We start from the raw sequence: 55,905 nt of genomic DNA, 5'->3' as shown, positions 1-55,905 counted from the left end.
CGACGTCCGGCTCCATCGTCGGCCGCTCAGTGCGCCAGCCCGCCGCGGCGGTCGACCAGGGGCGGGGTGGCCGACCAGGGGAAGTCGATCCACCGCTCGGTGCGGCGCCAGGCGTACTCGGCCTTGATCACGCTCCAGGGCTTCTCGTAGATCACGGCCGTGCGCGCCTCGGCGACGTGGTCGGCGACGAAGTCGCGGACCACCTCGAGCGTCTTGCCGGTGTCGGCGACGTCGTCGGCGATGAGGACCTTCATCCCGGTCAGGTCGATGACGGCAGGGGTCGGCGGAAGCATGATGGGTACGTCGAGCCGCTCGTCGACCCCGGTGTAGAACTCGACGTTGACGGCGCTGAGGTTCTTCACGTCGAGCGCGTAGCCCAGCCCCATCGCCAGCCCGAGTCCACCGCGGGCGACGGCGAGCACGATGTCGGGCTCGTAGCCGTCGTCGACCACCTGCTGCGCGAGCTCGCGCACCGCGGTGCCGAACTGGGCGTAGGTGAGGATCTCGCGTGCCGCGGCGTCGTCGCTCGTCACGCGGGCCATTCTGCCCCGGCTGTCCAGAGGGGCTAGTCGACCGAGACCTCGCGCCCCGCCTCGGCGAGCTCGTCCTTGACGATCGCGTAAGCGAGGCCGGCGGAGTAGCCCTTCCGGGCGAGCATGCCGACGAGGCGGCGCGCGGCGACGGTGTCGTCGACCCCGCGGAGCCCGCGGAGCTTCTTGCGGACCAGCTGGCGGGCCGCCTGGTCCTCCGAAGCCGGGTCGACCTCGGCGAGGACCTCCCGCGCGGTCTCGTCGTCGACGCCCTTGCGCCGCAGCTCCTGGGCCAGCGCGCGCCGGGCCAGCCCGCGGGTGCGCTGCCGACTGTCGACCCAGGACCGGGCGAACGCCTCGTCGTCGACAAGCCCCACCTCCTCGAACCGGTCGAGCAGCCGGCCCGCCACGTCGTCAGGGACGTTGCGACGGGCCAGCCGCTCGGCGAGCTCGTGTCGGCTCCGGGCCTGACCGGTCAGCTGGTCGAGCAGGATCTTCCGCGCGACCGACTCGTGGTCAGGCTCGGGCCCGAGGTCCCGCTCGTCGTCGATCGACACAGTTCACCCCTCCGGGTGGTTGAGGTGCGAGCTTGCGAGCCTCGAACCCTCAGAAGCTGTCCACGCCGATGGGCTCGTCAGGGAGGTTCGAGAACTCGGCCTCGTCGACGACCTGCGGACCGACGCCGAGCTTCTCGAGGATCTTCTTCTCCAGCTCGTTGGCGAGGTCGGGGTTGTCGACCAGGAACTGGCGGGCGTTCTCCTTGCCCTGGCCGAGCTGGTCGCCCTCGTAGGTGTACCAAGACCCGGCCTTGCGGACCAGGCCGGCCTCGACGCCCACGTCGATCAGGCCGCCCTCGCGGCTGATGCCCTTGCCGTACATGATGTCGAAGTCGGCCTGCTTGAACGGCGGGGCCACCTTGTTCTTCACGACCTTGATCCGGGTCCGGTTGCCGACCGAGTCCGTGCCGTCCTTGAGCGTCTCGACCCGGCGCACGTCGAGCCGGACCGAGGAGTAGAACTTCAGCGCGCGGCCACCGGTCGTCGTCTCGGGCGAGCCGAACATCACGCCGATCTTCTCGCGCAGCTGGTTGATGAAGATCGCGGTGGTGCCGGAGTTGTTGAGGGCACCGGTCATCTTGCGCAGCGCCTGGCTCATCAGCCGGGCCTGGAGGCCGACGTGGCTGTCACCCATCTCCCCCTCGATCTCGGCCCGGGGCACGAGCGCGGCCACGGAGTCGATGACGATCAGGGACAGCGCGCCCGACCGGATCAGCATGTCGGCGATCTCGAGCGCCTGCTCACCGGAGTCCGGCTGGGAGACGAGGAGCGCGTCGGTGTCGACGCCGAGGGCCTGGGCGTAGTCGGGGTCGAGCGCGTGCTCGGCGTCGATGAACGCCACGATGCCGCCGCCCGCCTGGGCGCTGGCCACGGCGTGCAGCGCGACCGTCGTCTTTCCGCTGCTCTCCGGGCCGAAGATCTCGACCACCCGGCCGCGGGGAAGGCCGCCGATCCCGAGGGCGACGTCGAGGGCGATCGACCCGGTGGGGATCACCTCGAGCGGGGCGCGCGTCTCGTCGCCGAGGCGCATGACCGAGCCCTTGCCATAGGCCTTCTCGATGTTGAGCAGCGCCGTGTCGAGCGCCTTGAGGCGGTCATCCGCCATGTCCTCACGTCCTTCGTCTGGTGGTCGGGCCAGGTACATCTGCGACGCTAGGGCGAGGGTCCGACACAGCCTGATCAGCCGCGTCCGAGTTGGGGAGAACCCGCCGGTGCGTCGTACCTGTGGACAACAGGTGGCTCGCACCACTCGTCGCCGTAACGGAGAACCTAGCCGAACACCTGTTCGAAGGTGTTCAGGGCGTGCGGCGTGTCGCGGTGTCGATCTGTGCTCGCGCAGCCGCACCGGCGACGCCGAACGCCAGGGCGAGGGTGACCAGCGCCAGCACCGGGTAGCCGGCCAGGCCGACGATCAGGCCGGCCAGGGCGCCGGCTGACGCTGCAGTGACGCCCATGACCAGGTCGGAGGTCCCCTGGACGTCGGTGCGCGACTCGAGCGGGGCGTGCTCCGCGACCATCGTCGACGCCGACACCATCGCCAGCGACCAGCCGACGCCCAGCAGGAACAGCCCGGCCGTCACCTGCCACGACATCCCCTCCGGCGCCGAGGCGCACAGGAGCAGTGCCATCACGAGCACCATGCCGCCGGACCCGAGCACGATCGGACGGCCGAACCGGTCGGCGAGCATGCCGACGAGCGGCGAGAACGCGAACATCCCGAGGACGTGGACGCTGATCACCAGGCCGATGACGTCGAGCTCGGCGCCGCCGTGCTCCATGTGGAGCGGCGTCATCACCATGACGCTGATCATCGTGGCGTGGGCCAGCGCCAGTCCCCCGATGGCGAGGCCGAGGATCGGCCGCTCGCGCACCGCCTGCCACGCCCGGGAGGCGGACGACCCGGCCGCGACGTGACCGACCTCCACGTCACGCGCGCGCTCCCGGGCGAGGAGCAGCGGGTCGGGTCGCAGCATCACGAAGGCCACCAGGGCGGCGGCGAGCATGCCGAAGGCACCGATCGCGAACGGACCGGTGAGCTCCGGGATGTTGACGGCGTCGGCGAACGCGCCCGCCGGGCCGGTGAGGTTCGGACCGAGGACGGCACCGATCGTCGTCGCCCAGACGACCAGCGAGAGCGACCGGCCGCGATTGCTGTCGTCGGCGAGGTCCGTGGCGGCGAACCGCGCGGCGCTGTTGGCCGAGGTGCCGGCGCCGATCAGGACGGCGCCGACGAGGAGGAGCGGCATCGACTCGACGATCCCCGAGAGCACCGCGAGGCCGCCGCCGGCCGCGCCGAGGAGGTAGCCGGTCACCAGACCGACCCGGCGCCCGCGCCGCCCCATCACCGCGGCGAGCAGGAACGAGATGACCGCAGCGCCGAGGACCTGGGCGGTCTGCGCCAGCCCCGAGAGCGCCTCGGACCCGGAGAGGTCACGGGCCAGCAGGGAAGCCGTGGCGATCCCGATCGTGATCCCGAGCGCGCCGACCGCCTGGGTCAGCACGAGCACCCGGACCGTACGGCGCTGCAGGTCCGCCGCCGGCTCCTGCACCACCGGCGTGGGCGCCGGCGTGGTCATCGCTCGCTCGCCGGCAGGCCGAGGCTCTGCCAGACAGCGGCCCAGACCTGCTTCGGCGGGACCCCGGCGTCCAGGGCCTCGATCGCCGTGCGGTGGCCGAGCTCGCCGAGCACCTGCTGCTCGGCCCACGTCCGGGAATAGGCCCGCCCCAGGTGCTGGTCGAGTCGGGCCCAGAACTCGGTGTGCCTCACCCTGACGACTCCGCCGCGACCCAGCGGACGTCCCACAGGTGGTGGACCACGTCGTGGAGGTGGTAGCGACCGAGCGACTCGACGGTGAAGACGCTGCCGTTGCTGCGCGTGCCGCGACGCTCCCAGTCGTCACCCGCCACGCTGTCGTACGCCGCCGCGACCTCCTCCGCCGCGGCCAGCAGCTCCGGGGCCACCTGGGCGGGCTGCTGCAGGTCGTAGCGCTCGGCGATCGCGGTCTCGTCCTGGTCCCAGTTGGCGAAGGTCGGATCGTCCTCGGCGAGCATCAGGGCGACCCGCCCGGAGAACATCCGGTGCACGTCGCGGACGTGCGCGGCGTACTCCGTCGGCGACCACACCGTCGGCGACCACACCGTCGGCTCCGGTCGCCGGGTGGCCTCCGGGTGGGCGAGCACCTGCTGCCACGACGTCGCGTTCTCCAGGATCAGCGGACCGAGGTCCGCGCGGTCGACCGCGCTCACGTCGACCCCGCACTCCGGGCAGGGGCGGTCGAGGACCCAGGTCCAGTCCTTGCTGTCGGGCACGATGTCTCCGGGGGAACTCACGCACGCATCCTCCCAAGCCGGACCAACAGCCGCGACCGAAATCCGCCCACCGAGGCTCGATCTACCGCCAAAGTCCGGCCGCACGGTCCGGGAACGAGAAGCCCCCTATTCCCATTTCAGCGCCGATTGTGGGAATAGTCGGTACGCTGTTCCCATGGCCCGCCCATCGCCGCCCGGGGCCGGCGTCCCCGTCCCGGCCAGCACCTCCGCGAGGGTGTCGTGGCAGCAGACCCGCAAGGGCGGCACCATCGACGACCGTCGGCTGCGCGAGATCACCGTCTCCGTCCCGGCCGACATCGCGGAGATCGTGCCGATGATCCCCGCGGCGATCGTCGCGCTGTCGGAGGAAGCCGTCCGCGCGATGGCGGCGCTCGACGCGACCCATGGTGAGCACCTCCGTCCGCTCGCCACGCTGCTCCTGCGAGCCGAGTCGATCGCCTCCTCCAAGATCGAGCACGAGGAGGCGAGCATCGATGACTACGTGCGAGCGCTCCACGGCAGCCGCGCCAACCCGTCGGCCCTCGCGATGGCCCGCGCGACGGGCGCCCTCGACCGGCTCACGGTCGGCACCGTCACCGAGCAGGTGATCCTCGACGCCCACCGCAGGCTGATGGAGCACGACCCGGTCGACGCGCCGTACGCCGGACGGTGGCGGACCATGCAGAACTGGATCGGCGGGTCCGACCACTCGCCGCGCGGCGCGATCTACGTCCCCCCACCGGCCGACCAGGTTCCGGGGAAGATGGCCGACCTGGTCAGGTTCTGCAGCCGGGTCGACCTCCCCGCCGTCGCCCAGGCCGCGATCGCGCACGCGCAGCTCGAGGCGATCCACCCGTTCACCGACGGCAACGGGCGGATCGGACGCGCGCTCGCAGCCGGGCTCCTGCGGCAGCGCGGCATCACCCGACAGGTGACGGTGCCGGTAGCGGCGGCTCTCGCCGCCCGCCGCAGCGAGTACTTCGACGCCCTGAACCGCTACCACGCGGGAGACGCCGCAGCGATCGTGGAGGTGTATGCGTCCTCGGCGACGATCGCCGCGACCGAGTCGCAGACGACCGCCCAGCGGCTGCGCGAGATGCCCGACCGGTGGCGCGAGGCGCTGGGTGGGCCCAGGGCCGGGACCGCGCTGGCGGTCGTGGTCGACCGGCTCGCGCAGGACCCGGTCGCCAGCCCGGAGGACCTCGAGCGCCAGCTCCGGATGCCGTCGACGACGGTCTACCGGGCCCTCGAGCGGCTGCAGGACGCCGGCATCATCCGTCCCCTGACCGACCGCAGACGCAACCAGGTGTGGGGCGTCGGCGACGTGCTCGACGAGCTCGCCGACCTGGCGGTGCGCGTCGAGGCGCGGGTCCGCGGCAGCGAGTCGACGTAGCCCCAGGACCCCGGGGACCTACGATGGCGGCGATCGCCATGCCCCCACCTGACCCGCAGCCACGCGACCGCAAGCTGCTGCTCGTCGTCGACGCCCCGTCGCTCCTGCACCGCCACCACCACGCCCGGGCGCACACGCGGATCACCGACCGCTCCGGCCGCCCCGCCTGGGCCCTGCACGGCATGCTGCGCCAGATCATCGAGGCGATCGAAGGGTTCGCCCCGGACGCGGTGGTCTTCGGGCTCGACGACCGCACGGCATCGGTCCGCAGGGACGCCTACCCCGACTACAAGGCCGGTCGCAGCCAGAAGGACACGCAGCTCGTCGACCAGCTCGACCGGGCCGGCGCGCTGCTCGACGCCCTCGGCCTGGCCACGGTCACTCCCCCGGGTCTCGAGGCCGACGACGTCAACGCCTCGGGCGCCGCCTGGGCGCGCGCCAACGACTGGAACTGCGTGATCATCACGTCCGACCGTGACGCGTTCGCCCACATCAGCGACCACACCCGGGTGCTGCGGCTGATCGACGGCGGCATCAACGGGTCACCGCTGCTCACCCCGAAGAGGCTGCACGCGATGTACGGCGTCGCGGCCGAGCGCTACCTCGAGTTCGCCGCGCTGCGGGGTGATGCGAGCGACAACCTGCCCGGCGTCCCGGGGATCGGCGAGAAGACCGCCGCCATCCTCCTCCAGCACGCGGGTCCGATGCAGACGGTCTGGGCCGACATCGACCACAACGACGGGCACGCGCTGGTCGCGGCGCTGGACTCGTGGGCGGAGGAGACCGGCTCCCGCCGGGTGGGCGCGACCGTCGTACGCCGGCTCCGGGCGCCGGGCGCGCGCGAGCGCTACGACTTCAACGTGCGGATCATGTCGGGGCGGGAGGACCTGGACCTCGGGCTCACCCCCGACGTGCCCGGCAGCCCGGGATTGCTCCCGCTCGACCTCGACCGGGTCAGCAACGTCGTCGGGTTCCTCAACGTCGAGGCGACCACCGCCCTCGCCGTCCGCGTCCTCAGCACCGATCCGGCCTCGGCGTCATGGTCCTGACTCGCCGCTGCCGGTTGGACGGGCAGGCGGTTGTCACCGCGAAGGTTCAGCCGAACCAGGGAGGGACCGACGTCTGGCCGGCCTGGTTGCGGCCCCAGCAGATGAGATCGCCGCTGGCGCGCAGCCCGCAGGTGTGGTTGGCGCCGGCCTCGACGGACCTGAACCTGCCGGTCGGTGGAGATGCCTTGCCCCAGGAGTTCGCGCCCCAGCACTCGATCGTGCTGTCAGTGGCCAGGCCACAGGCGTGGTTGGCACCAGCGGTGATGCTGGTGAACGTGCCGGTCGGCACGTCGCTCTGCCCTGGTCGTTGAGACCCCAGCAGCGCAAGGTACCCGCGGTGCGGAGGGCGCAGCTGAAGGCATCGCCGACCGCGAGGTTGGTGAAGGTTCCCGCGGCCGCGGTGGACTGGCCCGAGGCGTTGTTGCCCCAGCAGGCCACGGCGCCGGTGGTGCGCAGGGCGCAGGTGTGGGCACCCCCGGCGGAGACGGACAGGTAGCTGCCGGTGGGGGCGGTTGTCTGACCATTGCTGTTGCTGCCCCAGCAGACGATGGAGCTCGTGGACCGGACGCCGCAGGTGTGGCTAGTGCCGGCACTCACGGTGGACAGGACGGCGTTGGGGGCTGTGGCCTGTCCACTGGTGTTGTCACCCCAGCACGCCGGGAGGCCGGTGATCCGGACCGCGCAGGCGTGCGAGCCGCCGTTGCTGACCCCGGTGAACCGCCCGGAGGGCGGGTTGCTGACGATGCCGTCGCTGTCCGAGCCCCAGCACACGATGGTGGTATTGGCCTGGATGCCGCAGGAGCTGTTGGTCCCGGCACTGATCCCCGGGCGGCCGAGAACGTCATCCGGCGCGTAGGTCTGGCCGGAGGCGTCCCAGCCCCAGCAGGTGGCGGTGCCGTTGGTGCGCAGACCGCAGGTGTGGGTGCCCCCGGCGGCGAGGGTGGTGAAGGTGCCGGTGGGGGCCGTGGCCTGGCCGTTGAGGTTCCAGCCCCAGCAGGTGGCGGTGCCGTTGGTGCGCAGGCCGCAGGTGTGGAACTTACCGGCGGTGAGCATGGTGAAGGTACCGGCGGGGGCATCGGCTTGGCCGTCGAAGTTGTCGCCCCAGCACGTTGCTGTGCCGTTGAGGCGCAACCCGCAGGTGTGCGTGCCGCCCGCGTCGATCGCGGTGAAGGTGCCGGCGGGGACGGAAGACTGGCCGAAGTCGTTCCGGCCCCAGCACGTGCCTGTCCCGTTGGTGAAGACACCGCAAGAATGCCCTGCGCCGGCCGTGATGGAGGTGAACGTTGCGGTCGGGTAGTACACGGTGCTCTGGCCATGGTCGTTCTTTCCCCAGCAGGTCGCGGTGCCGCTGGTGCGCAGACCGCAGGTGTGGAACTGGCCGGCCGTAAGAGCGGTGTAGGACCCGGCGGAGACGGTGCTCTGCCCCTCGGCGTTTGCACCCCAGCAGGCGGCCGTGCCGTTGGTGCGCAGGCCGCAGGTGTGGTGCTCGCCGCCCGTGAGAGTGGTGAACGTGCCGGACGGGGCCGTGCTCTGGCCGGAGGTGTTGTCGCCCCAGCAGGTGGCGGTGCCGCCGGTGCGAAGACCACAGGTGTGGCGGCCACCGGCCGTGAGGGTGCCGGTTTGCGCCTCCGGATCGATCGTGGTGATCGACTCTCCGTCGACGCCACTAGGCCCCGCCGCCTGCGCTGCCGACACCGTCACGTCCGCGACGGTGAGGAGAAGCGCGCAGGAGAGGCTGACGGTCAGGGCAAAGAACCGAAGAGCTGACGGGGAGAACCTTCTCGTGCCGCGGGTGCCCGGTGACGTCGACACGTGGGTGGACATGATGCGGCTCTCCTTGCTGGTCAGCGGGATGTTCTCCCAGCGTCGGCCATGCCGGACCACAGCACGACGGGGTAGGCACCGAGTTCTGTGATCAGGGCCAACCCTGAGCCGCACGCCGCGCTTTGCTGCCACGATGATGTGATGGCGCCGAGCCCGAGGGGCAGACTCGTGGCCAGGGCGGTGACCTGGCCGCTCGTGCCCGCCCTCATCCTGGGCATGGTCCTCGTCCAGGTTCGCCGGCCCGGCGCGCCGACCTCCGGGATCCACCTGGAGTCGGTCCTCACGACAACGCCGTACATCACGGGCACCGTGGTCAGCTGGGCCGTGGGCGTCGTCCTGACCGGTCGCGCACACCGCCAGGTGGCCGGCTGGGCGTTCCTGGGGCTCGGAACCGCACTGGCCTGGAGCGGGCTCACCGAGATGTACGCCGAGGTGGCGCTGACGTCGGAGCCCGGCGAGATGCCCCACGCGGAGCTGGTCGCGACCCTGAGCGAGTCGAGCTTCCTGTGGTGGTTCCTCTTCCTGGCGCTGATCCTCCAGTTCACCCCTGCCCCGAGATCCGGCCCCTGGCGCCATCTCCCGGTGGTGACCATCGTCTCCACCCTCGCCTCCCAGGTCGGATCCCTGACGCGGTCGACCCGGCTCGAGACCGGGGGGTACCGCGACACCACGAGTCCGTGGGCGATCGACGGGGCGGAGACGGCGACAGCGGCGGCGTCCACCGTCGCGGTGCTGACCTTGGGGTTCTGCGTCCTGGCCTCGGTGTTCTCCGTCGCGCGCGCCTTCCGCCGGTCCCGCGGGGAGGAGCGTCAGCAGCTGCTTTGGCTGGTGGCCGGAGCCAGCCCGCTCGCGCCCGGCGTGATCGGGTCGTTCGTCGCGGCGTACGCGGGACATGACGAGCTGGCCGGCGCGTTCATGGCCGTCGGGATCGTCACGATCACGTTGGGGGCGGCCTTCTCCGTGGCCAAGTACCGGCTGTACGACGTGGAGCGTGTGGTCAGCGAGTCGGTGGGCTACGCGCTCGCCTCGGGAGCGGTCATCGCGGTCTTCGGGCTGGTGGTGCTGGTGATCACCCGTAGCATCCCCACGCTGAGCTCCACGGCCCGCTGGCCGACCAGTGTCGCCACCCTTGCCGCGGTGGCCGCGGCGCGGCCGGCGTACCTGTGGGCCCGCAACGCGGTCGACCGCCGGTTCAACCGGCGACGGTTCGACGCGGTCCAGGTCGTGCGAGCCGGTCTCCGCAGAGCGGACACCGACCTCGAGACCCTTCTGCGCGAGGCGCTTGGCGATCCGAGCGTTCGGGTGCTCTTCCCGGCCGCCGAGGGATGGGTGACGTCCAGCGGCCACGCCGCGGCACCGACCGGCTCGACCGTCGACGTGGTCCGCGACCACCGCGTCGGCGCGAGGATCGAGTTCGACCCACGGCGCACCGAGAGCAGTGTCGTGGAGGCGGTGAGCCAGGAGGCCGCCGCCGACATCGACAACCTCGGGCTGCGCGCAGAGCTGGCCCGACAGGTCGAGGACGTCACCGAGTCCCGGTCACGGCTCGCCGGCGCGCACCTGGAGGAGCGACAGCGGATCGAGCGCGACCTCCACGACGGAGCGCAGCAGCGGCTCCTGGCGATAGCGCTCCAGCTCCGGTCGGCTCGGATCAACGGCGCCGAGGAGGTTCTCCGCGACGAGGTGGACCGAGCGATCGAGCACCTCGGCCGTACGGTGCAGGAGCTCCGCGACCTGGCCGCCGGCCTCCAGCCGGCCGCGCTCGCCGGCGGCGGGCTCCGCGCCGCGGTCGAGGACCTCGCCAACCGGATCCCGCTGCATCTCCAGGTCTCCGTCGCCGAGCGGCGGTTCCCGCGGGCCGTCGAGAGTGCGGCGTGGTTCGTCGTCGCCGAGGCGGTCTCCAACGTGGTCAAGCATGCCGAGGTCGACGAGGTCGCCATCGTCGCGACACAGGACGGCAGCGACCTGGTCGTGACCGTCAGCGACAGAGGCACCGGCGGAGCCGACGCGCAGGGCAGTGGCCTGCAGGGACTTGCCGACCGGGTCGCCGCCCTCGGCGGATCCCTGTCGGTGAGGCCCAACCATCCGTGCGGCACCCGGGTCGAGGCGAGGTTCCCATGCGGGTCGTGATCGCCGACGACTCTGCCCTGCTGCGGGAGGGACTCTCCCGGCTGCTCCAGGAGTCAGGGGTCGAGGTCTGTGCCCTGGCCGCCGATGCGGAGGGCCTCATCAGCGCGGTACGGGAACTGACGCCGGACGTCGCCATCATCGACATCCGGATGCCGCCGACGTACACCCACGAGGGCGCTGCGGCCGCCCAGGAGCTGCGGGCGGAGCTGCCCGGCCTCGGCATCCTGCTGCTCTCGCAGGCGGTCGAGACGCACTACGCGTCCCAGCTGCTCGAGAACCACGCGGAGAACTTCGGGTACCTGCTCAAGGACCGCGTCCTCGACGTCGTGACCCTGACGGATGCGCTGCGCACGATCGCGGCAGGCGGCACCGTGCTGGACCCCGAGATCGTCCGGCACCTCATGCGCCGCGACACCGCCGCCGACCCGCTGCGCCAGCTGACCGAGCGCGAGCGGGAGGTCCTCGCGTTGATGGCGGAGGGCCGGTCGAACTCGGCCATCGCCCACCGGCTGACCCTCTCCCCCAAGACCGTGGAGAGCCACATCGCCAACATCTTCACGAAGCTCGGCCTGCACGGCGCCCAGGACGACCACCGGCGGGTCCTCGCGGTGCTCGCCGCTCTCAAGGGCGCCTGATGGGAGCCCGCGCTCTCAGGGACAGCGCTGGAGGCCCAGGCCGCCTGGTGGTTGCCGGGCGGCGCCGAGATCAGCGTCCTCTGCTGTTGCGGCCGCGACCTGGCTGCGCACGTCCTCTACGTCGAGACCGGTGAGCTCTGCACCACCCGCAGCCGGAAGCCGGGCTCATGACCTACTGCGGCGGACCCGGGTCCCGAACGGGAAACAGATGTCCTGCGAGACCTTCGGGGTCGACGACCCGAGCCTCAACGGGGCCGGGCTCCGGCGACTCACCACGAAGGGGCATGATCCTCGACGAGACCGGCCACAGCGGCCGCTGGTCGCCGGACGGGGAGCCGACTGGGGACCCGCCGGCGCCGTTCAGTAGCTGAAGGTCGTCGCGCCCTCGTCGCCGATCCAGCTCCACATCGGGATGGTGCCCTGCACCTCGGCCCCCTCGATCAGCGCGGCCTTGTCGAGCTTCTTGGCGTCGAAGCACACCGGGCACACGTAGTAGCGACCGCCGGCGGCTTCGTACCGCTTCATCAGGTCGGGCAGGGGCGGGCAGCCGTCGCACGCGACGCCGACCGCGACACCCTGCAGGGCGAGCCGGACAGCCTCCTTGGTCAGGAACATGAGCGTCGACCTCCCCGACTCCGCCGCTCCGACGGCCACCAGGAAGGCAACGGTGACCTTCTCGGCGTCCTCCAGGCCGGTCGTCAGGCTGATGACTGCTTTCGTGGACATGGGCGTGCCTCTCTGCCGGTGCTGCGGGAAGAGGCGCGTGGTGGCGCCTCCCGAGCGACGCTACGGACCCCCGGCCGGGCATGTCGTCGGGGGAACTCCCTACGGTTCGAGGGGCTCGAAGTTGTCCAGGAGCCCGTTCTTCATGGCGAACAACGTGACGGTCGAACGGGTCGTGGCGCCGGTCTTGGCGTAGATGCGCTCGATGTGGGTCTCTGCGGTCTTCGAGGTGATGCCGAGGCGCCGCGCCACCTCGCGCGTCGAGGCGCCGCGGGCGAGCAGGCGGAGGACCTCGATCTCGCGCGGGGTGAGGCCGGCGGGGCCGGAGCGTCGCTTGCCACGGCCCTGGCCCGCTGCCGCGATGACGGCGTCGACCGCGTCCGCGTCGAGCCGGCCTGCGCGGACCTCGGCCCGGAGCTCGACGGCGGCGTCCCTGGCCGTCATCGGCGCGCGCTGCTCCCGTGCCTCGGTCAAGGTGCGGAAGGCACATCCGGCGGCGAGGAGCCGCCCGGTCACCGGGATGGCGGGACCCGACAGTCCGCGGTGGTGCCCGGAGCCGTCGCACCGCTCCTGGGCCATCGACGCGATGGCCCCGATGCGGGCGAGCTCGGGAGGTCGCGCCAGCATGCGCTCGGTGTAGTAGGTGTGCATCCGCAGGCGCTCGGACTCGGTGTCCGTCAACGCACCGTCCGCGTCCAGGATGGTGGCCGGTACGGCGTGCAGACCGATGTCGTGCAGGAGGGCGGCCCGGCGTACCAGCACCACGTCGGCGGGCGCGAGCCCGGTGTCGGCCGCCGCCTGCGCCACGAGGGCTGCGACACCGCGGGAGTGACCGGCTCGGGAGGGTGAGCGGAGATCGGTGAAGTCGGCCATCGCCTCGAGCGCGGTGTCGAGCTCGCGCTCGGTGAGCCGGCGCTGCAGTCCCGGCTCGCCGGCGACGAGGTGGCTCCAGTCGTCCACGGCGGACAGGTCGCCGAGCACCTCGTCGGCGTGGGCACAGAACGCGTCCACCACCGCCGGGTCGAAGTGCGTGCCCTGTCGGGCCCGGGCGACCGCGATCGCGGCGTCGGTCCCGTTCTCGCGGTGGTGGACCTCGACGGTGTCGGCGAGGTGGAACAGGCGCATCGACAGGGCGATCTGGTCACCGCCCACGTCGTCGGGCACACCCCGTCCGTCCCACCGGGTGAACATCTGCTGGAGGGGACCGCTGACCTCCGGGCCGAGGCCGAGCCGCTCGGCCATCTGCGCCGTCGTCAGGCAGTGCGACATCAGTCCCCGCTGGATCCCGCTCCCGCCGGTGGCCACGAGCCTCCCGGCCAGGCGGAGCCGCCGGATGGCCGGCCCGCCTGTCCCCACGTGGCGAAGCATGAACCCCAGCATCGGGAGACCCGAGAAGTCGACCTGGTAGCTGTCGGCCCGGAAGGCGATGTCGTCGTCGAACCACGCAGCGACCTCCGGCGTGTCGGCGACGCACCCGACCCAGGCGAGGGTCGCGACGTAGTACAGCGCGCCGCGCTCCTCGCGCGCGACGCCCACATGGTCGCCCAGCCGCGACGCGATGGCCCACGAGCGGAGCACGTGCTCCATGGGCTGGCCCAGGCCGAGGTCCGTGGCCAGCGAGAACGCGGCGAGCAGCTCGGTGAGCCGAAGGCCCGAGTCCCGTTCGCCATCCTCCACCGGCCCAGCGTACGAGCGGCGCCCCCGCCGTTGGTGCTTTCGCCGTTTGTGGGGCGAACCCCGGACGACCACGACGCCGGGCCCTCCTAGCGTCGAGGCACACCCGACCCGGAGGCTCCCATGACACGCAGCGCAGCACCCGAAGCCCCGCCCCTCGCCCGGTGGTCGGTGGGCGGCGAGTTCCTCGAGGCGCTCGCGACGCGCGACTTCGAACGGATGGCAACGACGTTGGGGCCGACGATCCGCTTCCGTGCACTGCTGCCCTCGGGACCGGTGGAGCTGGAAGGGTCCGGCGACGTCGCCGCAGCGTTCCGGTCGTGGTTCGGGGGCGCAGACCAGTTCGAGGTCGTCGACGCCACCGTGGGCGAGGTCGGCGGCCGGCTCCACCTGGCCTGGCGCATCCGCCTGCTGCCGGCGCCCTTCGACATCGGACGCGGGTGGCACGTCATCGAGCAGCAGGGATACGCCAGCGCGACCACCTCGATCGAGACCATGGACATGGTGTGCTCCGGGTTCCACCCCGAGGGCCACCGACCCGGACACTGACGGGAGCGACCCGGGGCGCCTGACAGCATGGCCCCATGGCCGCCATCGAGATCCGGGACGCGACCGAGGCAGACGTGGCCGCGTGCGCGGCGATCTACGGTGCGTACGTCGTCGAGACGCCCGCCACTTTCGAGATCGATCCGCCGTCCGTCGAGGAGATGGGCCGCCGGATCGCGGCGTGCCAGGCGGGCCACTCCTGGCTGGTCGCGGAGCGGGACGGCGTGGTCACCGGGTTCGCGTACGGCACCCGGTGGGCCGAGCGGCCGGCGTACCGCTGGGCGTGCGAGGTCAGCGTCTACCTCGCCCGGGACTCCGTGGGCGGCGGCGTCGGCAGTGCGCTCTACGCCGCGCTGCTCGACCGGCTGACCGAGCGCGGCTTCCACGTCGCGTTCGCCAAGGTGGCCCAGCCCAACGACGCGAGCAACGCCCTCCACGCGCGGTTCGGCTTCCGCCGGGTCGGGCTGCTGGAGCGGGTCGGCCACAAGCTCGGCGCGTGGCACGACGTCGCGATCCTGCAGCGCGACCTCGTGCCGGTCGGCATCACGCCGGAGGAACCCCGCTAGCCCAGACCCGGCGGATCAACGGCACCCCCGGGCGGTAGGCGAGGTGGACGTGGCTCGCCGCCTCGAGGAGCACGACGTCCGCCCGGCTCCCCGGCACGAGCAGGCCCACGTCGGCGCGACCGAGCGCCGCAGCGCCGCCGGCGGTCGCCGCGTGCACGGCCTCGGCCGGCGTCATCCCCATCTCGCGCACCGCCAGCGCGATGCAGAGCGGGATCGAGCTCGTGTAGCACGAGCCGGGGTTGCAGTCGCTGGCCAGGGCGACCCGGACGCCCGCGTCGAGCAGCCGGCGCGCGTCGGGGTAGGGCTGTCGGGTGGAGAACTCCACCCCCGGCAGCAGGGTCGCGACCGTGCCGCTGTCGCGCAGCGCGTGCACGTCGTCGTCGGTCAGGTAGGTGCAGTGGTCCACGGCGGTCAGCCCCAGCTCGGCGGCCAGCGCGACCCCCGGCCCCGGGCCGAGCTGGTTGGCGTGCAGGCGGCCGTGCAGCCCGGCGGCGGCACCCGCCGTGAGCACCGCACGTGCCTGGTCGGCGTCGAAGGCGCCGGTCTCGCAGAAGGCGTCGATCCACCGGGCGTACGGCGCCGCGGCGGCCAGCATAGGACCGGTGACCAGGTCGACGTACCCGGCCGGGTCGTCGGCGTACTCCGGAGGGACGACGTGGGCACCCAGGAACGTCGTCTCGTCGGTGAAGCCGCTGGCCACCCGGAGCGAGCGCTCCTCGTCGGCGACGCTGAGGCCGTAGCCGGACTTGATCTCGACGGTCGTCGTGCCCTGCCGGCGCATCTCCTCGACCAGCCGGGCGACGTTGGCCGCCAGCTCGTCGTCGGACGCGGCCCGGGTCACTGCGACGGTGGTGCGGATGCCACCCGCTGCGTAGCTCTCCCCCGCCATCCGCGCCCGGAACTCCTCGGCCCGGTCCCCCGCGAAGACGAGGTGGCTGTGGCTGTCGACGAAGCCGGGGAGGACCGCCCGGCCACCGGCGTCGACGACCTCGTCGGCAGCCGGAGCGTCGCCGGCCGAGCCGACCCAGGCGACCACGCCGTCGTCGAGGACCAGCGCGGCGTCAGTGCGCAGGCCGAGCAGGTCCTCGGCGACGGGGTCGTTGGTGACGAGCTCGCCGATGTTGGTGATGAGGACGCTGGTCACTGCCAGACCTTCTCGATCGCGGCCTCGAGCTCGCGCCCGACGCGCGCGTGGTCGCCGTCGAAGACGACGCGGCCGTCGATGACGACCTCGGTGACGTCCGCGGCGGTGGCCGCGAAGACGGCGGCGTGCACGTCGGCCCCGGTGCCGGCCGTTCGCGGGGATGCCGGGTCGAGGACGACCGAGCCGGTCGGCTCGAGGCCGAGCGAGGCGTGCCCGTGGACCGTCGCGCAGTCGAGGAGCGCCCGGGCGGGCCAGTGCCCGCGGACCCCGGTGCGGAGCCGGTCGTGCATCTCGACGCCCCGCATCTCCTCGAACAGGTCGACCACGGCATGGCTGTCGGAGCCGAGCGAGATCCGGGCGCCGGCGGCCCGCAGGTCGGCGCCGCGCCCCAGGCCGTCGGCGAGGTCGCGCTCCGTGGTCGGGCAGAGGCAGACGAGGCAGCCGGCGTCGCCGATGGTGCGGACGTCGGAGTCGGTGAGGTGCGTCGCGTGGACCAGCGTCGTCCGCGGGCCGAGCACACCGGCGCCGGCGAGCACCTCGGTCGGGGTCTGGCCGTACGCCGCCCGGCACGCGTCGTTCTCCGCCGGCTGCTCGGAGAGGTGGACGTGCAGCGGCCGGTCAGCGGCCCACGCCGCCACCGTGCTCATCTGGTCGCGCGGCACCGCGCGGACGCTGTGGACCGCCGCGCCGACCCGGTCGTCGTCGAACGCCGCGACCCGCTCGGCCCACGCCTCGGCCGTGCCGTCGCTGAACCGGCGCTGGACGCCCTCCGCCGGCTGGCCGATCCCCGCCGTCAGGTAGCAGGTGTCGAGCAGCCGGATCGCGATGCCGACGTCGTCCGCGGCGGCGAGCAGCGCGCGACCCATCTCGTTCGGGTCGGCGTACGGCGTCCCGTCGGGCTGGTGGTGCACGTAGTGGAACTCCCCCACCGCCCCGATGCCGCCCGCCAGCATCTCGGCGTACACCGCCCGCGCGAGCTCGTAGTAGAGGTCCGGCGTCAGCCGTGCCGCGAGGTCGTACATCTGCTCCCGCCACGTCCAGAAGCTCCCCGTGCCCTGCTGCGTCCGGCCCCGCAGAGCGCGGTGGAACGCGTGGGAGTGGGCGTTCGCCATGGCCGGGATCGTCAGCACGTTCACGCGACCAGCCCCGTCAGTGCGTCGGCCAGGGCGTCCACACCCGCCAGGCAGTCGCGGGTCTCCGCCGACTCCTCCGGCGAGTGCGACACCCCCGACGGGTTGCGGACGAACAGCATCGCCGAGGGGATGCCCGCGGCCTGGAGCACGCCGGCGTCGTGACCGGCCTGGGTCGGCAGCACCGGCAGCCCGCGGCCGACCGACGTCGACAGAGAGCTGTCGAAGGCGACGTCACCAGTCACCGACTCGGCGGTGACCGACAGCGTCGTCCCGTCGCGGTCCGCCCGCTCGGCCGCCTGCTTCTCGATCGCGGCGACCAGGTCGGTGAGCGCCTCGTCGGTGTCCGCCCGGGCGTCGAGCCAGGCCGTGACCCGGGACGGTACGGCGTTGGTGCCGTTGGGGTGGGCCTCGATGCGACCGAAGGTCGCGCGCTGCCCGGCCAGCCGCGCCTGCTTGTTGGCGGCGAGCGCGGTCATCGCGTAGGTCAGCATCGGGTCGGCGCGGTCCTCCATCCGAGTCGTCCCCGCGTGGTCGGCCCGGCCGGTGAGGTCGAACCGCCACCGCCCGTGCGGCCAGATCCCGCTCGCGACACCGACCGCCGCGTCCAGGTCGACCAGCCCGCGGCCCTGCTCGACGTGGAGCTCCACGAACCGGCCGACCTGCCGGAGCCACGGCGTCGGCTCGCCACCGGCGACGAGGTCGCCCAGCCGCACACCGTCGCGGTCGGTCAGGCCGGCGACGTCGTCCCATCGCGCGCTTCCCACGGCGAGCCGTGAGCCGAGGCAGGCCCGCCCGAAGCGGGAGCCCTCCTCCTCGACGAACACGCCGACGCCGAGCGGTCGTGCCGGCTGCACGCCGCGGTCGCGCATCAGGTCGATCGCGGCCAGGGCGGACACGACACCCAGCGGTCCGTCGTACGCGCCGCCGTCGAGGACGCTGTCGAGGTGGGAGCCGGTGAGCACCGCGTCGCCGGCGGCGGAGGCGCCCCACCAGGCGACGAGGTTTCCGAACGGGTCCTCCTCGACCGCGAGGTCGCGCGCGGTCGCCTGCTCGCGGAACCACGCCCGCAGCTCCAGCTCGGCGCTCGCCCAGGGCTGGCGGAAGTAGCCGCCCGACGAGCCCGAGCGCCCGACCGGCTCGATGTCATGCCACAGCGACTCGAACGTCATCAGCCGTCCTGCATCGGGACCCGGACGTCCCGCTCGCCGGCGACCTCGACGGCGCGGTCGTAGCCCGCGTCGACGTGGCGGATCACGCCCATGCCCGGGTCGTTGCTGAGCACCCGCTCGATCTTCTGCGCCGCGAGGTCGGTGCCGTCGGCAACGCACACCTGTCCGGCATGGATCGAGCGTCCCATGCCGACCCCTCCGCCGTGGTGGATCGACACCCAAGTGGCGCCGGAGGCGGTGTTGACGAGAGCGTTCAGCAGCGGCCAGTCGGCGATGGCGTCCGAGCCGTCGGCCATGGCTTCGGTCTCGCGGTACGGCGACGCGACCGATCCGCAGTCGAGGTGGTCGCGACCGATCACGACCGGCGCCTTCAGCTCACCGGAGGCCACCATCTCGTTGAACTTGAGCCCGGCCAGGTGGCGCTCGCCGTAGCCCAGCCAGCAGATCCGCGCCGGCAGACCCTGGTAGTGCACCCGCTCCTGCGCCATGGTGATCCACTTCCGCAGCCGCTCGTTGTCGGGGAACAGCTCCAGCACCGCGCGGTCCGTGGCCGCGATGTCGGCCGGGTCGCCGGACAGCGCCGCCCAGCGGAACGGGCCCTTCCCCTCGCAGAACAGCGGCCGGATGTAGGCCGGCACGAAGCCGGGGAAGTCGAACGCCCGGTCGAAGCCGCCCTTGCGTGCCTCGTCGCGGATCGAGTTGCCGTAGTCGAAGACCTCGGCGCCCTTATCGAGGAAGCCCACCATCGCGGCGACGTGGGTCGCCATCGACGACTGCGCCGCCTTGGTGAACCCGACCGGGTCGGCGGTCCGCTGGGCGTCCCACTCCTCGAACGGCACGCCGACCGGGAGGTAGGCCAGCGGGTCGTGGGCGGAGGTCTGGTCGGTGACGATGTCGATCGGGACGTCGAGCTCCAGCAGCCGCGGCAGCAGCTCGGCCGCGTTGCCGAGCACGCCGATCGACAGCGGCGTTCGCGCCTCCTTGGCGGCGAGCGCGCGACGTACGGCGTCGTCGAGGTCGTCCGCCTGCACGTCGAGGTAGCGGTGCTCGATCCGCCGGGTGATCCGGGACTGGTCGCACTCGATGCAGATCGCGACACCGTCGTTCATCGTCACGGCGAGCGGCTGGGCGCCGCCCATGCCGCCGAGCCCGGCGGTGACGGTGATCGTCCCGGCGAGCGTGCCGCCGAAGCGCTTGTCCGCGACCGCGGCGAACGTCTCGAACGTGCCCTGGAGGATGCCCTGGGTGCCGATGTAGATCCACGAGCCGGCCGTCATCTGGCCGTACATGGTGAGGCCGAGGTCCTCGAGCCGCCGGAACTCCTCCCAGTTGGCCCAGTCGCCGACCAGGTTGGAGTTCGCGATGAGCACCCGCGGCGCCCACTCGTGGGTGCGCATGACGCCGACCGGCTTGCCGCTCTGGACGAGGAGGGTCTCGTCGGCCTCGAGGTCGCGGAGGGTGCGGACGATGGCGTCGTAGGCCTCCCAGCTGCGGGCTGCCCGCCCCGTGCCGCCGTAGACGACCAGGTCCTCCGGACGCTCGGCGACCTCGGGGTCGAGGTTGTTCATGAGCATCCGGAGCGGCGCCTCGGTCTGCCAGGACTTCGCGGTCAGCTCGGTGCCGGTCGCTGCATGGATGGGGGTCATCGAAGATCTCCGATCTCGGACTGGGCGGCGGCGAGCACCGCGCCGGACTGGACGAGCGAGACCGCGGTCTCGATCTCGGGCGAGAGGTGGCGGTCGGGGCCGGGGCCGGCGATGCCGGCGTCCCGCAGGAGTCGTACGACGGCGCGCGTGGCCGGTGCCGGCTCCAGCGGCGCCCGCAGGTCGAGCGCCCGGGCGGCCGTCAGGACCTCGACAGCGACGACGCGGCTCAGCCCGTCGACGGACCGGCGCAGCTTCCGCGCCGCGGACCAGCCCATCGAGACGTGGTCCTCCTGCATCGCGCTCGACGGGATCGAGTCGACGCTGGCCGGCACGGCGAGCCGCTTCATCTCCGAGACGACGGCGGCCTGGGTGTACTGCGCGATCATGTGCCCGCTGTCGACGCCGGGGTCGTCGGCGAGGAACGGCGGCAGGCCGTGGTTGCGGGCCTTGTCGAGGAACCGGTCGGTGCGCCGCTCGCTGATGGACGCGACGTCGGCCGCCGCGATGGCGAGGAAGTCGAGGACGTAGCCGACGGGTGCGCCGTGGAAGTTGCCGTTGCTCTCCAGCCGGCGCTCGTCGGGCAGGACCACCGGGTTGTCGACCGCGCTCGCGAGCTCGCGGCCGGCCACCGTCGCGGCGTGCTCCACGGTGTCGCGGGCCGCGCCGTGGACCTGCGGCGAGCAGCGCAGCGAGTAGGCGTCCTGCACCCGGTTGCAGTCGGGGCCCCGGTGCGATGCCACCACACCGGAGTCGGCCAGCAGCGCGAACAGGTTGGCGGCGGCGGCGGCCTGGCCGGGGTGCGGGCGGAGCGCCTGCAGCTCGGGCGCGAAGACCCGGTCGGTGCCCAGCTGGGCCTCCACCGACATGGCGGCGGCGATGTCGGCCGTGCGGAGCAGCCGCCGCAGGTCGGTGATCGCGAGCACCAGCATGCCGAGCATGCCGTCGGTGCCGTTGATGAGGGCGAGGCCCTCCTTCTCGGCGAGCTCGACCGGCTTCAGGCCGGCGTCGGCGAGGGCGTCGGCGGCCGGCATCAGGGTGCCGGCGGCGTCGCGGACCTCGCCCTCCCCCATCAGCGCGAGCGCGCAGTGGGCCAGCGGCGCGAGGTCACCGGAGCAGCCCAGCGAGCCGTACTCCCGCACCACCGGCGTGATGCCGTGGGCCAGTAACGCCGCGAGGAGCTCGGCGGTCTCGCGGCGGACCCCGGTGTGGCCGGTCGCGAGTGTCGAGAGCCGCAGCAGCATGAGCGACCGGACGACCTCCCGCTCGACCTCCGGACCGGACCCGGCCGCGTGGGACCGGACCAGCGAGCGCTGCAGCTGGGTGCGCAGCTCGGGCGCGATGTGCCGGGTCGCGAGCGCGCCGAACCCGGTCGAGACGCCGTACGCCGGCGTCGGCGACGCCGCCAGCTCCTCCACGACCCCGCGCGCCCGGTCGACGGCCGCGAGGGCGTCATCGCTCAACCGCACGCCCGCGCCGTCCCGTGCGACCGCGACCACCTGGTCGAACGAGACGGGTCCGACACCGACCTCGACGTAGTTGTCCTCCATGTCTCTCATCCAACGCCGGTCGGGCCGGGGTCACCAGCGTCAGAGGGGAGGAGGTGTCTCGGATATGAGACTTCGCGGGCGACAGTTTCACCGGCCGGCCGGTGAAACTGTCGCTGGGAGTACGAAGTTTCATCGGCCAAGCGACAGATTCATCGGCCAAGTCTTGCCGAATAGGTTAGTGACGACTAACGTATTGGCGTGGACGCCTTCAGTGCGGCAGCGGAGCCGAACCGGCGCCGCATCCTGCAGCTGCTCGCGTCCGAGCCCCGGACCGTCAGCGACATCGCTGCCGAGTTCACCGTGACCCGATCGGCCGTCAGCCAGCACCTCCTGCTGCTGGCCGATGCCGGGCTCGTGACGGCCGAGAAGGTCGGCCGCCAGCGGATCTACCGCGTCGTCCCCGACGGCTTGCGCTCGCTGCAGGCCGAGATCGACCGGTTCTGGACCGACGAGCTCGACCTGCTCGTCGCCGACGCCCACGCCCACGCCCACCCCAACAGGAGCAACCCATGACCATCACCAAGACCGCGACCCTGCCGGTCTCCCCCGACGAAGCGTTCGCCCTGATCACCGAGCCCGAGCGGCTGCGGCGCTGGATGACGGTCTCGGCGTACGTCGACCTCCGCGCCGGGGGCGACTACCGCTGGACGGTGACGCCCGGCCACCACGTCGCCGGCACCGTCCGCGAGCTCGAGCCCGGCCGCCGGGTCGTGCTCGGCTGGGGCTGGGACGGCGACGACGGGCTGCCGGTCGACGCCTCCACCGTCACGATCACCGTCGAGCCGGCCGACGGTGGGTCGCTGGTGACCCTGGTGCACGAGGGCCTTCCCGCCGACCAGGTCGCCGGCCACGACGAGGGCTGGACCCACTTCCTCGAGCGACTCGAGAAGGTCGCCACGACCGGCGACGCGGGCCAGGACCCCTGGGCGTGGGAGCCGGAGAACCTCACGCCGCTCGTCGCCGCCGAGGCCGTGCTGTCGGCGATCCAGCCGATCCTGCGGTCGATCACCGACGACGACGCCGACCGGCGCACGCCCTGCCCCGAGCTCCCGGTCGGCCCGCTCGTCGACCATCTCGTCGCCTCGATGGTGGGGCTGGGCGCCATGGTGGGCGCCACCATCGCCGAGGTCGAGGGATCGGCAGAGCACCGCGTGTCCACCGCTGCCGATGAGTCGATCACCGCGTGGCGCCGGGCCGACCTCGACAGCACCGTGCAGGGACCGGCCGGCGAGATGCCGGCAAGCGTCGGGGCCGCGCTGGTGAGCGCCGAGATCGTCCTCCACGGCTGGGACCTCGCCCAGGCTCTCGGCACGACCGTCGAGGTGTCGGACGAGGTCGTCGCCTACGTCGCCGGCCTCTCGGAGCCCATCCTGCCGATGGCGCGCGGCCGCGCCTTCGCCGACGAGGTGCCGGCGCCTGCCGACGCCTCGCCCCTCGACAGGTTCGCGGCGTTCGCCGGCCGCACCGCGCTCGCCGCGCAGCCCGCCGGGCAGAGCTGATCGCATGGGCCAGGTCCCGTCGGCGACGAGGGCGCTGCGTGTCCTGCGGTTCCTCGCCGCGCAGCCGGAGCCGGTGCCGCTGGAGCGGGTGACGGCGGCGGTCGGCATCCCCAGGTCGTCGGCCTACCACCTGCTGGCCGCGATGGTCGAGGAGGGCTTCGTCGTCCACCTCCCCGACGAGCAGCGGTACGGCGTGGGGGTGGCCGCGTTCGAGGTCGGGTCCGGCTACGCCCGCCAGGAGCCGCTGCAGCGGATCGCGAGGCGACCCCTCGCCACCCTGGTCGACCGGGTCGGCCAGTCTGCGCACCTCGCGGTGCTGCACGGGCGGGACGTGCTCTACGTGCTCGAGGAGCGGGCGCCCGGCCGTCCGTCCTTGGTGACCGACGTGGGAGTCCGGCTGCCCGCCCACCTGACGGCCAGCGGTCGGGCGATCCTCGCGCAGCTGCCGGCGGCGCAGGTCCGCGCGCTCTACCCCGACCGCTCCGCGTTCGTCGACCGGACCGGCGTCGGGCCGGGCTCCCCCAGCGCGCTGCGCTCGGTGCTGACCGAGACCCGTCAGCGCGGCCACGCCCGCGAGGACGGCGAGGTGACACCCGGCCTGGCCAGCGTCGCCGCGGCCGTGCTCGACCACAACGGGCACCCGGTCGCGGGCGTCGCGGTCACCTTCGTCGCGACGGAGGGGGACGCCGACCGGCTGGCCGACGCCGTCACCACGACCGCGGCGACGCTCGGCCGCCGACTCAGCGGTCGCTGACGACGGAGGCCGACGGGGTCTGACGGGTGGCCGCAGCGGGCACTGAGGAGGCATGGGCGACCTCGCGACCTACCGGCGCAAGCGGGACTTCCGGCGCACGCCGGAGCCCGCCGGCAGCGCCGCGCGCGACGCGTCGGGGCGGCGCCGGTTCGTCGTCCAGCGGCATCGCGCCAGCCGCCTGCACTACGACCTCCGGTTCGAGATCGACGGGGTGCTGGTGAGCTGGGCCGTCCCGAAGGGCCCGACCCTCGACCCGTCGGTGAAGCGGATGGCGGTCCACGTCGAGGACCACCCGGTGGAGTACATCGACTTCGAGGGGATCATCCCGAGCGGCCAGTACGGCGGCGGCGACGTGATCGTGTGGGACACCGGCACCTGGGAGCCAGCGAAGACCGACGACCCGGCGGCCGCGCTCGAGCAGGGTGAGCTGCACGCCGAGGTGCACGGAGAGAAGCTCCGCGGCCGGCTCGTGCTGCTGCGGCGTGACGGGAAGGCCGACGAGAAGGAGCAGTGGCTGCTCCTGCACAAGAAGGACGAGTACGCCGTACCCGGCTGGGACCCCGAGGAGCACCCCCGCTCGGTGCTGACCGGTCGTACCAACGACGAAGTCAAGGAGGACCCGGACCGGATGTGGCGCTCCGGGGCTCCGGCCGAGGAAGCAGAGGTCTCGATGCTGCCCGATCCCGTGCCCGACGAGGCGATCGCTGCGCTGGAGGAGCTCGAACAGGAGGGCACCTGGGAGGTCTTCGGCCGCCGGCTCAAGGTGACCAACCTCGACAAGGTGCTCTTCCCCGGCGACCCGCCGGTGACCAAGCGGGAGCTCCTGGCCTACGTCGCGCGGATCGCGCCGCTGTCGCTCCCCTACCTGGAGGGGCGGGCGCTCAACCTGCACCGCTATCCGGACGGCGCGGATGCGAAGGGCTTCTGGCACAAGGAGCTGCCCAAGCACGCTCCGGACTGGCTGCCGCGCTGGGACAACCCCGAGGCCGACCCGGGCGAGACGACGACCTACCTCGTCGTCGACGAGCCGGCTGCGCTGCTCTGGGCCGCCAACTTCGGCGCGCTGGAGTGGCACCCGTGGACGTCGTTGACGACCGCGATGCACGAGCCGACGTACGCCCTCGTCGACCTCGACCCGGGCGAGCGGACCACCTGGGACGAGCTGCTCGAGCTGGCCCGCCTGCACCGGACCGCCCTCGACCACCTCGGCGTGACCGCACGAGCGAAGGTGACCGGCAAGCGTGGCATCCAGATCTGGGTCCCGGTCCGCCCGGGCTACACCTTCGACGAGACCCGCGCCTGGACGGAGAAGCTGTCCAAGACCATCGGCAAGGTGCTGCCGGACCTCGTCAGCTGGAAGTGGCAGAAGAAGGAGCGCCGGGGGCTGGCGCGGCTCGACTACACCCAGAACGCCATCAACAAGACCCTCGTGGCGCCGTACTCCACGCGTCCCGCCGCCGGTGCGCCCGTCTCCGTGCCGATCAGCTGGGCGGAGCTCGACGACCCCGAGCTGCGGCCGGACCGCTGGACGGTGCGGACCGTCCTCGACCGGCTCGAGGAGCGGGGCGACCCGTTCCGCGCCCTCCTCGGCGTCGAGCAGGACCTGCCCGAGATCACCTGACGGAGCCCCACCTACGATCGACGCGTGCTGATCGCGACCGACCTCGACGGCACCCTGGTCCCGGCCGACAGCAGCGAGCCCAGCCCGTTCACCGCGTCGGTGCTGGAGCGCGCGGACCGCGCCGACATCCCCCTGGTGTTCGTCACCGCCCGGCCACTGCGCTGGATGGACGGGTTCTGGCCGCTCGTCGGCGAGCACGGGCTGGCGATCGTCTCCAACGGCGCCGTCGTCTACGACGTGCACGCCGGCTCGGCCATCAGCGTCCGCGGGATCGAGCCTGCGGCCGGTCTGTCGGTGATCTCCGCGATCGCCGCGTCGGTGCCCGGGGCAGCGTTCGCCGTCGAGTGCATCGACGGCATCCGGCTCGACCCGCGCTTCGTCGAGCGCCACCACGTTCCGGAGGGCTCGCCGCGCGGCGAGCTCGACGAGATCTGGGACCTGCCCGCGCTGAAGGTGCTGGTGCGGCACCCGTCCATGGGGCCCGACGACTTCCGGGACGCCGTGGTCGCGGCCGTCGGGGAGACGGCGACCGCCACCTGGTCCGAGAGCGGCCTGGTGGAGATCAGCGCAGCCGGCGTCGACAAGGCGACGGCCCTCGTCGAGCTGTGCGCACGGCTCGGCGTCGCCGCCGACGACGTCGTCGCCTTCGGGGACATGCCCAACGACATCCCGATGCTGGCCTGGGCCGGGACGTCGTACGCCATGGCCGACGCCCACCCCTCCGTGCTCGAGGCTGCCGACCACGTCGCGCCGCCGTGCGGCGACGACGGCGTGGCCCGCGTGATCGAGGCCCTGCTCGACCGCTAGCGGCTCAGGCGATCGCGGCGGTGCCGAAGGCCACGTTGAACTGGTCGCACCAGATCACGACCGACCGCATGCCCTCGAGGTCGGCGTCGCCGGGGATCTCATAGTTCTGGTCGCCCTGGTTGCCCTTGAGCTCGCCGAGCCGGACGTAGTCACCGTCGTCGTAGATGTCCCAGGAGCCGAAGCAGCCGTCGCAGTCGCCGCCGCTCTTCTGGTCGGTGATCCACACGTGGACGTCGGGGCCGTTGGAGGTCTCGAAGCCCTCGAGCCGCAGGTAGCGGGTGCCGTCCTCGCGCAGGTAGATGATCGCGCGGCCGGACGTGCCGTGCTCGGCGTCGATGAAGTCACCGGACGTCAGCTCGACGCGGCGGGGCTGGTCCGCCGTCCCCGTGTCGCCGGCGTCCGGCTCCGGGAAGGACGTCTGGGAGAGGCCGTCGGAGGCCGTGCCGACCACCTCACCGCTCTCGTCGGCCTCGTCGACCTTGTCGTCGATGAACAGCAGCCACGGCTGGAAGAGCAGCAGGCCGATCACGACCACCACGAGGAACACGCCACCGACGCTCAGCCAGATCGTCCTCTTGCGGCTCATCGGTCATCTCTCCTCAGGTCAGCAGCAGTGTGTCGAGCCGCCGGCGCACGACCAGCAGGCCCACCACCCCCATGACCAGAAGGTAGACGACCGAAACCGCGGAGGCGGCGGAAACCGTGCCGGTCGTGAGCTCGCGGCAGAGCACCACGCCGCGGTAGAGCGGCGTGCACTCGACGATCCACCGAACCGGCCCGGAGTAGGTGTCGACGGGGAAGAAGGTCGCACTGAACAGGAAGAGCGGCAGCTGGACGAGGGTGATCTTGTCGAAGTCCTGGAAGTTGCGCATCCAGGTCGTCGCCGCCATGCACACGGCGCTGAACGCGAACCCGATGAGCAGCACCGCCGGCAGGGCAAGTACGGCCCACCACGACTCGATCAGCCCCATCGCGAGCATCACCAGCAGGAACATCACGGCGTAGGACGACCCGCGCAGCTGGCCCCAGGCGATCTCGCCGCGCGCGATGTCGCCGGTCGAGAGCGGCGTGGCCAGCATCTGGTCGTAGAGCTTGGTGTACTTCAGCTTGAAGAAGACGTTGAACGTCGAGTCGAGCAAGGCGCCGTTGAAGGCGGACGCGGCGAGCATCCCGGGCGCGACGAAGGTCGCGTAGGAGACCTCCTTGCCGCCGACCGCGAAGCCCTCGATCAGCGCGCCGACGCCGATGCCGATCGACAGCAGGTAGAAGACCGGCTCGAGGAAGCCGGTGATGAAGAGCTTCCACGCGTCGCGGTAGACCACGTAGTTGCGCAGCACCAGCAGCCCGGTCGCGGCTCCCGGGCCGAGCGGCTGGACCTGGGTGGTGTCGGACTCGAGCAGCCGATTGGTCCGCGGCGCGGTCACGCGATCATCCGCTTCGTCAGGCCGGAGACCGACCACCGCCACCCGAGCAGCATCAGCACCACGAGGACCGCGACGTTGACGCCGGCCACCCACCAGGTGACGTTGTCGAGGGCGAACATCCGGGACAGGTTGACGCCCTGCCACAGCGGCGTCAGCCTCGCCAGCCAGGAGCCGACGTCGCCGAGGTTGCTGACCGGGAAGAACGCGCCCGAGAACAGGAACAGCGGGAAGACGCCGAGCCGGAACAGGACTCCGAAGCTCTCCTCCGACCTGCTGCGGGTGGCGAAGGCGTAGACCAGGGTCGCGAAGGTCATCCCGCAGAGCACCTGCGACGCGAAGGCGAGGAACGGCCCCCACCAGGACTCGTAGACGCCGAACGGCGCCATCACGGCTGTGAACAGCGCGCACGTCGCGGTGAGGTGGAGCGCGACAGAAGCCAGGTGCGCGCCCACGACGTGTCGCGGCTGCAGCGGCGTGGCGAGCATCGACTCGTAGATCCGCTGCCACTTGATCATGCCCATGACCGGCCAGGTGGTCTCGGAGACCGCGGTCTGCATCGCGTGCGACGCGATCAGGCCAGGCACGACGAAGGCGAGGTACGAAGTCGCCCCCTCCAGCGCGTCGGCGTCGGCCTCGACGAAACCGCCGAGCAGCACGCCCATCGCCAGCACGTAGAGGAACGGTGACAGGAACGAGGAGACGACGACCCCGCGCCAGGTGCGCGCCCACAGCGTCGCCCAGTAGTCGACCTGCCGCAGCACGCCCTCCTTGAACGGGAGGTCGTGGGGCGCGGGGACCGCCTCGGGCCCTCCGGTCCCTGAGCCTGTCGACGGGGTCGAGACCGCCATCAGTCGACCAGGGTCCGGCCGGTGAGGCGGAGGAAGACGTCCTCCAGGGTGGAGCGCCGGACCAGCGTCGCCAGCGGCTGCAGGCCGCGCTCGTGCGTCTTGGCCAGGACCTCCTCGCCGTCGTGGGTGTAGACGAGCAGCCGGTCGGGCAGCACCTCGACCCGCTCGCCGAGGTCGCCGATCACCTCGGCATGGTCGGCATGCTCGCCGACGCCGAACCGCAGCTCGGCCACCTCGCGGGTCGAGTGGGTCCGGATCAGGTCGAGCGGCGCACCCTCGGCGACGATCACGCCCTTGTCCATGACGACCAGGCGGTCGCACAGCTGCTCGGCCTCGTCCATGTAGTGCGTGCTCAGCACGAGCGTGACGCCGGCGTGCTTGAGCCGGAACAGCTGGTCCCACAGCACGTGGCGGGCCTGCGGGTCGAGGCCGGTGGTCGGCTCGTCGAGCAGCAGCAGGTCGGGACGATTGATGAGTGAGCGGGCGATCGTGAGCCGCCGCTTCATGCCGCCCGAGAGCTCCTCGACCTTGGACTTCGCCTTGTCGGTGAGCTTCGCGAACTCCAGCAGCTCCCCGGCCCGCTCGCGGACCACCTGCTTGGGCAGGCCGAAGTAGCGGCCGTAGATGTAGAGGTTGTCGAAGACGTTGAGCTCCTGGTCGAGGTTGTCCTCCTGCGGGCAGACGCCGAGGCGACCGCGGATCGCCGGGCCGTCGACGGCCGGGTCCATGCCGAGGATGCGCAGCTCGCCGCCGCTGACCGGCGACACCGACGCGATCATCCGCAGGGTCGAGGACTTGCCGGCGCCGTTGGGTCCGAGCAGGCCGAACGCCTCTCCCCTGCGCACGTCGAGGTCGATGCCCTTGACCGCCTCGAAGGTGTCGCCGGAAGCCTGGCGGAACTCCTTCCGGAGCCCGCGGGCGGTGATCATCGCGTCGGTCGGCGCGGGAGCGACCATCGGGCTGTCCGCCGCATCTTCGGAGAGGGTGTCGCTCACCCGACCGATCCTAGGCACGGACGCAGACACCGGCCTTCGAATATCGTCGGCGGATGCCCCGCTCCTTCGTGCTCGTCGAGGGCGAGAGCGACCGGACCGCGCTGCTGACGCTCGCCGGTCGGCTGGGCCACGACCTGAGCGGCGTCGAGGTCGTCAGCATGGGCGGGATCACCAACCTGCGCCGACACCTCGCGGAGCTGCCCGGGGGCGGGCGGGTGACCGTGCTGCACGACGCCGGCGAGACGTCGTACGTCGACCGCACGCTGGCGCGGCACCACCGTCCCGTCGAGCGCTTCGTCTGCGACGCCGACCTCGAGGACGAGCTGATCCGGGCGCTCGGCGTGCCCCGGGTCCTCGACGTCGTCGCGGCCGCCGGCGACCTGGCCGCGTGGCACATCCTCTGCAACCAGCCGTTCCACCGCGGCCGTGCCGAGACGGCCGTGCTGCGGCGGTTCTTCGGCACGACGAGCGGCCGGAAGGAGAAGTACGCCGCGCTCCTCGCCGCCGTGCTCGACCCCGGCACCGTGCCGGCTCCGCTCGCCGGTGTGCTCGCCGCGGTCACCTAGGCCGGGTAGCCCCGAGCCGCCCGAGCCACCAGTCGAGCACGCCGGACCGGGGGTCGATCCCGTAGGCGCCAGTCATCACCGCCCCGGCCTCGGCCACGCGGCCATCCCGCGCAAGGTCGGCGCCGGCGGCCCAGGGACCCGCGTCCGGCGGCAGCGGGAGCGCTGCCAATTGCCGGGCACTCACCTTGACCGACCCCGGCGTGAGTCCGGTGCCGAGGTAGCGCGCGGCGGCGTGGGCGACGACCGGGGGCGCGAGGAGGACGGCGAGGATGCGCCACAGGTCGGCCGGGTCGTGCGGGACCACCGACACGACCGGAACGGAGGGCAGCCACTCCCCCCGCTCGTCCACGACCGCCTCGATCACCCGGCCCTGCCCGGCGACGAGCACCTTGGGCACCAGCCGGGCCTCCGCCCACGACGCGAGCGGTCCGGTGCGGACGGCGGCCACGTCGACGACGGGTGCGGCGTACTCCTGCCGCGCGAAGCGGGTCGGCCGGCTCCCCCACTCGCACGTGCCCGGCTCGATCAGCCCGCTGGTGACGAGCGGCGTCTCACCGGGCGCGCCGACCGCCTCGCGGACGTGCGGCACCAGCCCGTAGTACTGGTCGCGGAAGTCCGCCGTGCAGGCAGCCAGGTCGCCGAGCACGCCCGTGCCCGGCGGCAGGTCGACGACCGGGACGCCGAAGGAGGGCGCCGCGAGACGGCCCCAGTCGTCCGGCCCGGGGCCGCCGGTCGCGCCGATCCGCACCACCGGGACGCACGCGAGCACGGAGGTCCCGCGGAAGACCGGCCGGTCGGACACCCACAGCTCGGACACGGCGCCGACCTCGGCGACCTCCGCCCGCACCGGCCCCGCGTCACGAGCGCCGAGCACCGAGAGCGGCTGCACGAGAGCGACGATGCCGCCCGGCTCCACCAGGCCGAGGGCGCGGTGGAGAAACGCTGCGCTGGTGTCGGTATAGGCGCCGAGCCCGGTGCGCTGGCCCGCCGTGCGCCGCTTGAGCTGTCCGAGGAACGGCGGGTTCCCGACGACGGCGTCGAACGTCGCCCCGTCCCAGGCGGCCAGCCCGTCGGCGACGCGCACCCGCTCCTCGATCTCGGCGGCGGGCACCGAGGGGTCCTCGGCCTGCAGCCGCAGCCGGGCGATCCGGACGGCCTCCGGGTCGAGGTCCGAGCCGTGCACCGCGCGCACGTCGCCGAGCCGGCGGGCCGACGCGACCAGGAAGTGCCCGGTCCCGCAGGCGGGGTCCAGCAGCCGGGAGGCGCCGCCGGTCAGTGCCCGGTCGAGGATCCAGTCGACGAGCTCGGGCGGGGTGTAGAACGCCCCACGCGTGCGACGCTCGCCGGACCTCTCACCCACCAGCCGGTCCTCGTAGGCGGTGGCGAGCGCCTCGGCCCGCTCCCGCTCGTCCGCCATGTCGGCAGGCTAGTGGGCCGTGTTATAGTCAGAATGACTACAACAAGGGAGCGTCCCGTGACCGACCGCACCGGCCTGCTGACCGACCGCTACGAGCTCACCATGCTCGACTCCTGGGTCCGCGACGGGTCGGCGGAGAACGCCGCGGTGTTCGAGGTGTTCGCGCGGCGGCTGCCGGAGGGCCGGAGGTACGGCGTGCTCGCCGGCCTCGGCCGGCTCCTCCCCCTCGTCGAGTCGTTCACCTACGACGCCGACGAGGTGGCCTGGCTCCAGGAGCAGGGCGTGATCGGCGAGCAGACAGCGTCGTACCTGCGCAAGTTCCGGTTCCGCGGCGACATCGACGCCTACCCCGAGGGAGACCTCTACTTCCCCGGCAGCCCGGTGCTCACGGTCCGCGGCACGCTCGGTGAGTGCGTCGTGCTGGAGACGCTGGTGCTGAGCGTGCTCAACCACGACACCGCGATCGCGTCGGCGGCGGCGCGGATGGTCACCGCCGCGGAGGGCCGCCCGCTCATCGAGATGGGCGGTCGCCGTACCCACGAGCAGGCGGCGGTCGCCACCGCCCGCGCCGCCTACCTCGCGGGCTTCGCGTCGACCAGCAACCTGGCGGCCGGACGGCGCTACGGCATCCCCACCGTCGGCACGGCGGCCCACGCGTTCACGCTGGCGCACGAGAGCGAGGAGGCCGCGTTCCGCAGCCAGGTCGAGGCGCTCGGCGTCGGCACCACGCTGCTCGTCGACACCTACGACACCGCCGAGGGCATCCGTACCGCGGTCCGCGTCGCGGGGACGGGCCTCGGCGCGGTGCGGATCGACTCGGGCGACCTCGCCGACGAGGCAGCCAGGGCGCGTGCCCTGCTCGACGAGCTCGGCGCGACGTCGACGAGGATCGTCGCGACGAGCGACCTCGACGAGTTCGTCATCACCGCACTGGCCGACGCGCCCATCGACGGCTACGGCGTCGGCACCCGCGTCGCCACCGGCTCCGGCCACCCGACGGCGAGCATGGTCTACAAGCTGGTCGCGGTCAGCGACACCGTCGACGGCCCGCTCCGACCGGTCTCGAAGAAGTCGAAGGACAAGGTCTCGCTCGGCGGCCACAAGACCGCCTGGCGGGAGTACGACGCCGCCGGGCTGCTCGTCCGCGAGAGCTTCACCGTCCCCGGCGACCCCGCCCCGGCGGGCGCGCGCCCGGTGCAGGTGCCGGTGATGCGCGGCGGGGCCATCGTCCACCGGCCCGGGATCGAGGAGGTCCGCGCGTTCACCGCTGCTGCGTTGCGGAGCCTCCCGGCCGAGGCGCTCTCGGTCGCAGCCGGAGCGCCGTACCTCACCGTCACCCATGCCCCCACCGAGGAGGAGAGCACCATGAGCACACCGACCAGGGCGCTGATCGTCGTCGACGTCCAGAACGACTTCGTCGAGGGCGGCTCGCTGGGCGTGACCGGCGGCCGCGACGTCGCCACCCGGATCAGCGAGCACCTCGCCACCCACGCCGGCGACTACGCCGTGATCGCCGCGTCGCGCGACTGGCACCACGCGCCTGTGGACGGAGAAACCAACAGCGGCCACTTCGCGGCGCCGGGCGAGGAGCCGGACTACGTCTCGACCTGGCCCGTCCACTGCGTGTCGGACGGCCCGGGCTCGGACTACGCACCGGAGCTGGTGACCGACGCCGTGACCCACCACGTGCGGAAGGGGCAGGGCGTGCCGGCGTACTCCGCCTTCGAGGGTGTCACCGACGACGGCTCGGCGCTGGCCGACGTGCTGCGGGCAGCCGGCGTCACCGACGTCGAGATCTCCGGGATCGCCACCGACTACTGCGTCCGGGCGACCGCGCTCGACGCGCGGCGGGAGGGGTTCGCCGTCCGGTTGCTCGACGGGCTGCACGCCGGCGTCGCCCCCGAGACCAGCGAGGCCGCGGTCCGCGAGATGGCCGAAGCGGGCGTCGAGGTATGAGCCACCACCCCCCGTTCGCCGTCGCCGTCGACCTCGCGATCTTCACCATCCGCGACGGCGCCCTTTCAGTGTTGCTCGTCGAGCGCGGCGAGGAGCCGTTCGCGGGACAGTGGGCCCTGCCCGGCGGCTTCGTCGAGCCGGACGAGGACGCCGAGCAGGCGGCCTGGCGCGAGCTGCACGAGGAGACGGGGGTCGAGCGGTTTCCTGGCTACCTCGAGCAGCTGCGCACCTACTCGGCTCCCGACCGCGACCCACGCATGCGGGTGGTCTCGGTCGCCCACGTCGCCCTCGCTCCCGACCTCCCCGAGCCGACCGCCGGCACGGACGCCGCCGACGCGCGCTGGTGGGTGGTCGACGACCTCCTGTCGCCCGCCGACGGGGCGGCCGAGGAGGCACCCGAGCTCGCCTTCGACCACCGGCAGATCCTGCTCGACGCGCGGGAGCGGGTGCGGTCGAAGCTGGAGTACACGACGCTCGCGACCGAGTTCGTCGCAGAGCCGTTCACGCTCCCGGAGCTGCGCCGGGTCTACACCGCCGTCTGGGGCACCCCGCCCGACCTCGGCAACTTCCGCCGCAAGGTGCTCGGCACCGAGGGGTTCGTGATCCCCACCGACGCCCACGGCTCCCCCACCGGTGCGGGCGGTCGCCGCGCGCTGCTCTACCGGCGCGGGCCGGCGAAGATCGTGTCGCCACCGATGGCGCGCGGCTGATGTAAAGCACCCTTGACATCACCCCTCAATGTCAAGCATGCTTGACACATGCAGAACAGCGTGCGCACCCTTCGGATCGGGGCCGGCCTGTCCCAGGCCGACCTCGCGAAGGCGATGGGCGTGTCGCGCCAAACCATCAACTCGATCGAGAACGGCCGCTACCTGCCGTCGCTCCCCCTGGCGATCAGCCTGGCGCGACACTTCGGCGCGACCGTCGAGGAGGTCTTCGATGTCGACGCGTGAGTCCCCCCGGACCCTGACGTACTGGATCGTCCCGCTGACGGCAGCCGCGATCGGGGTCGCCTACCTCGTCGCGGGCCTGGTCGGCGACGACCCCGGGTTCGGCGTGACCGGGCTGCTGGTCATGCTCGCCGCCGGCGCAGCCTTCCTGGTGGCCTCCCGGTGGAGCGAGACCGCTCGTGGGCTGATGGAGCGGCGCGACGAGCGGATCAACGCCATCGACCAGTCGGCGACGACCTTCGCCGGCCTGTGCGTGATCGCGGCGGTGCTGGCGATGTTCGTGGTCGAGGTCGCGCGCGGCAACGACGGTCAGCCATACGCCGCGCTCGGCGCAGTGGCCGGCGCGGCGTACGTCGGCTCCCTGGTGTGGCTGCGGTTCCGCCGCTGACGCCGGGCGGCGGGGGCGCTCATGCCAGCGCGTCCGCCCGGAGCCGTACGTCGGCGGGCACGTCGTCGTGGGAGTCGTCCGCGCTGACCGGCGGCAGCGCCGTCCGCCGTAGCGGGATGTGCCCGGCCCACACGCCGGTCGCGACGTCTTCGGGCTCGTCGACCGGGCCGCCCGCCCGCTCCTTCATCGAGGCCTCGCGCAGCGGCAGGGCGAGGACCGCGGTCGCCGCCAGCTCCTTGCGCGTCGACGCCCGCAGCGTCGCGGACCGGCCCGGGATCATGTGGTCGACGACCAGGTCCAGCGCGTGCCGGCGCTCCGCGGGGTCGTCGACCATCCGGGCGCGGCCGATGACGACCGCCGACCGGTAGTTCATCGAGTGCGAGAACGCGGAGCGGGCGGCGACCAGGCCGTCCAGCTCGGTGACGGTGACGCACACGTCGGAGACCAGCGCCGCCCGCAGCCAGCCGGCCCCGGTGGAGCCGTGGAGGTAGAGGGTGCCGCCCTCGTCCGGGCCGTCGGGGTCGACGGCGAACGCGACGGGCAGCACCACCGGGTGGGTGGCTCCGTCCCGGGTCACGACGACACCGAGGTGGGCGGTCAGGGCGTCCGCGAGGAGGTCGAGGAGCCGGTCCCGCTCCCCGACCGCCCGGTTCGCACCGCGGGTGACGGTGGTGCGAGGGGTGGGCGACAAGGTCTGCATGGGACTAGTCTCGGGAGGGATTGGCCCGGCGTCACGGGCCACTTATCGAGGATTCCGACAGGACACTTGCGCCGTGAAGACCCTTCCCGTCCGGCTCGACCGGGACCGGCCCGAGCCCCTCGGCGTACAGCTCTCGACCCAGGTGCGCGACCTGGTGGTGGGCGGGGCCCTCGCCCCCGGTGACCGGTTGCCCAGCACCCGCGCCCTCGCCTCGGACCTCGGAGTCGCGCGGTCGGTCACCGAACAGGCCTACGACCAGCTCCGCGCTGAAGGATGGATCACCGCCCAGCAGGGCTCGGGGACGTTCGTGGCGTCCGGCGGCGCTCCCCCGTCGACGGCGCACCGACGGCCGCGCCGGGCCGCCGAACCCGAGCTGGTCAGCCTCGACCTGGGCTCGCCCTGGATCGACCCGCGGCACCGCGCCGGCTGGCGTCGCGCCTGGCGCGAGGTCTCGACCCTCACCCCGCCGGCGGGCTATCCCGACCCCCGCGGGATCCCGGAGCTCCGGATCGCCGTCGCCGACCGGCTGGCGCGCACCCGCGGCCTCGCCGTGGACCCGGACGAGGTCCTGCTCACGGCGGGCACGACCGACGGCCTCCGGCAGCTGCTCCCCTACCTGCCCGACGGGCCGGTGGGCGTGGAGGACCCCGGCTACCGCGCTGCCGAGCAGTGCGTCCGCGTGACCGGCCGGGAGGTCGTGGACCTTCCCGCCACCGGGCCGATCGCCATGGCCGGCCTGGCCGCCGCGTACGTCACGCCCGCCCACCAGCACCCGCTGGGCCACGTCATGCCGGCCGCCGACCGACTTGCCCTGCTGGCCGCCGCGCAGGAGCACGGCGCCCTGGTCGTCGAGGACGACTACGACTCCGAGCTCAGGTACGACGTCGCGCCGATCCCGGCCCTCGCGGCCCTCGACCGCAGCCGGGTCGCGTACCTCGGCACGGCCTCCAAGTCGGTCGGCCCGGCCCTGCGGCTGGGGTGGATGGTCCCGCCGCCGGCCCTCCTCCGACCCCTCGTCGACCTGCGTGCGCGCACCTACGACATGCCGTCGTGGCCGACCCAGCGGGCGCTGCTCGCCCTGCTCCGCGAGGGCTGGGTCGACAAGGTCGTCCGCACCGCGCGTCGCGTCTACGCCGACCGTGCGCCGCGCGTCGCCGAGGTCCTCGCGCCCCACGGCATCCCCGCCGGCCCCGCGGCTGGGATGTACTCCACGTGGTTCATGCCGTCGCCCGCCGTACGACGCGCGCGGGCCGCCGCCCGCGACGCGGGGTTCGACGTCGCCCCCATCTCGCGCTACTGCCGCTCCGCCCGGATGAGCGGGCTCGTGGTCGGGTTCGGCGGCGTCACCGACGCCGAGCTGGACCGCGCGCTTGCGGCCCTCCGCCGCGGCCTGGGGTCATGAAGCGGCAGCCGCTCCGGCGTCAGGTCTCGTAGCGCAGGTAGGTGATCAGCGCGAAGACTGCCAGGACGGCCAGCAGGATGGCGATCACCAGGATCGCCGGCTTGCCGTAGGACCGGCGGGGACCGTGCAGCGGCTGGCTGACCGTGGGACGTTCGGGTTCCTCACTCATGTCGGCGTGCTACCCGCTCCCCGGGCGGCCATCCGCCCGACCATTACCGCGTTCTTGTCAACCAGCGGGTTGACAAAGCCGGCGGCGTGGGGTTTGATCAACCACATGGTTGAACACGAGGACCGGTTGTCGCGGGTCTTCTCCGCGCTCGCCGACCCGACGCGGCGCGACATGGTCGCCCGGCTGGCCGCCGGCTCCGTCGAAGGGGTGACGGTGAGCGAGCTGGCAGCGCCGTACGACGTCTCGCTGCAGGCCGTCTCCAAGCACCTCAAGGTGCTCGAGGAGGCCGGCCTGGTGAGCCGGAGCCGGGACGCCCAGCGCCGGCCCGTGCACCTCGATGCGGAGGTCTTCGACTTGATGACGAAGTGGATCGAGCGGTACCGCCGGCAGGCGGAGGAGCGCTACCAGCGACTCGACACGCTCCTCGACCGGCTCCAGGGCCGGGACAACGACAAGTACGAGGCCGAGCACGAGGCCGAGAACCGAGACAAGGGAGCAGCAGGATGAACACCCAGACCCAGCCCGAGACCCTCATCGAGGCGGACCCGAACATCCCGACGGTCCGGATCGTGCGCGAGTTCGACGCCCCGGTGGAGCTCGTCTACCGCGCGCACGTCGAGCCGGACCTCGTCCGGCAGTGGATGGGCCCGCGGTCCATCGACATGGACATCGAGAAGTGGGACATCCGCACCGGCGGGGAGTACCGCTACACGGCGCTCCGCGACGGTGAGGAGGTCGCCCACTTCTATGGCTCGATCCACCGCGTGTGGGAGAACGAGAAGATCGTGCAGACCTTCGGGTTCGAGGAGATGCCGGACGCGGTCGCCCTCGAGACCCTCGAGCTCCACGACCTCGGCGACGGCCGTACCCGGCTGGAGATCCTCTCCCTCGTCGAGTCGATGGAGGCGCAGGCGGGGATGATGGCCAGCGGCATGGAGGTCGGCATCAACGAGGGCTACGCCGCGCTCGACGAGGTCCTCGCCGGCCTGGTGGGCTCGGCCTCGTGATCCCCACCGACCCCGCCGAGGAGCACCGCAGCATCGCCGCGACGTTCACCGACCGGGTGCGCGGCGTGTCCGCGGACGGGTGGGACGCCCAGAGCCCGGTGGCGGACTGGAAGGCACGCGACGTCGTACGCCACCTCGTGGAGTGGCTCCCCGGCTTCCTCGCCGGCGGCTCGGGCATCGAGCTCGCGCCCGGCCCGTCGGTCGACGACGACCCGGTCGGGGCGTGGGAGAAGCACGCCGCCGGCGTCCAGGCCGTCCTCGACGACCCCGCCACCGCGACGACGACCTTCGCCCACCGGCGGCTGCCCGAGATGCCGCTGCCCGCGGCGGTCTCGCGGTTCTACACGAACGACGTCTTCATGCACACCTGGGACCTCGCCCGCGCGACCGGCCAGGACGACCGCCTCGACGAGGCGCGCTGCCGGGAGCTCTACGAGGGCATGCTGCCGATGGATCAGGTCCTCCGTGACAGCGGGCAGTACGGCGCCCGCGTGCCCGTGCCGGACGACGCGGACTGGCAGGCCAAGATGCTCGGCTTCATCGGACGTGACCCGGACTGGCGGCCGGTCACGGCTGGGTGACGCCCGGGACCGGCTGGTTGAGGAACCACCGGTGCCCGAACGGGTCGCGGAACACCGCGACCCGGCCCGCCGGCGGGCTGTCCTCCGGGCCGCGGGCGAGGACGGTGCCGGCTGCGGTGACCCGGTCGCACAGACCGTCGACGTCGGGGACCGTCACGTGCAGCGTCACCGCGGCGCCCCGGTCCGGCAGCGGCGCCTCGAAGTCGAGGTCCGGATGGGCGTCGGCCATCATCCAGCGAGCGCCGTCGAGGGCCAGCTCGACGTGGCCGACCTTCCCGTCGGGCATCACGATGGGCTCGTAGACGACCTCGGCACCGAGCACGTCGACGTACCACTCGATGGCCGCACGGGCGTCGTCGACGCAGAGGTAGGGCACCAGCTCGCTCGTCATGGCTCCATCGTGCCCGAGTCGAGTGGGTCAGCCGATCGGCAGCGCGAACCAGATCGTCCGGTGGCTCCACTCCCCCGCGCTGCTGCGGGTGCCAGAGCAGACGATGAACGCGATCCGCGGCGGGCCGTCAGTCCCGTAGTACGGCTTGTAGCCGTCGGCCGCCAGCACCTCCAGACGCCGCGCGACCTGGTAGCAGAGCAGCCTGCCGTCGCGGCCGTGCAGCACGATCAGGTCGCCCTTGCGCAGCTCGTCGAGCATGGCGTTGCCGAGGGCGCTGCCGTCCGGCCAGGTGTGGGTGTTGAGCAGCACGTTGCCGCGGTCGTCCCCCGGCCGGATGCCGCCGAGGTCCCACGCGACGTCGACCTTGTTGTCCTCGGGGAGCACCCCGGTCACGCCGCGGCTGTCGCGCGGCACCCCGATCACTGCGGCATCCTCGACCACGCCGTCGATCGAGATCCGCTCGGGCGTGAACGGACGGCGGGTCGGTCGTTGGCACCGGTCCGGGGCCAGGGCCGGCCCCGGGGTGACGGTCGGCGCCGCGGACGCCGGGGGCGGCTCGGCCTCCGGAGCCGGATCGGCGTCCGACCGCAGCAGCCACCAGCCGAGGACGCACGCCACCACCACGGCCGCGGCGATCGCGGCCGCGATCCAGCGGGTACGGCGGCTCATGACCTCATTCTGCGGCCAGTGTCGGTGCGGCGTCCTACTCTGCGGCAATGGCGTACGACGAAGCACTCGCCGATCGGGTCCGGGCGCTGCTCGAGGGCGCTCCGCTCCTGACCGAGCGGAAGATGTTCGGCGGCCTCGGCTTCATGGTCGGCGGCAAAATGGCGATCGCCGCCAGCAGCCAGGGCGGCATTCTGGTGCGGGTCGATCCGGAGGAGGGCGAGCGGCTGATCGCGACGACCCCGGCCCGTCCGATGGAGATGCGCGGCCGGGAGATGTCCGGGTGGCTCCGGGTCGCCGGTCCCGACGTCGCGTCCGACGAGGCGCTCGCCGAGTGGGTCGAGCGCGGGGCGTCATACGCGGGGTCGCTGCCGGTCAAGTAGCCGGACTCAGCCGACGAAGATGCAGAACGGGTGGCCCGAGGGGTCGGCGAGGACGTAGAGCGGCTCGTCCTCGGCTCCGGTGCGATCCAGGAGCAGGCTCGCCCCGAGCGCCTCCGCGCGCCCGCGGTGCCGCTCCAGCTCCTCGCGGCTCGGCACCGTGAAGTCGAGGTGCATCTGCATCGGCACGTCGTGCTCCGGCCACGTGGTGCGCTCGAGCCGTTCGACCTGCTGGAAGGCGAGCAACCGGTCGCCGGCGTCGTCCAGGAGCACCAGCCAGTGGGCGTCGTCGGGCGACCCGTCGGCAGGTGGTTCGTCACCCGGCCGGTAGCGAGCACCCAGCAGCTCGCGGTAGAACTCCGCGAGCCCGCGGCAGTCCGTGGTGTCGATGGCGGTGTGGAGGAGCAGCGGGAAGTCGGGCACGGCTTCCACCCTCTGCGGTGTCGGTGCGGTGCGCAAGGATGGTCAGGTGCCCGAGAAGCCCGACGCGCTGAGCAGGTTCAGCGAGCCGACCCGGACCTGGTTCCGGGCCGCGTTCGCCGAGCCGACGCCGGCGCAGGCGGGCGCCTGGGCGTCGATCGCCAGCGGGCGGCACACCCTGGTCGTCGCGCCCACCGGCTCGGGCAAGACGCTGAGCGCGTTCCTCGCGTCGATCGACCGGCTGCTCACCACGCCGGCGCCCGAGGACAGGACGAGGCGCACGCGCGTCCTCTACATCTCGCCGCTCAAGGCCCTCGCCGTCGACGTTGAGCGCAACCTCCGCGCGCCGCTGGCCGGGATCCGGCAGACCGCCGACCGGCTCTCCGCCGGTAGCGGGTCGCTGCGCGACCTCAAGGTCGGCATCCGCTCGGGTGACACACCCGCCAACGAGCGCCGTACCCTCACCACTCGGCCGCCCGACATCCTCATCACCACGCCCGAGTCGCTGTTCCTGATGCTGACCAGCCGGGCCCGCGAGTCTTTGCAGGGCGTCGAGACCGTCATCGTCGACGAGGTCCACGCCGTCGCCGGGACCAAGCGCGGCGCCCACCTCGCCCTGACTCTGGAGCGGCTCGACGCGCTGCTCGCCGGACCCGCCCAGCGGGTCGGCCTCTCGGCAACCGTGCGACCGACCGAGGAGGTCGCCCGGTTCCTCGGCGGCAAGGCGCCGGTCGAGGTCGTCGCCCCGCCGGCCGAGAAGCGGTGGGACCTCCAGGTCGTCGTGCCGGTCGAGGACATGACCGAGCCCGGGTCTGGAGAGGCTCGACCAACGGAGCAGGCCGAGGTGGAGGCCTACGACGACCTCGGCGACCTGCGTGACCCGGCGGCCCGCCGCCGCGCCAGCATCTGGCCCCACGTCGAGGAGCGCGTCGCCGAGCTGATCCGCGAGCACCGCTCGACGATCGTGTTCGCCAACTCCCGCCGCACCGCGGAGCGGCTGACCGCCCGGCTCAACGAGATCGCCACCGGCGAGAGCCCCGACGGGGTGATCCCGCCGGCGCAGGTGATGGCCCAGTCCGGTGCGTCCGCCGGCTCGGCGCAGCTGCTGGCCAAGGCCCACCACGGCTCGGTCTCGAAGGAGCAGCGCGCCCAGATCGAGGACGACCTCAAGGCCGGGCGGCTGCCGGCGGTCGTCGCCACCAGCAGCCTCGAGCTCGGCATCGACATGGGCGCCGTCGACCAGGTGCTGCAGATCGCGTCGCCGCCGAGCGTGGCCAGCGCACTGCAGCGGGTCGGGCGGGCCGGCCACCAGGTCGGTGAGACCTCCAAGGGCGTCTTCTTCCCCCAGCACCGGGGCGACCTCGCGCCGGCCGCGGTGTCGGTCGCGCGGATGCGCGCGGGCGGGATCGAGGCCCTCCGGGTGCCGGCCAACCCGCTCGACGTGCTCGCCCAGCAGATCGTCGCCGCCACCGCCCTCGACGAGTGGGACGTCGACGAGCTCTTCGACACGGTGCGCCGCGCAGCGTCGTACTCCAGCCTCCCGCGGTCCGCCTACGACGCCGTGCTCGACCTACTCGCGGGCCGCTACCCCAGCGACGAGTTCGCCGAGCTCCGGCCCCGGATCACCTGGGACCGGGTGACCGGCCGGATCGCCGGCCGGCCGGGCGCTCAGCGACTCGCCGTCACCAGCGGCGGGACCATCCCCGACCGCGGCCTCTACGGCGTCTTCCTCGTTGGCGACGGCACCGGCCGCCGGGTCGGTGAGCTGGACGAGGAGATGGTCTACGAGAGCCGGGTGGGCGACGTGTTCGCGCTCGGTGCCACCAGCTGGCGGATCGAGGACATCACCCACGACCGGGTGCTCGTGACCCCCGCCCCCGGCGTCCCCGGACGGCTCCCGTTCTGGAAGGGCGACACGCTCGGGCGCCCCGCCGAGCTCGGCGCCGCGGTCGGCGCGTTCACCCGTGAGCTGGCGGCGATGCCGGACGACCAGGCGCGCGCCCGGGCGCTGGCCGAGGGCCTCGACGACAACGCCGCGTCCAACCTGGTCGCCTACCTCCGCGAGCAGGTCGACGCCACCCGGCTGGTGCCGAGCGACACGACGCTCCTCGTCGAGCGGTTCCGTGACGAGCTCGGCGACTGGCGACTGGTGCTCCACTCCCCCTACGGCACCGCCGTCCACGCTCCCTGGGCGTTGGCGATCAACGCCCGGCTGCGCGAGCGCTACGGCCTCGCCGGCCAGGGCAGCCAGGCGGTCGCCTCCGACGACGGCATCGTGATCCGGATCCCCGACACCGACGCCGAGCCGCCGAGCGCCGACCTGGTCGTGTTCGAGCCCGACGAGATCGACGAGATCGTCACCCGCGAGGTCGGCGGGTCGGCGCTGTTCGCCAGCCGGTTTCGCGAGTGCGCCGGCCGCGCGCTGCTGCTGCCGCGGCGCGACCCGGGCCGCCGCAGCCCCCTGTGGCAGCAGCGCCAGCGGGCCGCCGCGCTGCTCGAGGTGGCCGCGCGCTACCCGTCGTTCCCGATCGTGCTCGAGACCGTCCGCGAGGTGCTCAACGACGTCTACGACCTGCCGAGCCTGACAGCCCTGCTGAGCCGGGTGCAGCGGCGCGAGGTCACGGTCACCGACATCGAGACCAGCACGCCATCGCCGTACGCCCGGACGCTGCTGTTCGGCTACGTCGCCCAGTTCGTCTACGAGGGCGACTCCCCCATCGCCGAGCGCCGGGCAGCGGCGCTGACCCTGGACCAGGGGCTGCTCGCCGAGCTGCTCGGCCGGGCGGAGCTGCGCGAGCTCCTCGATCCCGACGTGCTCGCCGAGGTCGAGGCCGAGCTCCAGCGGGTCGCTCCCGACCGCCGGGCCCGCGACGCCGAGGGCATGGTCGACCTGCTGCGGTTGCTCGGTCCGCTGACCACCGAGGAGGCCGCGGCCCGGACTGTGCCGGACGCGTCCGTCGCCGACTGGCTGGCGGATCTCGCCGCGGCGCGACGCGTCGTCCAGGTCCGCATGCCGTATGGCGACGCGTGGGCCGTCGTCGAGGACGTCGCCCGGCTGCGCGATGGTCTTGGTGTCCCGGTCCCGCCGGGCACGCCCGCCACGTTCACCGAGCCGGTCGACGACCCGCTGGCCGACCTCGTCGGGCGCTACGCCCGCACCCACGGCCCGTTCACCGACCAGCAGGTCGCCGAACGGCTCGGGCTCGGCGCTGCCGTCGTCCGCCACACCCTCCAGCGGCTCGAGGCGCAGGGACGGGTGCTGACCGGTGAGTTCCGGCCGACCGGCGTGGGCGACGAGTGGTGCGACCTCGAGGTGCTGCGCCGGCTGCGGCGCCGATCGCTCGCCAAGCTGCGTCAGGAGATCGAGCCGGTCGAGCCGGTCGCGCTCGCCCGGTTCTCGGCCGGCTGGCAGCAGATCTCGACAGGCTCGACCAGCGGCGGGTCCCGCGGGCTGCGCGGCATCGACGGGGTGCTGCGCGCGGTCGAGCAGCTCGCCGGCGCTCCGGTCCCGGCGTCGGCGCTCGAGCCGCTGGTGCTGGCCGCCCGGGTCCGCGACTACGAGCCCGCCTACCTCGACGAGCTCACTGCCACCGGCGAGGTCGTCTGGGCCGGGCACGGTGCCCTGCCGGGCAGCGACGGCTGGGTTTCGCTCCATCTCGCCGACCAGGCGCCGCTGACCCTCCCCGACCCAGTGGCCGAGGTCGACGACGAGCTGCAGCGTCAGGTGCTCACCGCGCTCGCCCCGGGCGGGGCGTGGTTCTTCCGCCAGCTCAGCGACTCCGTCGGCAGCCTGGACGACACCGCGCTCAGCACCGCGCTCTGGGAGCTGGTGTGGTCCGGCCGGGTCAGCAACGACACCCTGGCACCGCTCCGGGCGCTCACCCGCTCCGGCCGTCCGGCCCACCGGAGCCGCCAGGCCGCTCCGCGGCCCGGACGGGTCGCCCGCTCCGGACCGCCCGAGACCGCCGGTCGCTGGGCGCTGCTGCCCGCGATCGACACCGACCCGACCCGCCGCGCCCACGCGACGGCCGAGCGACTGCTCGACCGGCACGGCGTGGTCACCCGCGGCGCGGTGGTCAGCGAGCGGGTGCCGGGCGGGTTCGCGGCGGTCTACCGCGTGCTGTCCGCGTTCGAGGAGTCCGGCCGCTGCCGCCGCGGCTATTTCGTCGAGGGCCTCGGCGCCGCCCAGTTCGGCACCGCGGGCGCGATCGACCGGCTCCGCACCTTCTCCTCCGTGCCCGACCACGACAAGCCGGTCGCGATCGCGCTGGCCGCCACCGACCCCGCCAACCCCTACGGCGCAGCGCTGCCCTGGCCGGCCGGCGAGGCGGAGAGCGGGCACCGCCCGGGGCGCAAGGCCGGGGCGCTCGTCGTGCTCGTCGACGGTGCTCTCGTCCTCTACGTCGAGCGCGGCGGCCGCACGCTGCTCACCTGGAGCGACGAGCCCGAGCTGCTCGGTCCGGCAGCGGAGGCGCTGTCCACCGCGGTCCGTCGGGGCACGCTCGGCAGGCTCACCGTCGAGAAGGCCGACGGGGCGCCGCTGCTCGGCTCCGGGCCGAGTGCGCTCCGGGCCGCCCTGGACGCGGCCGGCTTCGTCGCCACGCCGCGCGGGTTGCGGATCCGGGGCTAGGACCAGACGTGCCCGAGGGCGATGCCGTCTTCCTCACCGCGCGCCGGCTCGACCGCGGACTCGCCGGCCGGGTCCTGACGGCGACCGACTTCCGGTGGCCGTCACTGGCGACCGTCGACCTCACCGGCGCCACCGTCCACGGCACCGGTACCCACGGCAAGCACCTGCTCACGCGACTCGAGCACGACGGCAGCCGGCTGACCCTGCACACCCACTTGAAGATGGAGGGGGTCTGGCGGCTCATCGAGGCCGGACGACGGTGGCCGCGGCCGGCCCACGAGGCGCGGGTCGTGCTCAAGACCGCAGGGACGGAGGCGGTCGGCTTCGCCCTCGGTGTCGTCGAGATCGTCCCGACCGCCGACGAGGACGCGATCATCGGCCATCTCGGTCCCGACCTGATGGCCAAGGACTTCGATGAGCAGGAGGCGCTGCGTCGTCTCCTCGCCGACCCCGACCGACCGCTCGGCGAGGCGCTGCTCGACCAGACCGTGGTCGCCGGCATCGGCACGATCTACCTCGCCGAGGTCTGCTTCCTCCAAGGCGCGCACCCGCTCGGCCCGGTCAGCGCCGTCTCCGACCCGGGGCGCCTGCTCCAACGAGGCCGGCAGCTGCTCCGCAACGGCGTCTACCACGGCCGCCCCACCACCGCGGGCGAGCGGAAGGGAACGGTGTGGGTCTTCCGTCGCCAGCGCCAGTCGTGCCTGCGCTGCGGCACCCCGATCCAGGCCGGCGAGGTCGGTCCCGCGACGAAGCGGCGCACGACCTACTGGTGCCCGTCCTGCCAGCCGCGGCAGACCCTGAGATGACCCTGAACACTCGTCGCTGAGGGAACGAGAGCCGGCCTGATCGCGTTGAATTCGGCGTGAACAGGCATCTCAACGGACTGAAGACCGCGGCGCTGTTCGCCGCCATCATCGGCCTGCTCCTGGCCGTCGGCGGCACCATCGCCGCGGCTACCGGCAACTCGCTCTTCATCTGGGTCTTCGCGCTCATCGGCGTCGGCACGACGGCCTACGGCTACTGGAACTCCGACAAGCTCGCGATCCGCGCGATGCACGCCTACCCGGTCACCGAGGCTCAGGCGCCGGGGATGTACCGGATCGTGCGCGAGCTCTCGGAGACCGCCGGCAAGCCGATGCCGCGGCTGTACGTCTCCCCGACGGCCGCGCCGAACGCCTTCGCGACCGGCCGCAACCCCGCCAACGCGGCGGTCTGCTGCACGGAGGGCATCCTGCGGCTGCTCGACGAGCGCGAGCTGCGCGGCGTGCTCGGCCATGAGCTCATGCACGTCTACAACCGGGACATCCTCACCTCGTCGGTCGCGGCCGCGGTCGCCGGCGTGATCAGCTCGGTGGGCCAGTTCCTGGCCTTCACGTCGATCTTCGGCGGCGGCAGCGACGAGGACCGGCCGAACCCGCTGGCGATGATCGCGATGGCGCTGCTGGCCCCGTTCGCGGCCATGGTCATCCAGCTGGCGATCAGCAGGACGCGGGAGTACGACGCCGACGAGGACGGTGCCCGGCTCACCGGCGACCCGCTCGCGCTCGCCTCGGCGCTGCGCAAGCTGGAGGTCGGCACGCAGCGGGCTCCGCTGCCCCCGACGCCGCAGCTGCAGAACGCGAGCCACCTGATGATCGCCAACCCGTTCCGCCCGAGCGACCTGTCGCGGCTCTTCGCGACGCACCCGCCGATGGCGGACCGGATCGCGCGGCTCGAGAACGCAGCGCGCCAGCAGCTGCGCTGACCCTAGGCGGCCGAGGCGACGACGCGGTCGGGCTGCGGCAGGTTGAGCGGCGTGGGCTCGAGGGTGGGCGCGAAGCCTTCCTCGACGGCCACCGCGTCGGCGACGTCGCGGAGCACCTGGGACAGGGGCACCTCGAGCGCGTCGCACAGCGAGGCGAGGAGCTCGGACGACGCTTCCTTCTGCCCGCGCTCGATCTCGGAGATGTAGCCGAGGCTGACCCGGGCGACGCCCGACACCTCGCGCAGGGTCAGGCCGAGCTCGGAGCGGCGCTCGCGCAGTACATCTCCGAGCATCCGTCGGAACAACGCCATTGCCGATCTCCTCTCGTCTCCCGTACCCGTGGCCGCGGCCCCACACCTCGACGGCGCCGCGGGTCTGACCCAACGCTACCCGAGGGTCGGATGTTCCGGGTCACGACCGGCCGACGACCCCCCGTCGTCGTCCATCGTGGCACCCAGCGCCGACAATGCCTCCGCCACGGTCTCCTTCTGGATCGCCATCCGGTCGCCGTCGAGCGCGAGCCGGCGGACATCGGTGCCGTCCGGCCCCGCGACGCCGACGAACACGGTTCCGACGGGCTGGTCCTCCTGGGTGTCCGGTCCGGCGACGCCGGTGGTGCTGACGCCGTAGGTGGCGCCCATCAGCCTCCGCACGCTCTCGGCCATCGAGCGAGCGCACTCCGCGGAGATGACGCCGTGGTCGTCGACGAGCGCCTCGGGCACCCCGAGGACGGAGATCTTGACCTCAGTGGCATAGCTGACCACGCCACCGAGGAAAGCAGCGGACGAGCCCGCCCCGTCGGTCAGCCGGGCAGCGAGCCTGCCGCCGGTCATCGACTCGGCGGTCGCGACGGTTTCCCCGGCTTCGGTGAGCCGTTCGACGATGGGGTCGGGGTCGGTCATGACCAGAGCGTAGGAGAGGGGCCGGCCCACGGAGCAGACCGGCCCCCGTTCCTACGGGTTGACGGTGACCTGCGCGGTCGTCGATCCCGTCTTCACGAACCCGTCACCGACGTACCGCACCGTCACGGTGTACGGCGTGTCCGAGGCAGGCAGCTTGTCGCGACCGATCCTCGCGCTCGTCACGCCGTCCGTGAGGGTTCCTGCACCCAGGATGACGTCGTTGTGGGACAGCACCACCCGCCCGGTCGGGACCACGTTGTCGGCGGTGACCTCGACGCGCATCGACGAGACCGTTCCCGCTCTCATCGTGACGTCGGTGCCGGTGACCGTGGGGGTCGCCTTCCTGACGACCAGGACCGCGGTCCCGTCGCCTGCCTTCACGAGGTCGTCTCCCGAGTAGCTGATCGTCACCGTGTAGGCCGTGCTCGACGGCGGCAGCACCTTCGCGGCGATGTCGACGGTGTCCGCCCCGTTCTCCAGGGTGCCGGTGCCGATCACGGTGCCGTCGACCGAGAGCTCGACGGTGCCGGTCGGCACCAGGCCGGGCGCCGCGACGCGGACCGGGATGACGGTGGTCTTGCCGTACTCCACCTCTGTGCGCGAGCGCACGATCGTCGGCGTCGCCTTGGTCACCGTGACCGTGGCGGTCGTGGAGCTGGGCTTGACCGACCCGTTGCCGGCGTACGCGACCCTCACCTCGTGGACCCCGATCGGGAGCCGCTTGGCGCCGATCGTGGCGTCGGTGGCCCCGTTGGTCAGCGTGCCGGAGCCGATCGTCGTCCCGTTGGACTTGATCGTGACCACGCCGGTGGGCACGACGCCGTCGGCGGTGACCGTGACCGCCATGGTCGCGCTCCTGCCGTACTCCATCGTCACGTCCGTGCCGGTGACGGTGGACGTCTTCCTGGAGATCGTGATCGGGACCGTGATCGCGGTGCCGGTCGCCGGTCCGACGAGGGTCACGTCGTGCACCCCGACCGGCACGTCGGCCGGCAGTGGTACGTCGATCGTCGCCTTGCCGTACTGGTCGTACACGACGGTGCCGATGGTGTTGTCCAGCGGTGCGGTACCGAGCACGGTGTCGCCGAGCTTCACCTGGATCTCCGTGTCCTTCACGTCGCCGGGAGCGGACATCGTCCACGACTCGACGTTGAACGTCAGGTCGCCACCGAGCTCGTAGTGCTCCGCGACGTTGTGGACCTCCACGGCCCGCTGGCTGTAGTCCACCGGCAGCGGGCTGCCGACCGGCGCGAACGCAGCCATGTAGTCGACCATCGCCTGCAGGTCGACCTTGCCGGTATCGGCCTTGCTCGTGCCGTTGGCAAACTCACGGAAGTTGTCGCCACCCGACGCGAGGAAGGAGTTCACCGTGACCGAGTACGTCGTCGCCGGGTCGATCTCGACGCCGTCGAGCCACATGCCGGTGACCTCACCCCTGAAGGTGGCGGTGCCGTTCACCGTCGCGGGGGTCTCCACGTAGGTGTAGCTGAAGCCCTCCGACGCGCCGAGCCGCAGGAACGGGCGGGACGGGACGCTGCCGCCCGCGTCACGCTGCCACTGCTGCTCGAGCGCCGTCTCGATCTGCGCACCGGTCAGGTCCATGTTGACCAGGGTGTTGGCGAACGGCTGGACCGACGCAGCCTGCTTGTAGGTGACGTCCCGAGCACCGCCGTTGACCGTCCCTGTCATGTCCGCACGCAGGCCACCGGGGTTCATGAACGCGATCTGGGCCGAGCCCGACTCCGGGTTCTCGGTCGCCCACCGGTGCACCTCGGCCACCTGGTTGCCCAGCGTGGACTCCCCGCCCCGGTTCTCGGTGGTGCCGTCGGCCAGCTTGGCCCGGTTGACCGGTGCCTCGATCTGGCCGAGCACCTGCGCCCCGAGCTCGTTGGCCTTTGTCACCGCGTCGTTGACGATCGGGGTCACTGCCGGGTCGGCCGGGTAGTTCGCCGTCGGCAGGCCCGGACCGCTCCCGTCGGGGTCGGGGGTCATCAGCGGCAGCAGCGCACTCCTGACGCCCGTGACCTCGCCGGTGCCGTCGTCCACCGTGAACACCAGCTGGTTGAGGTTCGTGCCGTACTGGCCCGCCGAGACCACCGGACGATCATTGATCGTGCAGTTGTAGGCGAGGTGCGTGTGACCGGAGATGATCGCGTCCACGTCCGCCGAGGCGTTCTGGGAGATGTTGCCCCACACCGTTGCCGGGTCCGTGAAGTTCGCGGACGCACAGTTCGTCGACGGCGAGCCCTCGTGCACCAGCAGGACGACCACGTCCGCGCCGGCGGCCTTGAGGTCGGCCGCAGCGGCATTGGTCGCGTTGACGATGTCGGTGACCGTCAGGCCCTCGATGCCGGCCGGGGACACCAGCGACGGGAGATCCTCCGTCACAGCACCCACGAAGCCGACCTCGACGTCACCGAACGGCTGCGTCCATGTCTCCGCAATGTTCTCCTGGCCCTCGGGCTCCTCGATGTTCGCGGCGATGTACTCCCACGCCGCGCCGCCCTGCGGGTTCTCCTCGCTCTCGGCAGCCATCACCCGGTTGACGAGGTCGTCGTACCCCGCGTCGAGCTCGTGGTTGCCCACCGCGGACACCTCGAGACCGGCCTCGTTGAGAACGTCGATCGTCGGCTTGTCCTTCTGGATGAACGACTCGAAAGTCGAGGCACCGATGAGGTCGCCCGCCGCCGCGAACACGGTGTTCGGGTTCTGGCCACGCAGCTGCTTGACGGCTCCGGACAGCACGGCGCCGCCGCCCTCCCGGTTCGCCGCGGTCTGCAGGATCCGGCCGTGGAAGTCGTTCGTGCCCAGGATCTGGATCTCGGTCGTCTCCCGCTCGACCTCGATCGGCACCGGGATCTCGGTGCCGGTCTGGGCGCCCACCAGCGTGAGCTCGTGGTCGCCGGTGGTGATGTTCGCCGGCAGGGTGACGCTCACGGTGGCCTTGCCGTACGTGTCGTACGGCGCCGTGCCGATCGCGTTGTTCAGCGGCGCCGTGCCGAGCACCTCGTCACCGAGCTTCACCTGGACCTGGTTGTCCTTGGTGTCGGCGTCGGTGGACATGGTCCACGACGCGACGTCGAACGCGACGGCGTCACCGGGGCCGTAGACCTCGGGTGCGCCTGCCGGGAACTCGACCTCGACGGCACGCTGGCTGTAGTCGACCGGGAGCGGGGTGCCCGCCGGTGCGACCGCGGCCATGTAGTCCACCATGGCCTGCAGGTCCACCCGCCCGGTGTCGACCTTGTTCGTCCCGTTGGCGAGCTCGTGGAAGTTGTCGCCACCGGTGCCGAGGAACGAGTTGACCGTCACCGAGTACGGCGTCGCGGGGTCGATCGGCACGCCGTTGAGCCACATCCCGGTGACCTCACCGCGGAACGTGCTGACCGGGGCCGAGTTCGGAGCGTTGACCGTCTCGGGCGTCTCGACGTAGGTGTAGGTGAACCCCTCGGACACGCCGAGCCGCAGGAACGGCCGCGACGGGACGCTGCCCTGGGGCGTGCGCTGCCACTGCTGCTCGAGCACGGTCTCGATCTGGGCGCCCGTCAGCACCATGTTCACCAGCGTGTTGGCGAACGGCTGGACGTTGGCGGCCTGGCGGAAGGTCAGGTCGCGCGGGTCGCCCGGGTTGGCCGGCGCCTCGCCGGTCATGTCGGCCCGCAGGCCGCCGGGGTTCATGAAGGCGATGTCGGCCTCCACGCCCTGGTCGGGCAGCTGGGTGGCCCAGCGCTGCACCTCGGCGACCTGGTTGCCGAGGGTGGACTCACCGCCACGGTTCTCGGTCTGGCCGGAGGCCGGGTTGTAGACGGCGCGGTTGAAGGGACCCTCGACCTGGCCGAGCACCTGGGCGCCGGCGGTGTTGGCGAAGGCCACCGCGTCGTCGACGATCTCCTGCACGGCAGGGTCGGGCGCGTAGCCGACGCCCGCCGTACCGATGACGTCCTGCTCGATCTCGACCAGGGCACCGGAGGTGGTGTCGAAGTTGAAGACCAGCTGGTTCAGGTTCGTGCCGTACTGACCTGCGGAGACGACCGGCCGGCGGGTGACCGTGCGCGAGTCGTCCACCCAGTCCTGCACGAGGTAGCGGCAGTTGTAGGCCAGGTGGGTGTGGCCCGAGACGATCGCGTCCACGTCGGACGAGGTGTTCTGGACGATGTTGCCCCAGACCGTGGCCGGGTCGGTGAAGTTCACCGACGAGCAGTCCGTCGACGGCGAGCCCTCGTGGACCAGCAGCACGATGATGTCGACGTCGGCCGCCTTGAGCTCGGCCGCCTCCTCGTTCACCGCGGTGACGATGTCGAGGACACCGACGCCCTCGATCCCGGAGGGGTTCACGAGAGTCGGGAGGTCCTCGGTGACCGCACCGACGAAGCCGATGTCGACGCCGTCGACCGTCTTGGTCCAGCTCTCGGCCAGGTCGTCACGGCCCGCGGGCTCGTCGATGTTGGTGGCGATGTACGTCCAGTCGGCCCGGTTCTGCACGCGGCCGACGAAGTCCTCGTAGCCCTGGTCGAACTCGTGGTTGCCGGCAGCGGAGACCTCGAGACCCATGGCGTTGAGGGCGTCGATGGTCGGCTCGTCCTTCTGGATGAACGACTCGAACGTCGACGCACCGATCAGGTCGCCGGCGGCGGCGAAGATCGTGTTGCCGGCCGGGACCTCCGCGCGGAGCTCGTTGACGGCCGTGGCGTACGGCGCCGCGCCGGCCGCGTTGCCGCCGTCCGGCAGAAGGCGACCGTGGAAGTCGTTGGTGCCGAGGACCTGGATCTTCTTGGTGGTGGTCGGGACGACCTCCGGCACGTCGAGGCCGACGACCTCGGGGTTGTGGTCCGAGGTGGCGAAGGGGTCGTTCGGGTTGAAGAAGCTGGTGACGTTGTAGTTGAACCGGCTGTACTGGTAGGCGATCGACTCGTTGGCGTTGATCTGCCAGATGTCGGCACCGGTCACGAGGGCCCGGGCCGCCGTGTTGCCGAGCACGTGGTCGAGGGAGCCGGAGAGGCCGCTGAAGGAGTAGCTCTCCTCGGTCGGGTCGTCGCTCGACTCGACCGGCTCGAAACCGCCGTCGTGGAGGGCCTGCATCGGCTCCTCCATCGTGTAGGAGTTGAAGTCGCCGGCGAGGAAGACCTCGTCGATGTTCCGCTCGGCCGCGAAGTCGTTCGCGAACTGCACGAGCCGCTGCGCCTGGCGCACCCGGTCACCGTTGAAGGCGCCGGTGTAGGTGTTGTTGGCGTTGTCGCCCGTCGCCGGCGGCGCCGGCGAGGCGTTGTCGCCCTTCGACTTGAAGTGGTTGACGATCACGGCGAAGGCGTCGCTGTTGGGCGCGCCGGCGGCCTTGAACGCCTGGGCCAGCGGCTCGCGGGCGTTGGCGAACTCGCTGGTGCCGAACAGGATGTCCGACTGCCCGACCGCGGCGACGGTCGCCGGCTGGTAGATGAACGCGTTGCGGATGACGTCCTGCTCGGCGACGGCGGACGCCGTCGTCGACTCACCCGGGCTCTTGACGTACTTCCACTTCGTGGTGCCCGCCGCGTCGTTGAGCAGCCCGACCAGGTGGGCGAGCGCGTCGTCGCGGTTGGTCTCGCCGACCAGCTTGATCGAGTTCTCCATCTCCTCGAGCGCGATGATGTCGGCGTCGAGGGCCTCGATGGTGTGGACGAGCTTGTCCTCCTGGCGCTCCAGGCTGACCTGGGTCGCCGCGCCGCGCGGGCCGCGGCCGTCGTTGGGAGACGGGATCCCCGGGCCACGGGTGCCGCACTGGTTGTTGCCGATCCGGTTGCCCTCCCGGTCGGTGAAGTACGTGCAGTGGGTGTCGACCGGCGGGCTCTGGAGCGGCCCGGCGGCGACGTACGCCTCACCGGTGGTGTTGAAGTAGTTGAGGACGTTGAACGTCGCGATCTGGAGGTCGCCGCCCACGTCCGCGGGGGTCAGGTTGGTGGCCCGGGTGTCCTCGAAGGTCACCACGTCCGACCCGGAGCCGGTCACCTGGGCGCGCGGCTGGAACTTCCAGATGTTGTTGCGGAACTCGAGGATGACCGGCGACGTGAACGTCGCCTCCGCGCCGACGCGCGGCGGTGACGAGGTGCCGGTGAGCCACGGCAGCGGGATGGCCTTGTTGGTCTGGTTCGAGAGGTAGTTGACCGTCGCCGCGTCGTCGAGCGTGACGGCGCGTGCCGCGTTGTCCGCGACGATCGCCTCGAGGGCTGCGGTGTCACCCGGTGCGGCGAACTCCGTCGGCTGCCTCAGCGGGACGTCGCCGGTGGCGAGGCCGATCTCGGCGAAGCCGTTGGTCTGGAACGTGTTCGTGACCGTGAACGTGTCGGTCGGCGCGAGGAGCATGCCCTCCTGCGCCTCGCGGTTCGCCTCCGTGGTCGGGTAGGCGATCTCGAGCCCGGCGACCGGGGCGAGCGGCGAGCTGAGCTCGACCACGCCGCCCGCGGCGGGGCTGATCTGGGTGGAGTTGAAGAACTCGCTGACCGGGCCGGTCACCTGCACGGAGTCGCCGATGACGACGTCCGAGGGGATGTTGACGGTGTTGGAGCCGCCGAAGACGAAGAGCGCGTCGGACGCGCCCGGGGTGGCGTCGGTCGGGCCGCCGGTGCCGGCGGTCTGGACGAACATGCCGTTGAAGCCGCCGGTGCGGTAGAGCGCGGTGACGATGCCCTCGACGGACTTGACCTGCCCGGCGCCGTTGCCGTCGGCGGGCGCGAACGGCGACCGCGCGCCGGTGCCCTGGACCTCGTGGATCGGGACGACCTCGGCCGGCGGGGTGACGGTGAAGGTGAACGTCGCGTTGCTGGTACCGGTGGAGTCGGTCGCGGTGACCGTGACACTGCAGGTGCAGGCCGCCGACGGCGTCCCGGAGACCTCACCGGTGGAGGTGTTGATGCTCACCCCGGTGGGCAGACCCGTCGCCGACCAGGTGTAGCTGCCCGTGCCACCGGTTGCGGCGACGGTGAACGGCGTGATCGGAGTGCCCACGATGCCGGTCTTGTTGCCGGGGTTGGTGACGGAAACCGGGTCGGGGTCGGGGTCGCCGCCGGTGTCGAAGCCGTTGGGCGTGCCCTTGGTCGCCAGGGCAGGCGCAGCCCAGGACCCGTCGGTCTGGCGCTGGAGCGAGTGCGTGCCCGGGGTCGTGTTCGTCTCGACCGCGGCCGCACCGGTGTCGACGGACGTGGTGCTCACGCCCGGCGTGCCGAGAATGGCGGTCATCGGCCCCTCGTACGAGATGAACTCGACGACCGAGTTGCTCGCGTTGAGCAGCGCGACGCCGTCGGGCGAGCCGTTCTGGAACACCCCGCCCGACGTGTTGGCGGGATAGGTCAGGACGCTGGCCCCCCACCCGTCGACCTGGTTGGAGACCGTTCCCGACAGCGTGTCGGTCCGGTAGACCGTGTTGCCGTTGCCGTTGACGAGCTGGATCTTCCAACCCGTCAGATCGGTGCCTGCGGGAGCCGTGACCTCGACGAACTCACCCACGCCGCCGGCGTCGTTGGCCGTGCTGTCGTCGTAGTGGAACTCGGAGATGAAGACCCCGCCCACCGCCTGTGCGGCCGGCGTGGGAAGAGCGAGCGAGAGACCGGTGACGGTCAGTCCGAGTCCGAGGACTCCGACCAGGACCTGACGAGGTGAAGGCATGAGGCACTTTCCACGAGGACGAGCACAGCGAGGAGCCCTGCCTCGCGGGCGGGTTTGCTTGGCGTCACGAGCAGGCGGTGGGGGAAGTCACAGGGACCATAAGCGCCCACGCCGACAACTGCGCAGCGTTTCGGAGAAATCTGACTCGGCGATTTCTGGCCGAAACACGAATTTCAGCGTGAAATGGCTAGACCAGCGCCGGAAACTTTTACCTTCGGCTCAGCGGGCGCCGGCCGCCGGCGCCTTGGCGCGGATGACGTGGCGCTGCTTCCAGACGTCCCGGAAGAACTCGTAGCCCGACCACAGGGTGAGCGCGAAGGCGACCACCAGCATCGCGAGCGCGCCGGCGTACGTGACCTCACCGGGCCGGTCGAGCCAGCCGTCCACCTCGAGCAGCGGCAGGGTGAGGAACCCGAGCGCGAGCGCCTGCGCCATGGTCTTCCACTTGCCGCTCTGCGCGGCCGCGATCACGACCGAC

At 72.4% G+C, this 55,905-nt stretch carries 53 protein-coding genes and 1 pseudogene (2 of these 54 cut by a window edge); 24 read left to right on the top strand and 30 right to left on the bottom strand.

What is annotated here, in order from left to right; translation table 11 throughout:
- The 7 genes from F0U47_RS14225 to F0U47_RS14195 form a co-directional block, all read right to left on the bottom strand.
- Window positions 1-16, bottom strand: partial view of a GNAT family N-acetyltransferase gene (locus F0U47_RS14225; protein ID WP_149751126.1) — the 5' portion only. It extends 551 nt beyond the left edge of the window; the window shows 16 of its 567 coding nt (coding positions 1-16); it begins with the start codon at window positions 14-16; its stop codon lies off the left edge, out of view.
- A gap of 10 nt (window positions 17-26) precedes the next feature.
- Window positions 27-533, bottom strand: a complete 507-nt coding sequence (locus F0U47_RS14220; RefSeq protein WP_246159630.1) for a phosphoribosyltransferase — start codon at window positions 531-533, stop codon at window positions 27-29.
- Between the two features lie 32 nt (window positions 534-565).
- Window positions 566-1,087 (bottom strand): regulatory protein RecX, encoded by a 522-nt coding sequence (locus F0U47_RS14215; protein ID WP_149751124.1) that lies wholly within the window; start codon window positions 1,085-1,087, stop codon window positions 566-568.
- Window positions 1,088-1,136: 49 nt separating this feature from the next.
- Window positions 1,137-2,192, bottom strand: coding sequence for a recombinase RecA (gene recA / locus F0U47_RS14210; RefSeq protein ID WP_149751123.1), 1,056 nt, complete (start codon window positions 2,190-2,192; stop codon window positions 1,137-1,139).
- Between the two features lie 190 nt (window positions 2,193-2,382).
- Window positions 2,383-3,663: an MFS transporter gene (locus tag F0U47_RS14205; protein ID WP_149751122.1), complete on the bottom strand. Its 1,281-nt coding sequence runs from the start codon at window positions 3,661-3,663 to the stop codon at window positions 2,383-2,385.
- Window positions 3,660-3,854, bottom strand: a complete 195-nt coding sequence (locus tag F0U47_RS14200; RefSeq protein ID WP_149751121.1) for a DUF3046 domain-containing protein — start codon at window positions 3,852-3,854, stop codon at window positions 3,660-3,662. The genes F0U47_RS14205 and F0U47_RS14200 overlap by 4 nt, the downstream gene beginning before the upstream one ends.
- Complete coding sequence (locus F0U47_RS14195; RefSeq protein ID WP_149751120.1) at window positions 3,851-4,417, bottom strand: DinB family protein; 567 nt, start codon at window positions 4,415-4,417, stop codon at window positions 3,851-3,853. Before F0U47_RS14195 ends, F0U47_RS14200 begins: the two co-directional genes overlap by 4 nt.
- A gap of 154 nt (window positions 4,418-4,571) precedes the next feature.
- Here F0U47_RS14195 and F0U47_RS14190 point away from each other — a divergent pair, with 154 nt between their 5' ends.
- Together F0U47_RS14190 and F0U47_RS14185 are read left to right on the top strand one after the other, a co-directional pair.
- Entirely contained in the window at window positions 4,572-5,789 is a 1,218-nt protein-coding gene (locus tag F0U47_RS14190) for a Fic family protein (protein WP_149751119.1), read from the top strand.
- A 38-nt stretch (window positions 5,790-5,827) separates the two neighbouring features.
- The gene (locus F0U47_RS14185) at window positions 5,828-6,838 is read left to right on the top strand and encodes a 5'-3' exonuclease (protein ID WP_149751118.1); all 1,011 of its coding nucleotides are present in this window, start codon (window positions 5,828-5,830) and stop codon (window positions 6,836-6,838) included.
- Window positions 6,839-6,884: 46 nt separating this feature from the next.
- Here F0U47_RS14185 and F0U47_RS22130 read toward each other — a convergent pair whose 3' ends face one another.
- The gene (locus F0U47_RS22130; protein WP_368666144.1) at window positions 6,885-7,127 is read right to left on the bottom strand and encodes an RCC1 domain-containing protein; all 243 of its coding nucleotides are present in this window, start codon (window positions 7,125-7,127) and stop codon (window positions 6,885-6,887) included.
- A 20-nt stretch (window positions 7,128-7,147) separates the two neighbouring features.
- Window positions 7,148-8,662 (bottom strand): annotated as a pseudogene (locus F0U47_RS21265) (RCC1 domain-containing protein); the annotation flags it as partial.
- 168 nt (window positions 8,663-8,830) lie between these two features.
- Between F0U47_RS21265 and F0U47_RS14150 the strand changes: the two are divergent.
- Both F0U47_RS14150 and F0U47_RS14145 read left to right on the top strand, forming a co-directional pair.
- Window positions 8,831-10,792 (top strand): sensor histidine kinase, encoded by a 1,962-nt coding sequence (locus tag F0U47_RS14150; RefSeq protein ID WP_188111358.1) that lies wholly within the window; start codon window positions 8,831-8,833, stop codon window positions 10,790-10,792.
- Window positions 10,780-11,427 carry a response regulator transcription factor gene (locus F0U47_RS14145; protein WP_149751115.1) on the top strand — a complete coding sequence of 216 codons (648 nt, stop codon included), beginning with the start codon at window positions 10,780-10,782 and terminating at the stop codon, window positions 11,425-11,427. Before F0U47_RS14150 ends, F0U47_RS14145 begins: the two co-directional genes overlap by 13 nt.
- Before the next feature lie 360 nt (window positions 11,428-11,787).
- On the opposite strand, the gene F0U47_RS14140 is transcribed toward F0U47_RS14145, so the two are convergent.
- Both F0U47_RS14140 and F0U47_RS22040 read right to left on the bottom strand, forming a co-directional pair.
- Window positions 11,788-12,153, bottom strand: coding sequence for a DsrE family protein (locus tag F0U47_RS14140; protein WP_149751114.1), 366 nt, complete (start codon window positions 12,151-12,153; stop codon window positions 11,788-11,790).
- A gap of 99 nt (window positions 12,154-12,252) precedes the next feature.
- Entirely contained in the window at window positions 12,253-13,827 is a 1,575-nt protein-coding gene (locus F0U47_RS22040) for an HD domain-containing phosphohydrolase (RefSeq protein WP_281290997.1), read from the bottom strand.
- Between the two features lie 120 nt (window positions 13,828-13,947).
- Between F0U47_RS22040 and F0U47_RS14130 the strand changes: the two genes are divergently transcribed.
- Window positions 13,948-14,373: a hypothetical protein gene (locus F0U47_RS14130; RefSeq protein ID WP_149751113.1), complete on the top strand. Its 426-nt coding sequence runs from the start codon at window positions 13,948-13,950 to the stop codon at window positions 14,371-14,373.
- 35 nt (window positions 14,374-14,408) lie between these two features.
- Window positions 14,409-14,936 (top strand): GNAT family N-acetyltransferase, encoded by a 528-nt coding sequence (locus tag F0U47_RS14125; protein WP_149751112.1) that lies wholly within the window; start codon window positions 14,409-14,411, stop codon window positions 14,934-14,936.
- Here F0U47_RS14125 and hutI read toward each other — a convergent pair.
- From hutI to hutH, 5 genes are read right to left on the bottom strand one after another with little or no spacing between them, the layout of a single operon-like run.
- Window positions 14,914-16,080: an imidazolonepropionase gene (gene hutI, locus F0U47_RS14120; protein WP_149751111.1), complete on the bottom strand. Its 1,167-nt coding sequence runs from the start codon at window positions 16,078-16,080 to the stop codon at window positions 14,914-14,916. The genes F0U47_RS14125 and hutI overlap by 23 nt on opposite strands.
- Window positions 16,077-17,216, bottom strand: a complete 1,140-nt coding sequence (locus tag F0U47_RS14115; RefSeq protein WP_246159629.1) for a formimidoylglutamate deiminase — start codon at window positions 17,214-17,216, stop codon at window positions 16,077-16,079. The genes hutI and F0U47_RS14115 overlap by 4 nt, the downstream gene beginning before the upstream one ends.
- Window positions 17,213-18,382: an allantoate amidohydrolase gene (locus F0U47_RS14110; RefSeq protein ID WP_149751109.1), complete on the bottom strand. Its 1,170-nt coding sequence runs from the start codon at window positions 18,380-18,382 to the stop codon at window positions 17,213-17,215. The genes F0U47_RS14115 and F0U47_RS14110 overlap by 4 nt, the downstream gene beginning before the upstream one ends.
- Entirely contained in the window at window positions 18,382-20,028 is a 1,647-nt protein-coding gene (gene hutU, locus F0U47_RS14105; protein WP_149751108.1) for a urocanate hydratase, read from the bottom strand. Before hutU ends, F0U47_RS14110 begins: the two co-directional genes overlap by 1 nt.
- Entirely contained in the window at window positions 20,025-21,575 is a 1,551-nt protein-coding gene (gene hutH / locus F0U47_RS14100; RefSeq protein WP_149751107.1) for a histidine ammonia-lyase, read from the bottom strand. Before hutH ends, hutU begins: the two co-directional genes overlap by 4 nt.
- A gap of 198 nt (window positions 21,576-21,773) precedes the next feature.
- Here hutH and F0U47_RS14095 point away from each other — a divergent pair, with 198 nt between their 5' ends.
- From F0U47_RS14095 to F0U47_RS14075, 5 genes are read left to right on the top strand one after another with little or no spacing between them, the layout of a single operon-like run.
- Window positions 21,774-22,088: an ArsR/SmtB family transcription factor gene (locus tag F0U47_RS14095; RefSeq protein ID WP_149751106.1), complete on the top strand. Its 315-nt coding sequence runs from the start codon at window positions 21,774-21,776 to the stop codon at window positions 22,086-22,088.
- Window positions 22,085-23,074: a TIGR03086 family metal-binding protein gene (locus tag F0U47_RS14090; protein ID WP_149751105.1), complete on the top strand. Its 990-nt coding sequence runs from the start codon at window positions 22,085-22,087 to the stop codon at window positions 23,072-23,074. The genes F0U47_RS14095 and F0U47_RS14090 overlap by 4 nt, the downstream gene beginning before the upstream one ends.
- A 4-nt stretch (window positions 23,075-23,078) precedes the next feature.
- The gene (locus F0U47_RS14085) at window positions 23,079-23,828 is read left to right on the top strand and encodes an IclR family transcriptional regulator (protein WP_149751104.1); all 750 of its coding nucleotides are present in this window, start codon (window positions 23,079-23,081) and stop codon (window positions 23,826-23,828) included.
- A gap of 52 nt (window positions 23,829-23,880) precedes the next feature.
- Window positions 23,881-25,449: a non-homologous end-joining DNA ligase LigD gene (locus tag F0U47_RS14080; protein WP_149751103.1), complete on the top strand. Its 1,569-nt coding sequence runs from the start codon at window positions 23,881-23,883 to the stop codon at window positions 25,447-25,449.
- Between the two features lie 24 nt (window positions 25,450-25,473).
- Window positions 25,474-26,256, top strand: coding sequence for an HAD family hydrolase (locus tag F0U47_RS14075; protein ID WP_149751102.1), 783 nt, complete (start codon window positions 25,474-25,476; stop codon window positions 26,254-26,256).
- A gap of 4 nt (window positions 26,257-26,260) precedes the next feature.
- Here the strand turns inward: F0U47_RS14075 and F0U47_RS14070 are convergent, their stop codons facing one another.
- From F0U47_RS14070 to F0U47_RS14055, 4 genes are read right to left on the bottom strand one after another with little or no spacing between them, the layout of a single operon-like run.
- A complete protein-coding gene (locus F0U47_RS14070; RefSeq protein WP_149751101.1) occupies window positions 26,261-26,842 on the bottom strand; it encodes a DM13 domain-containing protein in 582 nt (193 codons plus the stop codon).
- A gap of 13 nt (window positions 26,843-26,855) precedes the next feature.
- A complete protein-coding gene (locus F0U47_RS14065) occupies window positions 26,856-27,680 on the bottom strand; it encodes an ABC transporter permease (RefSeq protein WP_246159628.1) in 825 nt (274 codons plus the stop codon).
- Complete coding sequence (locus F0U47_RS14060; RefSeq protein ID WP_149751100.1) at window positions 27,677-28,528, bottom strand: ABC transporter permease; 852 nt, start codon at window positions 28,526-28,528, stop codon at window positions 27,677-27,679. Before F0U47_RS14060 ends, F0U47_RS14065 begins: the two co-directional genes overlap by 4 nt.
- A complete protein-coding gene (locus F0U47_RS14055) occupies window positions 28,528-29,523 on the bottom strand; it encodes an ABC transporter ATP-binding protein (RefSeq protein ID WP_438362074.1) in 996 nt (331 codons plus the stop codon). The genes F0U47_RS14060 and F0U47_RS14055 overlap by 1 nt, the downstream gene beginning before the upstream one ends.
- A 53-nt stretch (window positions 29,524-29,576) precedes the next feature.
- Between F0U47_RS14055 and F0U47_RS14050 the strand changes: the two genes are divergently transcribed.
- Entirely contained in the window at window positions 29,577-30,089 is a 513-nt protein-coding gene (locus F0U47_RS14050; RefSeq protein WP_149751099.1) for a TOPRIM nucleotidyl transferase/hydrolase domain-containing protein, read from the top strand.
- Here the strand turns inward: F0U47_RS14050 and F0U47_RS14045 are convergent.
- Complete coding sequence (locus F0U47_RS14045; RefSeq protein ID WP_149751098.1) at window positions 30,082-31,506, bottom strand: HsdM family class I SAM-dependent methyltransferase; 1,425 nt, start codon at window positions 31,504-31,506, stop codon at window positions 30,082-30,084. The two genes, F0U47_RS14050 and F0U47_RS14045, sit on opposite strands and share 8 nt — an antisense overlap.
- A gap of 57 nt (window positions 31,507-31,563) precedes the next feature.
- Between F0U47_RS14045 and F0U47_RS22090 the strand changes: the two genes are divergently transcribed.
- Genes F0U47_RS22090 through F0U47_RS14025 form a run of 4 tightly spaced genes read left to right on the top strand, consistent with a single transcriptional unit; the run spans window position 31,564 to window position 34,800 of the window.
- Window positions 31,564-33,462 (top strand): nicotinate phosphoribosyltransferase, encoded by a 1,899-nt coding sequence (locus tag F0U47_RS22090; protein WP_306439298.1) that lies wholly within the window; start codon window positions 31,564-31,566, stop codon window positions 33,460-33,462.
- On the top strand, window positions 33,459-34,172 hold the full coding sequence (locus F0U47_RS14035) for an NUDIX hydrolase (RefSeq protein WP_149751096.1): 714 nt from the start codon (window positions 33,459-33,461) through the stop codon (window positions 34,170-34,172). The genes F0U47_RS22090 and F0U47_RS14035 overlap by 4 nt, the downstream gene beginning before the upstream one ends.
- Before the next feature lie 48 nt (window positions 34,173-34,220).
- The gene (locus tag F0U47_RS14030; protein ID WP_149751095.1) at window positions 34,221-34,415 is read left to right on the top strand and encodes a helix-turn-helix transcriptional regulator; all 195 of its coding nucleotides are present in this window, start codon (window positions 34,221-34,223) and stop codon (window positions 34,413-34,415) included.
- Complete coding sequence (locus F0U47_RS14025) at window positions 34,402-34,800, top strand: hypothetical protein (protein ID WP_149751094.1); 399 nt, start codon at window positions 34,402-34,404, stop codon at window positions 34,798-34,800. The genes F0U47_RS14030 and F0U47_RS14025 overlap by 14 nt, the downstream gene beginning before the upstream one ends.
- A 19-nt stretch (window positions 34,801-34,819) precedes the next feature.
- On the opposite strand, the gene F0U47_RS14020 is transcribed toward F0U47_RS14025, so the two are convergent.
- Window positions 34,820-35,500, bottom strand: coding sequence for a pyridoxamine 5'-phosphate oxidase family protein (locus tag F0U47_RS14020; protein WP_149751093.1), 681 nt, complete (start codon window positions 35,498-35,500; stop codon window positions 34,820-34,822).
- 73 nt (window positions 35,501-35,573) lie between these two features.
- Between F0U47_RS14020 and pdxR the strand changes: the two genes are divergently transcribed.
- Window positions 35,574-36,902: a MocR-like pyridoxine biosynthesis transcription factor PdxR gene (gene pdxR, locus F0U47_RS14015; RefSeq protein WP_188111357.1), complete on the top strand. Its 1,329-nt coding sequence runs from the start codon at window positions 35,574-35,576 to the stop codon at window positions 36,900-36,902.
- A gap of 19 nt (window positions 36,903-36,921) precedes the next feature.
- Here pdxR and F0U47_RS21255 read toward each other — a convergent pair whose 3' ends face one another.
- A complete protein-coding gene (locus tag F0U47_RS21255; RefSeq protein WP_188111356.1) occupies window positions 36,922-37,071 on the bottom strand; it encodes a hypothetical protein in 150 nt (49 codons plus the stop codon).
- Between the two features lie 105 nt (window positions 37,072-37,176).
- Between F0U47_RS21255 and F0U47_RS14010 the strand changes: the two genes are divergently transcribed.
- The 3 genes from F0U47_RS14010 to F0U47_RS21245 are packed head-to-tail and all read left to right on the top strand — an operon-like array spanning window position 37,177 to window position 38,659.
- On the top strand, window positions 37,177-37,578 hold the full coding sequence (locus F0U47_RS14010; protein WP_149751091.1) for an ArsR/SmtB family transcription factor: 402 nt from the start codon (window positions 37,177-37,179) through the stop codon (window positions 37,576-37,578).
- Complete coding sequence (locus tag F0U47_RS21250; protein WP_188111355.1) at window positions 37,575-38,078, top strand: SRPBCC family protein; 504 nt, start codon at window positions 37,575-37,577, stop codon at window positions 38,076-38,078. Before F0U47_RS14010 ends, F0U47_RS21250 begins: the two co-directional genes overlap by 4 nt.
- A complete protein-coding gene (locus F0U47_RS21245) occupies window positions 38,075-38,659 on the top strand; it encodes a TIGR03086 family metal-binding protein (RefSeq protein ID WP_188111354.1) in 585 nt (194 codons plus the stop codon). Before F0U47_RS21250 ends, F0U47_RS21245 begins: the two co-directional genes overlap by 4 nt.
- Here the strand turns inward: F0U47_RS21245 and F0U47_RS14000 are convergent.
- A complete protein-coding gene (locus tag F0U47_RS14000; RefSeq protein WP_149751090.1) occupies window positions 38,646-39,050 on the bottom strand; it encodes a VOC family protein in 405 nt (134 codons plus the stop codon). The two genes, F0U47_RS21245 and F0U47_RS14000, sit on opposite strands and share 14 nt — an antisense overlap.
- Window positions 39,051-39,077: 27 nt before the next feature.
- Window positions 39,078-39,719: a class F sortase gene (locus F0U47_RS13995; RefSeq protein ID WP_149751089.1), complete on the bottom strand. Its 642-nt coding sequence runs from the start codon at window positions 39,717-39,719 to the stop codon at window positions 39,078-39,080.
- A gap of 47 nt (window positions 39,720-39,766) precedes the next feature.
- Between F0U47_RS13995 and F0U47_RS13990 the strand changes: the two genes are divergently transcribed.
- A complete protein-coding gene (locus F0U47_RS13990; protein WP_149751088.1) occupies window positions 39,767-40,099 on the top strand; it encodes a TfoX/Sxy family protein in 333 nt (110 codons plus the stop codon).
- Between the two features lie 6 nt (window positions 40,100-40,105).
- On the opposite strand, the gene F0U47_RS13985 is transcribed toward F0U47_RS13990, so the two are convergent.
- Window positions 40,106-40,519: a VOC family protein gene (locus tag F0U47_RS13985; protein ID WP_149751087.1), complete on the bottom strand. Its 414-nt coding sequence runs from the start codon at window positions 40,517-40,519 to the stop codon at window positions 40,106-40,108.
- Window positions 40,520-40,565: 46 nt separating this feature from the next.
- Between F0U47_RS13985 and F0U47_RS13980 the strand changes: the two genes are divergently transcribed.
- From F0U47_RS13980 to htpX, 3 genes are read left to right on the top strand one after another with little or no spacing between them, the layout of a single operon-like run.
- Entirely contained in the window at window positions 40,566-45,146 is a 4,581-nt protein-coding gene (locus F0U47_RS13980) for an ATP-dependent helicase (protein ID WP_246159627.1), read from the top strand.
- 8 nt (window positions 45,147-45,154) lie between these two features.
- Window positions 45,155-45,952 carry an Fpg/Nei family DNA glycosylase gene (locus F0U47_RS13975; RefSeq protein WP_149751085.1) on the top strand — a complete coding sequence of 266 codons (798 nt, stop codon included), beginning with the start codon at window positions 45,155-45,157 and terminating at the stop codon, window positions 45,950-45,952.
- A 56-nt stretch (window positions 45,953-46,008) separates the two neighbouring features.
- Window positions 46,009-46,890 carry a zinc metalloprotease HtpX gene (htpX, locus tag F0U47_RS13970; protein WP_149751084.1) on the top strand — a complete coding sequence of 294 codons (882 nt, stop codon included), beginning with the start codon at window positions 46,009-46,011 and terminating at the stop codon, window positions 46,888-46,890.
- A 2-nt stretch (window positions 46,891-46,892) separates the two neighbouring features.
- Here the strand turns inward: htpX and F0U47_RS13965 are convergent, their stop codons facing one another.
- The 4 genes from F0U47_RS13965 to pgsA form a co-directional block, all read right to left on the bottom strand.
- Window positions 46,893-47,201: a helix-turn-helix domain-containing protein gene (locus F0U47_RS13965; protein WP_149751083.1), complete on the bottom strand. Its 309-nt coding sequence runs from the start codon at window positions 47,199-47,201 to the stop codon at window positions 46,893-46,895.
- Window positions 47,202-47,276: 75 nt separating this feature from the next.
- Complete coding sequence (locus tag F0U47_RS13960) at window positions 47,277-47,792, bottom strand: CinA family protein (RefSeq protein ID WP_149751082.1); 516 nt, start codon at window positions 47,790-47,792, stop codon at window positions 47,277-47,279.
- A 51-nt stretch (window positions 47,793-47,843) separates the two neighbouring features.
- Window positions 47,844-55,427: an ExeM/NucH family extracellular endonuclease gene (locus F0U47_RS13955; protein ID WP_149751081.1), complete on the bottom strand. Its 7,584-nt coding sequence runs from the start codon at window positions 55,425-55,427 to the stop codon at window positions 47,844-47,846.
- 219 nt (window positions 55,428-55,646) lie between these two features.
- On the bottom strand, window positions 55,647-55,905 hold the 3' portion of the coding sequence (gene pgsA / locus F0U47_RS13950; RefSeq protein WP_149751080.1) for a CDP-diacylglycerol--glycerol-3-phosphate 3-phosphatidyltransferase. 404 nt of this gene lie beyond the right edge of the window; 259 of the gene's 663 nt are visible here — the last part of the coding sequence; the start codon falls outside the window, past its right edge — the gene reads right to left on this strand; its stop codon occupies window positions 55,647-55,649.

Source organism: Nocardioides antri (assembly GCF_008373765.1).
Taxonomy (GTDB): domain Bacteria; phylum Actinomycetota; class Actinomycetes; order Propionibacteriales; family Nocardioidaceae; genus Nocardioides; species Nocardioides antri.
The sequence above is the reverse complement of the archived record's forward strand: the minus strand, read 5'-3'. Positions and strand labels throughout refer to the sequence as shown.

Coding starts and splice junctions, on each gene's coding strand:
- recA (WP_149751123.1), bottom strand. CDS start 2,192: ATGGCGGATGACCGCCTCAAGGCGCTCGACACGGCGCTGCTCAACATC.
- F0U47_RS14205 (WP_149751122.1), bottom strand. CDS start 3,663: ATGACCACGCCGGCGCCCACGCCGGTGGTGCAGGAGCCGGCGGCGGAC.
- F0U47_RS14190 (WP_149751119.1), top strand. CDS start 4,572: ATGGCCCGCCCATCGCCGCCCGGGGCCGGCGTCCCCGTCCCGGCCAGC.
- F0U47_RS14185 (WP_149751118.1), top strand. CDS start 5,828: ATGCCCCCACCTGACCCGCAGCCACGCGACCGCAAGCTGCTGCTCGTC.
- F0U47_RS14145 (WP_149751115.1), top strand. CDS start 10,780: ATGCGGGTCGTGATCGCCGACGACTCTGCCCTGCTGCGGGAGGGACTC.
- F0U47_RS14140 (WP_149751114.1), bottom strand. CDS start 12,153: ATGTCCACGAAAGCAGTCATCAGCCTGACGACCGGCCTGGAGGACGCC.
- F0U47_RS14130 (WP_149751113.1), top strand. CDS start 13,948: ATGACACGCAGCGCAGCACCCGAAGCCCCGCCCCTCGCCCGGTGGTCG.
- F0U47_RS14125 (WP_149751112.1), top strand. CDS start 14,409: ATGGCCGCCATCGAGATCCGGGACGCGACCGAGGCAGACGTGGCCGCG.
- F0U47_RS14110 (WP_149751109.1), bottom strand. CDS start 18,382: ATGACGTTCGAGTCGCTGTGGCATGACATCGAGCCGGTCGGGCGCTCG.
- hutU (WP_149751108.1), bottom strand. CDS start 20,028: ATGACCCCCATCCATGCAGCGACCGGCACCGAGCTGACCGCGAAGTCC.
- hutH (WP_149751107.1), bottom strand. CDS start 21,575: ATGGAGGACAACTACGTCGAGGTCGGTGTCGGACCCGTCTCGTTCGAC.
- F0U47_RS14090 (WP_149751105.1), top strand. CDS start 22,085: ATGACCATCACCAAGACCGCGACCCTGCCGGTCTCCCCCGACGAAGCG.
- F0U47_RS14085 (WP_149751104.1), top strand. CDS start 23,079: ATGGGCCAGGTCCCGTCGGCGACGAGGGCGCTGCGTGTCCTGCGGTTC.
- F0U47_RS14080 (WP_149751103.1), top strand. CDS start 23,881: ATGGGCGACCTCGCGACCTACCGGCGCAAGCGGGACTTCCGGCGCACG.
- F0U47_RS14070 (WP_149751101.1), bottom strand. CDS start 26,842: ATGAGCCGCAAGAGGACGATCTGGCTGAGCGTCGGTGGCGTGTTCCTC.
- F0U47_RS14060 (WP_149751100.1), bottom strand. CDS start 28,528: ATGGCGGTCTCGACCCCGTCGACAGGCTCAGGGACCGGAGGGCCCGAG.
- F0U47_RS14050 (WP_149751099.1), top strand. CDS start 29,577: ATGCCCCGCTCCTTCGTGCTCGTCGAGGGCGAGAGCGACCGGACCGCG.
- F0U47_RS14045 (WP_149751098.1), bottom strand. CDS start 31,506: ATGGCGGACGAGCGGGAGCGGGCCGAGGCGCTCGCCACCGCCTACGAG.
- F0U47_RS14035 (WP_149751096.1), top strand. CDS start 33,459: ATGAGCCACCACCCCCCGTTCGCCGTCGCCGTCGACCTCGCGATCTTC.
- F0U47_RS14030 (WP_149751095.1), top strand. CDS start 34,221: ATGCAGAACAGCGTGCGCACCCTTCGGATCGGGGCCGGCCTGTCCCAG.
- F0U47_RS14025 (WP_149751094.1), top strand. CDS start 34,402: ATGTCGACGCGTGAGTCCCCCCGGACCCTGACGTACTGGATCGTCCCG.
- F0U47_RS14020 (WP_149751093.1), bottom strand. CDS start 35,500: ATGCAGACCTTGTCGCCCACCCCTCGCACCACCGTCACCCGCGGTGCG.
- F0U47_RS21255 (WP_188111356.1), bottom strand. CDS start 37,071: ATGAGTGAGGAACCCGAACGTCCCACGGTCAGCCAGCCGCTGCACGGT.
- F0U47_RS14010 (WP_149751091.1), top strand. CDS start 37,177: ATGGTTGAACACGAGGACCGGTTGTCGCGGGTCTTCTCCGCGCTCGCC.
- F0U47_RS21250 (WP_188111355.1), top strand. CDS start 37,575: ATGAACACCCAGACCCAGCCCGAGACCCTCATCGAGGCGGACCCGAAC.
- F0U47_RS14000 (WP_149751090.1), bottom strand. CDS start 39,050: ATGACGAGCGAGCTGGTGCCCTACCTCTGCGTCGACGACGCCCGTGCG.
- F0U47_RS13995 (WP_149751089.1), bottom strand. CDS start 39,719: ATGAGCCGCCGTACCCGCTGGATCGCGGCCGCGATCGCCGCGGCCGTG.
- F0U47_RS13990 (WP_149751088.1), top strand. CDS start 39,767: ATGGCGTACGACGAAGCACTCGCCGATCGGGTCCGGGCGCTGCTCGAG.
- F0U47_RS13965 (WP_149751083.1), bottom strand. CDS start 47,201: ATGGCGTTGTTCCGACGGATGCTCGGAGATGTACTGCGCGAGCGCCGC.
- F0U47_RS13960 (WP_149751082.1), bottom strand. CDS start 47,792: ATGACCGACCCCGACCCCATCGTCGAACGGCTCACCGAAGCCGGGGAA.
- F0U47_RS13955 (WP_149751081.1), bottom strand. CDS start 55,427: ATGCCTTCACCTCGTCAGGTCCTGGTCGGAGTCCTCGGACTCGGACTG.